The organism is uncultured Citricoccus sp. (assembly GCF_937871995.1).
Classification (GTDB): Bacteria; Actinomycetota; Actinomycetes; order Actinomycetales; family Micrococcaceae; genus Citricoccus.
The window spans coordinates 1-57,671 of sequence record NZ_CALMQR010000055.1 but is presented as its reverse complement, the minus strand read 5'-3'; the positions used below and the strand labels follow the sequence as shown (position 1 = coordinate 57,671).

Here is a 57,671-nt window from a genome sequence, read left to right as displayed (position 1 = left end):
CTCCATCGCCGGGCCCGGTCAGACCAGCGTGTCCTGCTGCCCGGCCCGGCCGATCGGCTCGATCAGCTCGGGACCGTTGTTGCGCACGTTGCCCACCGCCGGGCCGACCTCGTCGAGCGCCCAGGCCGCGGCGGTCCGGTAGGCCTGCTCGCGCACCCGGTCCACCAACCGGCCGGCGGCCTCGGCGCTGGGCAGCCTCTCCGGCTCGAGCCACGCGTCCATCGTCTCCGCGTCCATCGGCAGCGGGAGCCGGTCGTGCAGGTCGTGCAGCCGCTCGAGGGTCTCGTCCCCGGTCCCGGCCTCCGGCGAGGGGCCGGTGAGGATGGTGCAGCTGAGCAGCCATCGGTGCGGGTCGTCCTCCGGCAGCGCCTCGTCCTTCCACCACTCGTAGAGACCGGCGAAGTAGATCAGCGAACCGTCGGCGGGGTGCACGTAGAACGGTCTCTTGCCGGCCCCCTTCGCGGCCCCCGCGGCGGGCTTGAGCCACTCGTAGTACCCCTCCACCGGGACAGCGCAGCGCCGGGCGCGCACCGCGGCACGGAACGTGGGCTTCTCCGTCACGGTCTCGGACCGCGCGTTGAACGCCCGCGCGCCCACCGAGACGTCCTTCGCCCAGGGCGGGACGAGGCCCCAGCGGGCCACGTGGACCTCCCGGCGCGTCCCGCCCTCCTCCTCCTCGCCCGATGCCGGCACCGCGCGTTCCAGCACCACGGCCACGTCCGTGGTGGGCGCGACGTTCCAGTTCGGGCGCAGCGCGAGGTCCTCCTCGGGCTCGACCGCGCCGGATTCGGCCACCAGGTCACCGATGGCCCGGGCCATCACATACCGTCCGCACATGGGACAAGTCTGCCGCACGGGCAGGACGACGCAATGGGTCACCGGAGGGGATGCCAGGTGAACTGTCCCGGCGTTTGTGGTGGGATGGTGCCGAACCCTGTCGCCAGAGAAGGAGCACCATGCCGCAGAAGGTCAAGGCCGTCGTCGCGAAGGCCAAGGACGCCCCGGTCAGCATCGAGACGATCGTCATCCCGGATCCGGGCCCGGGCGAGGCCGTCGTGGACATCCTCACCTGCGGGGTCTGCCACACCGACCTGCACTACGTCCAGGGCGGGATCGGGGACAACTACCCCTACCTGCTCGGCCACGAGGCCACCGGGACCGTCTCGGCCATCGGCGCCGGCGTCACCGACGTGGCGGTCGGGGACAAGGTCATCCTGAACTGGCGCGCGGTCTGCGGTGAGTGCCGGGCCTGCAAGAAGGGCCAGGCCCAGTACTGCTTCAACACCCACAACGCCACCCAGAAGATGACCCTGGAGGACGGCACCGAACTGGACCCCGCCCTGGGCATCGGCGCGTTCGCCGAGAAGACCCTGGTGGCCGCCGGACAGTGCACCAAGGTCGAGGGCGTCACCGATCAGCAGAACGCCGCCGCCGGTCTGCTGGGCTGCGGCATCATGGCCGGCATCGGCGCGGCCATCAACACCGGCGCGGTCGCCCGCGGGGAGTCCGTCGCCGTCATCGGCTGCGGCGGCGTGGGCACCGCGGCGATCGCCGGGGCCGCCCTGGCCGGGGCCACCACGATCATCGCGGTAGACCTGGACGACCGCAAGCTGGAGAAGGCCCGTGAGCTCGGGGCCACCCACACCGTGAACTCCAAGGAGCGCGACGCGGTGGAGGCCATCCAGGAGCTCACCGGCGGCTTCGGCGCGGACGTGGTGATCGACGCCGTCGGCCGCCCGGAGACCTACAAGCAGGCCTTCTACGCCCGCGACCTGGCCGGCCGCGTGGTGCTGGTGGGCGTGCCCACCCCAGAGATGACCCTCGAGCTGCCGCTGCTGGACGTGTTCGGCCGGGGCGGGTCGCTGAAGTCCTCCTGGTACGGGGACACCCTGCCCAGCCGGGACTTCCAGATGCTCATCGACCAATACCACCTGGGCCGGCTGGACCTGGACGCCTTCGTCAGCGAGACCATCACGCTGGAGGACGTCGACACCGCCTTCGAGAAGATGCACCGCGGTGAGGTGCTGCGCTCGGTGGTGGTGCTCTGATGGCACGCATCGACAAGCGCGTCACCTCCGGGACGTTCTCCCTGGACGGCGGCACCTGGGACGTGGACAACAACGTGTGGATCGTCGGCGACGACGAGTCCTGCGTCGTGATCGACCCGGCCCATGACGCCGAGGCCGTCGCCCAGGCCGTGAACGGCCGCCGGGTGCTGGCCATCCTGCTCACCCACGGCCACGACGACCACATCCGCGCGGTGCAGATGTTCCGCTCCCTCGTGGACGCCCCGGTGCTGCTTCACCCCGAGGACCGGATGCTCTGGGACGCCGTCTACCCGGACCAGGCCCCGGACGGGATCATCGCCGACGGGGACACCTTCTCGGTGGGCGGCATCACCCTGACGGCACTGCACACCCCGGGCCACTCCCCCGGTTCGGTGTGCTTCCACGCCCCGGAGCTGACCGGCCCGGACGGCGCCCCCGGCGTGGTCTTCACCGGCGACACCCTGTTCCAGGGCGGCCCGGGCGCGACCGGGCGGTCCTACTCGGACTTCGACACCATCGTCGAGTCCATCCGGTCCCGCCTGCTCACCCTGCCGGAGCAGACCACCGTGCACACCGGCCACGGTGACTCCACCACGATCGGCGCGGAGGCTCCGCACCTGCAGGAGTGGATCGACCGCGGGCACTGATCCGTTGGACGCATCCGCAACGAACGGTACGGGTTCGATCGGCACCGGAGGCCTCGTCCTGCTGGGCGGGGCCTCCGGTGCCGGCAAGTCCTACCTGGCCCGCACCTACGGACGACCACACCTGCAACTGGACGCCTTCTACCGGGAGGCCGCCGAGGACGCCGCCGCCGGGGGCGCGGGACCGGTGTTCCCGCGCACCGAGTACGGCCAGGTCGACTGGGACGATCCGGTCACCTGGAACGGCCGGGCCGCCGTGGACGCCATGGTCGAGCTGCTGGAGACCGGCCGCACGCGCGTGCCCGAGTACTCGATCACGGCGTCGGCCGTGATCGGCCACGCCACGCTCGAACTGGCCGGCGGTCCCGTCGTCGCCGAGGGCATCTTCGCCGCGGAGCTTCCCCGCGTGCTGACCCGGCTCGGCCTCAGGCCGGGAACCGACTTCCACGCGTGGTACATCGACCAGCACCGGCTCCCGACGGCGGCGCGCCGGCTGGCCCGCGACCTCGCCGAGCGACGGAAGCCGGTGCCCTTCCTCGTCCAGCGGGGCTGGTCCCTGCTGCGCACCGAGGCCGCACTGCGCGCCCGCTACCTCGAGGCCGGATTCACCCCCGTGCCGAAGGCCGAGCTGCACCGCCGGCTGGCCGCCGGGGAGTAGGTCCGCTGCTGCCGGTCAGCCGGCCGGGACCCGTGCCAGCAGGTCGGCCCACGACCGGTCGGTGATCCTGGTTCGCGCGCCGGCCCGCGTCCCGGCATAGGCCTCACGCAGGGACGCGGCGACGGCCTCCACGGTGATCCCGGGGTCGGCGTCACTGGCGGCTCCGGCCGTCGCGGGATCCCAGTCCAGCCCCAGGGCCGCGTAGACGTCCGTCAGCACGGCCCGCACCGGCGCGGGGTCCTCGACGACGAGCGACGAGGAGAACAGCCACGCGCCCTTGACCACCCTCTGGGCGGTCCCGGCGAGCTTGACCGGACCGCGCGCGGCACCGTCCGGACCCGGGGGCAAGGGGGTGTGCACCGAGAACTCCCCGGCGCAGTACTCCCCCGGGACCTCCCCGACGGCGGCCGACACGCCTCGGGCGCGGAACACGTCGACGAACAGCTCGCCGAAACCGGCGAAGCGGTCCCGGAAGCCCTGCATCGCGTCGGTGTCCCGCTGGACGTGGTCCACCACCAGGCTTCCCCCGTGGTAGGCGGCCGCGCGCCCGCCCGCGCGCCGGACGACCGGGGCGAAACCGTGGTCCCGGCAGGCCTGCCGGGCCTGGTCGAAGCCGGGCAGCCGCGCGTCGCGCTGGCCGAAGGCCACGGTGGGCTCGGGCCGGTAGAGCCGCACCACCGGGTCCGTCAGCCGGCCGGCCTGGGCGGCCCGCAACAGCGTCACCGCGTAGTCGAGGTCCTCGGCGGCGCCCAGCGAGCCCTCCTGCCGGACCCAGTCCAGGACCTGGTGCAGGGGACCGTCCGTTGCGGGATCAGTCATCGGCGGCGGGGACCCGGCGCACCGTCTGGATCTGTTCGGAGTGCCCGAACGGCCCCAGCTCGTCATGCAGCACGGCCGTGGTCAGGCCGATCCCGTCCGTGCCGAGGTTGGACGTGGTCGCCAGTCCGAGCCACGGGCCGACGGGCTCGCGGTACAGGTGCACCTGCAGGTCGACGTTCGGATAGCCGTAACCGCCCGGACCGTTCGGGACCACCGGCGCGACCCCGTTGGCGGTGTCCACCATGCCCATGAGCCGCACGAGGTCGGAGGTCGGCTCACCCTCGATCATCTCCACGGAGGAGGTGAGCCAGCACCGGCCTCGACCGTCGGCGTGGTCGTCGGCGGCGAGGATCTGCAGGGACCGGATGTACCCGCCGGGCCAGCGCTCCGCCATGGTCCGGAACGGGCTGCAGTCCTGGCGCGGAGTCAGGCCGGCATCGTTCACGACGCCGACCGGGGACGTGTCCGAGGTGACCAGGCGCCAGGCGCGGGCCACGAGGGCGGCCCGCCCCTGGGCCTCGAGGGTCGACTCCACGAGCTCGATCGTCCGGCCCGGGCGGACCGTCCGCGTGGTGACGGTGAGCGGACCGTAGTGCAGCGTCCCCAGGATCTCGAAGGACAACCGCGCCAGCCGCAGCCCCTCCCGGGGCTCGTGCGCCAGGATCTCCGCGGTGAGCAGTCCGGAGACCGGGGCCATGTGCAGTTCGTCGTCGCGCCACGCACCCTGCGCGTGGATGACGGAGTCGAAGTCCGAGACGCGGACACCACCCTCGACGCGCGGGGGCGAGGTGCGCTGGAAGTTCGCGTCGACGTCGTGCTCCTCGGTGCCGGGCTGCCCGGCGGCAGTGGTGGAAGTCATGGGGTCCATCCTGCCATCGTCCGAGGCTGTGCACGGGGTGTGAATCCGGCCGCCGGGCACCGTCCACGCCTTGACGTCCCGGGCGCCGCGGTGCCTACTGTGGGCCACCATGGCTCACCGGCAACGGGAGGTCGACCCCATGAAGCAGGGCACGTCCCCTCGCCCCCCTGATCAGGGATCCTGAATCCGCGATGGGCGTCGGAAGGCCGGAGACGGTCGCCCCTGGTGAACCCGCCGAGCGTCCTGCGGCGGCGGCCGCCATGCCCTCGCGCCGCGCCATGGGCGTGGACGTCGCCCGGGCCGTGGCGCTGATCGGGATGATCGCCGTCCACGTCTTCCCGGCCGAGAACGAGGACGGCGACGGCCTGAGCTGGTCCTTCGGCATCTTCGGCGGCCGGGCCGCGGCCCTGTTCGCCGTGCTCGCCGGGGTGTCCATCGCGTTCGTGGAGAAACGGTCCCGGGGCCAGCTCTACGGCCGCACCCTGAGGGCCGACCGGGCCGCCCTGGCCGTCCGGGGCCTGCTGATCCTGCTCGTGGGCCTGCTCCTGGGCCACCTGGACACGCCGATCCTGACGATCATCCCCTACTTCGGCGTCCTGTTCCTGCTGGCCATCCCCTTCTACGGGCGGTCCTCGCGGGTCCTGCTCATCGCGGCGGCCCTCTTCGCCGTCCTCGGCCCCGCCTTCCGGCACCTGCTCAACGGCCGCGTGCCGGAACAGGCCGATCCCGATGCCGACTACACGCTGGTCACCGCGGCCGGGCAACCCGACCTGTTCGCCCTGGACATGCTCCTGACCGGTCACTACCCGGCCGTGCTGTGGATGGCCTACCTCTGTGTGGGCATGGTCATCGGGCGCCAGGTGCTGACCTCACGCCGGCTGGCCCTGTTCCTGCTGGGCTGGGGATCGGCACTGGCCGTGGCGGCGTGGGGTGCGTCCCGGATCCTGCTCGGCCCGGCCGGCGGCTTCGGGCGGCTGCTCGAGGCGACGCCGGCCCTCGACGCCGAGGAGATCCGCGAGGTGCTCGTCTTCGGTCCGGAACTGGTCCTGATGCCGAACACGACGTGGTGGTGGCTGACAGCGGTCTCGCCCTACTCGGACACGCCCCTGAACCTCCTGCACAACCTGGGCGCGGCCGTGGCGTTCCTGGGACTGGCCCTGCTGGTGACCCGCCGCGGGGGCAAGGTCTTCACGCCCTTCGCGGCGATGGGTGCGATGACGCTGACGCTGTACTCGGCGCACTGCATCGTGCTCATGCTCGAGGTCCTGCCCGAGGAGGACCGCCCGATGGTGACGCTCTGGATCCAGGTCATCGCGTTCATGCTGTTCGCACTGATGTGGCGCAGTTCCATGGGCCGGGGACCGCTGGAGGCGATCATCTCGGAGGCCAGCGACTGGACCCGGCGCCGGGTGCGGGGAACCCCCTCCGAGATCCGCCCTCCACCGGGGAGCGGCGACGACCGCCTCCGCACCGGCGGAGGGGGCACGCCGCACCGCGAGCCCGTCCGACCACGCCGCACGAGACCCAGGGGGAACCGGCGATGAGAACACTGATTGTGGGTGCCGGGGCGACCGGCGGCTTCTTCGGCACGCGACTGGTCCGTGCCGGCCGCGACGTGTCCTACCTGGTCCATCCGCCCCGCGCGGACCAACTGCGCCACGGGCTCCGCGTCTACGGGCCCGGGTACGACGAGACGGTGCCCGTCCGGGCGCTCACGGTCCGCGAGCTGGACGGCCCCTACGACCTGATCCTGCTCATGGTGAAGGCCTGGTCCCTGGAGGCGGCGCTGGAGGACATCACCCCGGCAGTCGGCCCGGGCACCACGGTGCTGCCACTGCTCAACGGGTTGACCCACCTGGATACGGTGAACGACCGGTTCGGCCGCGCCACCGTCCTGGGCGGGATCGTCCGGGTGGTCTGCACGGTGACACCCGAGGGCGCGGTCTACCAGCTCAAGCCCAAGGCGGGGCTCATCTTCGGCGAACAGGACGGGCGGACGACGGACCGTGCCTCGGCCGTCCTGCGGGAGTTGCAGGTCCCGGGGTACCGCGTGACGATGGCCGAGGACGTGCTGGCCGCCATGTGGCACAAGTGGGCGTTCATCGCCGCAGGCGCCGCCATGACCTGCCTGATGCGCGGCAGCATCGGCAGCATCCTGTCCACCCCCGGCGGGAAGGACTTCGTGCTCGACGTCATCGACGAGACCGAACGCGTGGCCCGGGCCGCCGGTTACCCCCCGTCGGCCGCAGCGCACGCCGCGAGCCTGGAGATGTTCACGGAGGAGGGGTCCGTGTTCACCTCGTCGCTCTACCGGGACGTCCTGGCCGGACACGCCCACGAGGGCGAGCACCTGCTGGGCCAGTACGTCGCGGTCGCCGACCGGCTCGCCGTGGACGTCCCCCTGACGCGGCTGGCCCTGATGCAGCTCCGGGTGCACGACCAGAACGGCTCACCCTCGGTGCACCGGCCGGCGATCGCCGTCGAGGGCTGACGCCGGGTGAGGACGGGTGAGGACGGGGGGACCGGCGCGGACGCCGGTCCCCCTCCTGCAGGGCGTCAGCCGTGGATCTTCCGCAGGACGCTCGACTGCAGCGGCCCGTCATAGAAGGACTCGAGGAAGGCCGCGGCCTCGGCCCGGCTGATGTTCTGGGTCTGGCGGAAGGTGCGGTCCGCGTACCCGGAGGTGACGCCCTGGCTCCGCAGCCACGTGATGGCCTCGTAGTTGGGCGAGCTCCTGGTCATGTCCCGGAACGGCGAGGTGGCCGGTGCCCGGTACCCGCTCGGTGCGGCCAGCCGGTACAGGAAGGCCGCGAACTCGCCGCGGGACACGGACTGGTTCGGCCGGAAGGTGCGGTCGGTGTACCCCACGGAGATCTCCCGGTCCGCGAACCAGTCGATGGCATCCGCGTAGGCGGTCTTCACGTCCTTGAAGGAGGTGCCGTTGGCCTTGCGGGTCACGCCGGCGAGCTTGTAGACGAACTGGGCGGTCTCGCCGCGCGTCACGTCCTGGTTCTTGCGGAAGGTCTGGTCCGAGGAGTACCCCACGGAGATCTTCTCGCAGGCCATCCACTGGATGGCGGTGAAGTGGCCGGAACCGGGCCGGTTGTCCCTGAACTGAGGCCCGCAGCTGGCCCGGTGCAGGGCCACCGTGTCCGAGCTCTGGCCCGGGCGGGTCACGGCCGCCGAGGCGAAGGTGATGGGCCTGGAGTCCATCACCTTCAGGCGGACCGTCCCGGCACCACCCGTGGGCAGGTCGATGGCGCGGTACTTGGTCGACCCGGAGGTGAACAGCAGGGTGCCCAGGGACGTGCCGTCCTTCTCCACCCGGACGCGCACGGTGCCCGACCCCACGGAGGCGGCCACGACCAGCCGGTCGGCCCGGGAGGCGCTGGGAATGTTGAGGATGGCCCCAGCGCGGGCCGCCCGGTACCCCTTGCCCCCGACGCCGCCGGAGAGGTTGACGCGGCTCATGCCGGAGGTCCGGACGGTGCCGTCGGTCCAGGACACCGGTCCGGTGTGCTGGCCCAGGTAGGTCTGGGAGCTGACGGTCCCGCCGCGGCGGGAGCGCACCGCGTACTGGGCGGTCTCACCCGGCTCGTTGCCCAGGGTGGTTGACGTCTCCGTGCCGGTCTTCCCGGCGGTCCAGGGCTGGCTGGTGATGTCCCCGCCGCCGTGGGGCACGGCCCGGTACATGATCTGGTAGTCCTCGGCCCCGGCCGCGGCGTTCCAGCGACCGGTGGCCACTGCACCGTTGCCGTCCAGGACATAGTGGTCGGCGGGCTTCGAGGGGACGCCCAGCGTGGGGACCGTGACGCCGTGGTTGCGTACGGCCTGCGTGACCCGGGCATCCACGTTCGTGCGGATGGAGGGGATCTTCGCGTCCAGGTACCGGCCCGGGCAGGCCGTGAAGTTCGTGACCTTGTGGCCCAGGATCGTCGGGACCGTCACCGTGGTGCCGGAGGACCAGCGGGCCGTCCCCTTGCCGCTCTGGGTGAGCCGGGTGGTTCCCTTCGGGTCGACGTCATAGCGGTATGCCTGCCAGGCGAGAACGCGCTCGATGGCCGTCACCATGGCGGCCGGGGCGGCCACCACGTCGTAGTTGCCCATGGCGGAGACGCCGATGGTGTCCGTGTTGAAACCGCCCGCCTGGGCACCCGGCACCGGGGCGTCGATGGAGCCTCGGCGGCCCTGGTAGATGGTGCCGAACTTGTCCACGAGGAACTGGTAGCCGATGTCGCCCCACTGGAGGCTGACGGCGTGGTAACTGAAGATGCCGCGGATCTGGGCGTAGGCGCCGGCCTTGGTGTAGTTGTTCGAGCCGGCGGTGTGGTGGATGTACATCGCCTTGAGCTGGGTGGACGGGCGGCCCCAGTCCTGGACGACGGACTCGTTGGCACCCCACTGGGCGCGGGTGACGATGGCGGGCTTCAGCACGTCGGCGGAGGTGGCCACGGTCTGGGCCGTGGCGGTGCCGGTGATCAGGCCGTCCTGCTGGTGCATCGCGGGGACGAACTCGGCGGTGGATGACGCGGCGGTGGAGGCCTGGTCCGCGGTGGGCTCCCCGGCCTCCGGCGCACCGGCCGGCGCCGGGTTGAGCTTGCCGTCGGTGTCGGCCACGCCCGGGTTGATGATGTCGACCTGCAACCCCTTCGGGACCTCGCCGCTGACCGTGGAGACGCGGGCCTGGACGGCGTCGGCACCGGTGGAGACCAGTGGCTCGGTGCCGGTGCGGTCCGCACCGGGGCGCTCGTCGCCGTCGTGGATCTCCAGGCTGGACCAGTCCGTCCAGGTGCCGTCCTCGCGCACGCGCACGGAGACCTCGGTGACCTGGTCGGCGTCCTGCACCTCCCAGGTCACGCCGGCCACGATGAAGTCGATGGTCTCGGCCGGGGCGGTCAGCGCGGCGACCTGCTCGGTGTCCTCGGCGGGCAGGGCGGTCCCGGCCAGCTCCCGGGCCTCGGGAGCGGTCTCGGCATCGGTCTCGGCCGTGGCCTTGGCCGCGATCCCCTCCGGGACCGGGACGACATCCCGTTCCTGCCCCGTCGGCCGTCCCGTCCCCGGTGCGGCCTTGGCCGCGGAGGCCGGGGAGACCACGGAGGCCAGCGAGACCGTCGCCGAACGCGTCCCCGCCGCCTGCGGGGTGGGCTGCCCGGACTCGGAGGCGGCGCTGGGCTCCGCGCTGGTCCCGACGGCCGGCTCCGCGCTGGTCCCGACGGCCGGCTCGGCGCTGGACTCGGGGGTCGGAGTGCCGCTCGGACTGGCGGAAGGATCGGCGCTGGGCGTCGCGTCCTGCTCGGCGGGCTGCAGCGCCTCGGGGTCGATGCCGTCGACGGCGAGGGTCTGCTGCTCCTCGCCCTTGACCTCGGAGGCGACCTGCTGGCCGACGGCGCTCCGGGCCGGGTCCGGCGCGGACGGCGGCACGATCGGGTTGGCGATCGCCGGGAAGGCAGTGGCGGCGGCCAGCGCCGCTGCCAGGGTGGTGACGGCGCAGGTGCGCAGGACAGGGCGAAGTGCCATGACGGATTCCCTCAGAAGTGATGCATGATGCGAGTGGGGCGCGTGTTAACGTCTGCGCCTCGCACAGGGTATCAAGCAACAGTTGCAATTACCCCCTGTCAGTCACAAATTCATCACTCTTCACCGAGAGTTCTTGTACCGGGCGGGCGTTTCTGAGGCGCTGGATCCGTGCAGATCAGCCGCATATGCCGACCGCGCGTCCGTCCGGTGCACGGGGCACCGCGGCCTGCTCGGACGGCCATGACCGCCACTGTGGGCCGCGGAAGGGGGCCAATTCGGCCTTCAAGACCGTTATCCGTGACCTTCCCGTGATCTTTGGGCCAGAGGTCCCAAGAGCCCAGGGCGATGGGCCCCGAAGGGGCTGTGCCGGGGCGCGTGCCGGCATGACAGAAGGGGGCCGGTCCGGGCATCGCCCGGACCGGCCCCCTTCTGTGCTCACCTCCGCCGTCGTGGCTCAGTGAGTGCGAGGTGCCCCCGTGATCAGAAGTCCCAGTCCTCGTCCTCGGTGTTCTCGGCCTTGCCGATCACGTAGGAGGACCCGGAACCGGAGAAGAAGTCGTGGTTCTCGTCCGCGTTCGGGGACAGCGCCGAGAGGATCGCCGGGTTCACGTCCGTGACGCTGGACGGGAACATGCCCTCGTAGCCCAGGTTCATCAGGGCCTTGTTGGCGTTGTAGTGCAGGAACTTCTTGGCGTCCTCGGCCAGGCCCACGGAGTCGTAGAGGTCGTGGGTGTACTGGACCTCGTTCTCGTACAGCTCGAACAGCAGCTCGAAGGTGTAGTCCTTGAGTTCCTGCTGGCGCTCTGCGGACTGGGTCTCGAGGCCGCGCTGGTACTTGTACCCGATGTAGTAACCGTGCACCGCCTCATCCCGGATGATCAACCGGATCAGGTCCGCGGTGTTGGTGAGCTTGGCCCGGGAGGACCAGTACATGGGCAGGTAGAAGCCGGAATAGAACAGGAACGACTCCAGGATCGTGGAGGCGACCTTCTTCTTCAACGGATCGTCACCGTGGTAGTAGTCCAGGATGATCCGGGCCTTCTTCTGCAGGTTCGCGTTCTCCTGCGACCAGCGGAAGGCGTCGTCGATCTCCTTGGTGTTGGCCAGCGTGGAGAAGATCGAGGAGTAGCTCTTGGCGTGGACGGACTCCATGAACGCGATGTTCGTGTAGACCGCCTCCTCGTGGGTGGTCAGCGAGTCCGGGATGAGCGAGACCGCGCCGACGGTGCCCTGGATGGTGTCCAGCAGGGTCAGGCCGGTGAACACCCGCATGGTGAGGACCTTCTCGTCCTCGGTCAGCGTGGCCCAGGACTGGATGTCGTTGGACAGCGGCACCTTCTCGGGCAGCCAGAAGTTGGAGGTCAGGCGGTTCCAGACCTCGACGTCCTTGTCGTCCTGGATGCGGTTCCAGTTGATCGCCTCGACGGTCTCGAGGGTCTTGACAGCATCAGCCATCATCGTGGTGTCGTCCTCACTCAAGCGTTGGTGGTGGTGGTGATCGGAGGTCGCCCGGCCCCTACAGCATGCAGGAGACGCAGCCCTCCACCTCGGTGCCCTCCAGCGCGAGCTGGCGCAGCCGGATGTAGTAGATGGTCTTGATGCCCTTGCGCCAGGCGTAGATCTGCGCCTTGTTCAGGTCACGGGTGGTGGCGGTGTCCTTGAAGAACAGCGTCAGGGACAGGCCCTGGTCCACGTGCTGGGTGGCCGCGGCGTAGGTGTCGATGACCTTCTCGTAGCCGATCTCGTAGGCGTCGTCGTAGTACTCGAGGTTCTCGTTCGTCAGGTACGGCGCCGGGTAGTACACACGGCCCAGCTTGCCCTCCTTGCGGATCTCGATCTTCGAGGCCACCGGGTGGATCGAGGAGGTCGAGTTGTTGATGTAGGAGATCGAACCGGTCGGCGGGACGGCCTGCAGGTTCTGGTTGAAGATGCCGTGCTCCATGACGGAGGCCTTCAGCGCGCGCCAGTCGTCCTGGGTGGGGATGGCCACCCCGGACTCCGCGAACAGCTGGGCCACCTTGCCGGTGGCCGGCACCCACTCCTGGTCGGTGTACTTGTCGAAGAACTCGCCCGAGGCGTACTTCGAGTCCTCGAACCCGCCGAAGCGCTGGCCGGTCTCGATGGAGATCCGGTTGGAGGCACGCAGGGCGTGGAAGAGCACCGTGTAGAAGTAGATGTTCGTGAAGTCGATGCCCTCCTCGGATCCGTAGTGGACCCGCTCGCGGGCCAGGTAGCCGTGCAGGTTCATCTGCCCCAGGCCGATGGCGTGCGAGGAGTCGTTGCCCTTGACGATGGAGGGCACGGACTCGATCTCGGACATGGTGGAGACCGCCGTCAGGGCCCGGATCGCGGTCTCGATCGACTTGCCGAAGTCCGGGGAATCCATGGTCTTGGCGATGTTCATGGAGCCGAGGTTGCAGGAGATGTCCTTGCCGACGTGGGCGTAGGACAGGTCCTCGTTGAACTCGGAGGCCTCGGAGACCTGCAGGATCTCGGAGCACAGGTTGGACATGGTGATCCGCCCCTTGATGGGGTTGGCGCGGTTCACTGTGTCCTCGAACACGACGTAGGGGTAGCCGGACTCGAACTGGATCTCGGCCAGGGTCTGGAAGAACTCCCGCGCGTTGATCTTGGTCTTCTTGATCCGCGCGTCGTCGACCATCTCGTAGTACTTCTCCGTCACCGAGATCTCGGAGAAGGGCTTGCCGTAGACGCGCTGCACGTCGTACGGGCTGAAGAGGTACATGTCCTCGTTCTTCTTGGCCAGTTCGAAGGTGATGTCCGGGATGACCACGCCCAGGGAGAGGGTCTTGATGCGGATCTTCTCGTCCGCGTTCTCCCGCTTGGTGTCGAGGAACCGGTAGATGTCCGGGTGGTGGGCGTGCAGGTAGACCGCACCGGCACCCTGGCGGGCACCGAGCTGGTTGGCGTAGGAGAAGGAGTCCTCGAGGAGCTTCATCACGGGGATGACGCCGGAGGACTGGTTCTCGATCTGCTTGATCGGCGCGCCGTGCTCACGGATGTTCGTCAGCGACAGGGCCACGCCACCGCCGCGCTTGGACAGCTGCAGGGAGGAGTTGATGCCGCGGGCGATCGACTCCATGTTGTCCTCGATGCGCAGCAGGAAGCAGGAGACGAGCTCACCGCGCTGGGCCTTGCCGGCGTTGAGGAAGGTGGGCGTGGCCGGCTGGAAGCGGCCGCCGATCATCTCCTCCACCAGGTCGGTGGCGAGCTGCTCCTCGCCCTGGGCCAGGTGCAGGGCGACCATGCACACGCGGTCCTCGTACCGTTCGAGGTAGCGGTTGCCGTCGAAGGTCTTCAGCGCGTACGAGGTGTAGAACTTGAAGGCGCCCAGGAAGGTGGGGAAGCGGAACTTCAGCTTGTAGGCGCGGTCCCACAGCGAGTGCTTGAACTCGGCGGAGTACTGGTCCAGCGTCGAGGCCTCGTAGTAGTCGTTGTCCACGAGGTAGGCCAGCTTCTCGTCCAGGTCGTGGAAGAAGACCGTGTTGGTGTTGACGTGCTGCAGGAAGTACTGCCGTGCGGCGGCGTGGTCGGCCTCGAACTGGATCTTCCCGTCCGGGCCGTACAGGTTCAGCATGGCGTTCAGCTCGTGGTAGCCGAGGTTCTGCCAGGCCGCCGGCAGCTGCTTGGCCGACCTGATCATGTCCTGTTCGGTGACTGTCATGCCCAAAAACCTTCCAATCCTTCACGCACGGCCGTGACGTCCTCCGGCGTGCCCATGAGTTCGAATCTGTACATCAGGGGGACTCCGCACTTGCGGGAGATGATGTCCCCGGCGAGGCAGTACGCCTCGTAGAAGTTCGTGTTCCCCCCGGCGATCACGCCCTGGAGGAGGTCCCTGTTCGCCTTGACGTTCAGGAACTTGATGACCTGCTTCGGCACGGCCCCCTTGCCGTCTCCCCCGCCGTAGGTGGGGACCACCAGCACGAAGGGCCGGGTGGCCAGCAGGGTGGGTTCCCGGGTCATCAGCGGGAGCCGCGCGGTCTCCCCCTCGCCGAAGCCCAGCTTGGTCACGAAGCGGTGCGTGTAGCCGGAGGCGGAGGAGAAGTAGACCAGCCGGGCATCCGTGGGACGCGGGTCCTGGGGATCCGCGGCGCCCACCGGCCTGCTCTCGCTGACCGCGCTCGTCATGGTGTCTCCTTCGGGCCTCAGGCCACCGAGGAGGCGAGGGCGGAGGCCAGCTCCTCGATCTTGTCCGGGCGGAAGCCGGACCAGTGGTCGTCACCGGTCATGACGACGGGTGCCTGCATGTACCCGAGGGCGCGCACGCGCTCCAGGGCGTCGGCATCCTGGGACATGTCCACGGTCTCGTAGGCGATGCCCTTCTTGTCCAGGGCGCGGTAGGTGGCGTTGCACTGGACGCATGCCGGCTTGGAGTAGACGGTGACGGTCATGATGTTCCCCTGTCTTCGGTGACCGCCTCCGGCAGGGCCGGAGCGACGGGCATACATGGATGGAATTCTGCGAATCTGCGTGATTCTGGATGTCTGTGGAGCCTGGTGCGGCCGCTTGGGCGCTGCACCGAAGTCATGACTTAGATACTACATCTAGTGGTCCTCGATCGCACCAACCACAACATCATGGCTTGGGGCCGTGCCCCCGGTTTCCCCAGCCGGTCCACAGCCCGTGTGGATGAGCCTGCGGTGGCGGCACGCGCCCGGATCGGCGGAATCACGCCGATCGACGGTGACCGAGGGCCGGTGCTCCACAGGATGTGGACAGCGCGCCCGCTCGTTGTGCACAGACGGAGGGCCCGGAAAAGGGGTCCGGATCACCCTCCGGCACGGCGTGTCGCCGTGGTGTCATCCACGAGGGGGTGCCGTCGCACCACCTCGGCCGCCCGCGTCCTAGTGCCCGGTGAACGCCTCGGCCAGCCACCAGGCGCCGCCGTCGGAGGCGATCCGGGCGTCGATCACCAGCGGGGCGGTCCGGGGCCCGGCCACCCACGCCCGCACCGCGTCCAGGTCCGCCACGGACCTGACCGTCACGCCCTCGGCCCCGTGACCGCGGGCGATCGCGGCGATGTCCGTGACCGGGAACGTCACCGGCTCGTAGTCGAAGGGCTCGCCGTCGAAGTGGTGCACCTCGGCGCCGTAGGCGGCGTCGTTGTAGACGATCACCACCAACGGCAGCCCCAGCCGCACTGCGGTCTCCAGTTCGGCGATCGCCATCAGGAACCCGCCGTCCCCGGTGCCCAGCACCGGCAACCGGTCCGGCCGGGCCACGGCGGCCCCGATCGCGGTGGCCAGTCCCAGGCCGATGGACTGGAAGGCCTGGGTGAAGCAGAAGCCGAACTCGTCCGGGACCCCCAGGTACGCACTCGGATAACCCATGAAGTTGCCGGAGTCGACGGACACCAGCCGCGCGGCGGGCAGGATCGCGTCCAGCTTGCGGGAGAGCACCCGCGGGTCGATCAGTTCGCCCGTGGACAGGTCCCCGGTCCCGACCTGGCCCCAGCGGGCCTCGGCGGCGATCCGGTCGGCCATCCCGGGGGTCCGGTAGCCCGCCGAGTGATGGCCCCCGCCGGACTGGCCGGCCCCGGCCATCGACGCGATCCCGCCGCCGGTCCCCCGCAGGGCCTCGAGCACCGAGGTCGCGGTCTCGGCGCAGTCACCCAGCACCCCGAGGTCGATCGGCCGGTGCGCACCCAGCGAGGCGTCCTCGACGTCCACCTGGGCCACCGTCGCATCGGGCCCGATCAGCCGCCCGTGGCGCATCGTCCACATGTTCAGCGCGCAGCCCCAGCCGATGAGCAGGTCGGCCCCGGCGATCATCTCCGCCGCGAACGGGGAGGAGAACCCCCCGGAGATCCCCAGGTTGTAGGGGTTGCCCTCGAACAGCCCGTGCGCGACGGCGGAGGTCGCCAGCAGCGCACCGGTCGCCTCGGCGAGGGCCGAGAGCTGCGGTCCGGCCCCGCGGCCGCCCCGGCCCGCGATGAAGACCGGACGCTGGGCGGCGCGGATGAGCCCTGCCAGGTCCTCGACGGCGGCGGCGCCGGGCCGGACGGGGACACGGGGAGGCAACGGGCCGACGTCGTGCCCGGCGTCCGGCGCGCCCTGGGCCGGCTGGGACTGGACGTCCGTGGGCAGGGACAGCACCACGGTACGCCTCTCGTTCACGGCCGTGCGGTAGGCACGGACCGTGTCCGCCACGGCGCTGGCCGGGGAATGGACCCGCTCGGGGACCGCGCCGACGCTGCGGGCGAGATCGTCCTGGTCGATCCTGAAGTTGGAGCGCACGGCCGAACCGGCGGCGTCGGCGGTCAGCACGATCATCGGGGTGCGGGACTTGGCGGCCTCGCCGATCCCGGTCACCGCGTTCGTCAGGCCGCAGCCCTGGTGGGTGGAGACGATCCCGACCCGTCCGGACATCCGGCCGTAGGCGTCGGCCATGGTGGCCGCACCGCCCTCGTGCCGAGCGGCGGTGAAGGGCACCCCGGACCGGCGCAGGGCGTTCGTCACCGCGAAGTTGCCGGAGCCGACCACCCCGAAGACGTGTCCGGCCCCGAGGGCCGCCAGTGCCTGTCCGACGACGTCCGCCACGGTTCGGGTCATGTTTCCTCCATTGCTCTGGTCCGGTCCCCCGTCGTGATGTTATGTCCTCATGACCGCCGACACTCCCCGATCCCCCGCCCCTGCCGACGCCCTCAAGGGGCTGCTCGCGGCCCTGGCCACCGGGTCGGTGGAGATCGTGGACCTCACGAACCGGCTGAGCGGCACCACCCCCACCCTGGAGCTGCCCGAGCCGTTCGCGAACCTCATCGACTTCTCCCTGGAGACCGTCAGCGCCTACGACGAGCCCGGCCCCTTCTGGCGGCACGCCAACATCCACACCGGTGAGCACATCGGCACGCACATCGACGCCCCGATCCACTGGATCTCCGGCCGGGACAGCCACGACGTGGCGGACATCCCGCTGCCCCGGCTGATCGGACCTGCCGTGGTGCTGGACTTCTCCGCCGAGGCCGCCGCCGATCCCGACTTCCTCCTCGAGGTGGAGCACGTGCGCGCCTGGGAGGCCGAGCACGGCCCCCTGCCCGCGGGCGGATGGGTGCTGTACCGCACCGGCTGGGACCGGTACGCCCAGGACCGGGCCGCGTTCCTCAACGCCGATGAGACCGGGTCCCACACCCCCGGGCTCTCCGCGGCCTGCGCCGAGTGGCTGGCGTGCACGGACATCGCCGGCTTCGGCGTGGAGACGGTGGGGATCGACGCCGGCAACGCCGCCGCGCTCGAACCGCCCTTCCCCGTGCACTACCACCTCATGGGCTCGGACAAGTACGGGATCACCTCGTTGCAGAACCTCTCCCGGCTGCCGGCCCGCGGAGCCGTGGTGGTCGTGGCGCCCCTGCCGATCGTGGGCGGCAGCGGCAGCCCCTCCCGCGTGCTGGCCCTGGTCCCGCGTGAGGCGTAGGACGCCGGCTGCCCCGCGGAGCCTCGGGGTCGCCTACGTGCTCTGCGTCCTGCTCGGGCTGCTCGGTGCGCACCGCTTCTACCTGGGGCATCCCGGTCCCGGGGTCGCCTACGCGGTGCTCACCGTCGTGGGGCTGACCAGCGCGTCCTGGGGCATCGGATTCCTGTTCGGCGCCCTCGTGCTCCTGCTCGTGCTGATCGACCTGTTCCGGATCCCCGGATACGTGCGCGCGGCCAACGGGCAGTACTGGACGGACTAGCCGCACCTAGCCCGCGACGGTGAAATCGGCGAGGTCCGCCTCGATCGCCTCCCGCGCGCGCCGCACCTCGTCGACCAGGCCGGTCTCGAGGGCGTGGCGGTACCGCTGGTGCGGCACCGCCACGCTCAGCCCGGCGACGGCGGCACCCGAGCCGTCGCGGATCGCCATGCCCACGGCGCAGATGCCCTCCTCCGTGCCCTCGTCGTTCGAGGCGAAGCCGCGGTGGCGCACGGCCTCCAGCTCGGTGGCGAGCCTGGCGTGGGCGCGCGCGTCGAAGGCGGTCCCGTCCTGTTCGGCCCGGCGCCGGTACGCCCGTTCGACGTCGGCCGGGTCCATCGCGGCCAGCATCGCCTTGCCGGCGGAGACCCCGGCCGCGGGCAGCACGACGCCCTGCCGGTCCCCCACCCGCACCGGGCGGTGACCCTCGACGGAGGCCATGAACCTCACGTCGGTTCCCGCCAGCACCAGCAGGTTGGTGGTCTCACCGGTGGCGTGGGCCAGGTCCTCGAGGTGGGGGTGGGCCCGCCGCCGGACCTCGACCGTCCAGGACACCCCGGCCGGCGGCAGTCCCATGGCCGGGCCCGGCACGTAGCGGCGGGAGGCGTCCTGCACCGCGTACCCCCGGTAGACCAGCATCGCCATGAGCCGGTGGGCGGTGGACACCGAGACGCCGAGCAGGCGGGCGGCCACGCTCAGGCGCACCCTGCCGTAGTCGCGCACCATCTCCATCAGGGCCAGCGCGTGGTCGACGGACTCGACGGGATAGTTCGGTTTCTGCCGAAGCGGCGTATTCTTCTGCACAGCAGATCATTCTGGCATTTGAAGCGTCATCTACCTCACAGTGGAACCTATGATCCAGCCCACTCCCGACACTTCACGCCCCGCGCGGGGCGGAAGGACGTCTCACACCGCTCCTCGCACCCCCGGCGCGCTGACGCGCCGCCAGGCGACCATCGCCGTGCTCGTCTGCTGGTTGCTGGTGGTGTTCGACGGTTACGACCTGATCGTCTTCGGCACGGTCCAGAGCTCGCTGGTGAACGACACGGACTGGGGCCTGACGGACGCCGGGCTGGGCGTCGTGGGCTCGATGGCCTTCGTGGGCATGATGATCGGCGCCCTGTTCGCCGGCCGCCTGGCCGACGCCCTGGGCCGGCGTCGCACCATCCTGGCCTGCGCCATCACCTTCTCCGTGTTCACCATCCTCTGCGCGTTCGCGCCCAGCGCATGGGTCTTCGGCGCCTTCCGCCTCGTGGCGGGCATCGGGCTGGGCGGTCTCGTGCCCTCCGCCAACGCCATGGTGGCCGAGCTGGTCCCGGACCGCTGGCGCTCCTCCATCGCCACGCTGATGATGTCCGGTGTGCCGATCGGCGGATCGCTGGCAGCCCTGATCGGCATCCCGATGATCCCCGCCCTGGGCTGGCCGTCCATGTTCCTGGTCGCCGCCATCGCCCTCGTGGTCGTGGTCCCGCTGGGCTTCGCGTACCTGCCCGAGACCCTCGCCTCGGAGGACCGTGCCCGGAAGGGCGCCGCCGCGGGCACCGCCTCGGCGTCCCCGGAACGGGTCGGCGGATACGCCGGGCTGCTGCGCCAGCCCTACCTGCTGGTCTCGATCATGTTCGCGCTGGCCACGCTGGCGACCCTGTTCGCCTGGTACGGCCTGGGCACCTGGCTGCCGCGGGCCATGGAGTCCCTCGGATACAACCTCGGCTCGGCGCTGACGTTCTCGCTGTCCCTGAACATCGGCGCGGTCATGGGATCCATCGTCACCGCCTGGGCCGGCGACCGGTACGGCGCCGTGAAGTCCGGCGTGGTCGCCGCGGCCCTGGCCGGCGTGGCCCTGCTGGCGCTGCTGTTCTCCCCGCCGGTGTGGCTGGTGTACGTCATCCTGATGGTCGCCGGCGTGGGCACCCACGGCACCCAGTGCCTGATCATCGCCGCCGTCAGCAACCACTACCCCGGGTACCTGCGCGGCACCGCCCTGGGCTGGGCCCTCGGCGTCGGCCGCCTCGGCGCCGTGACGGCCCCGCTCGTGGCCGGCTTCCTGCTCAACAACGGCTACGGTGCCGGCTCGCTCTTCGTCGCCTTCGGCATCGCCGCGGGCCTGGCCGCCATCCTGCAGGTGATCATCATCGCGCAGGGCCACGGCGGGCGCAGCACCGACCGCGGGGTACAGGCGCCCGCCGCCTCCTGACGCCGGTCCCGGCCGGTGAGCGGAGGCCGGGGTGGACCGGCCGTGGACGGAGGCCCCGTCCTCGCCAGGCGCCCCCGTCCCCGGGGATACTGGCCCCATGCCGGCCATCATCGCCCTCCAGGGTGACATCACCCGGACGACCGTGGACGCGATCGTCAATGCGGCCAACACCTCCCTGGGCGGTGGGGCCGGCGTGAACGGTGCGGTCCACGCCGCCGGGGGGCCGGGCCTGCTGGCCGAGACCCGCCTCTGGTACCCCCACGGGCTCGGCACGGGGGACGCCGCGTGGACCACGGCCGGGGACCTGCCGGCCCGGTGGGTCATCCACACGGTCGGGCCGGACCACCGGTCCGGACAGCGGGACCGGGCCCTGCTCGTCTCGGGATACCGCCGCAGCCTGGAGGTGGCGGACGCCCTCGGCGCCCGGACGGTGGCCTTCCCCCTGCTCAGCTCCGGCATCTTCGGCTGGCCCCTCCACGACGCGGTCCGCACCGCCGTCGACACCATCGCCCTGGCGCGTACCGACGTCCGGGAGGCCTACCTCGTGGCGCACGGGGACCAGGCCTTCCGGGCCGTGCGGACAGCCCTCGGGGTCAGCACGCCGCTACGGGTCCTGCAGGGGTTGCGCGAGCTGTACCGCCGCGGTTACCAGCAGTTGCGGTTCGCGCCCGGCATGGACCCCTCGGGCGCGCACTGGCGGATCGCGATCACCACGGCGGGGAACCTGCGGCCGGGCGACCCGGTCCCCTTCGACACCCCTCGGGACGAGTCGCGCGTGCTGCGCTACTCCACGGCGGACCGGACCCTGGTCGGCCGTGGCGAGGTCACTGCCGGCACCACTCCCGCCGAGGCGGCGGCCCTCATCCTGGACCGTGTCGGGACCCCGGACCCGGAACCGGTCCACCCTCGGTACACCGCGTGGTTCGCCTCTCTGATCGCGGAGGTCGAGACCACGACGTCGGCCACCGGCCAGGCCCTGCCCGTCACCGGGGGTGACGGTGGCCATGGCGGGGGCAACTGGGAACTCGGCCGGGGCAGCGGGCACCGGCACCCCGCTCCCCCACGGTGAGGATGCGATGGGACCCCGGCACGTGGACCACCGCCCCCAGCTGCCGTGGGCGCGGGTCGTGCGGAGCGTGGAGGAGAGGGTGCTGCCGGTGCCCGGGGCCCCTGACCGCGCGCCCGAAACCTACCGGCGGCGGCGGCGCAGCGGGGATCATCGGACCGGGGATCATCCCTCGCACGCCGCATCGACCAGGAGGACCCAGATGGCCGTGAAGCTCGTCTACGTTGCCCGCCGGCGCCCCGAACTGACTCCGGAGGAGTTCCACGAGTACTGGTCCGGGGGGCACGCGGACCTGATGAGGGAACTCCAGCCGGTGCTCGGTTTCACCAGGTACGTCCAGAGCCGCCCACTGGACACGCCCGTCAACACCGCGTTCGCCAGGGCCCGGGGCATGTCCCTGGAGACGCCCCCGGACGGCACGTCCGAGGTCTGGTGGGAGTCCCTCGAGGACCTCGTGGCCGCGCTCTCGAGCCCGGACGGGGAGAAGGCCGCCGGACGGCTCCTCGAGGACGAGGCCAAGTTCGTGGACTTCGCCACCTCCCATGCGTTCGTCACCCAGGAGCGGCAGGTCGTCTGACCCCGTGACGAGTCACCGGAGGATCTCCCGCTGCGCCCTCGGACTGGCCGCCGCCGTGCTGCTGGCCGGTTGTGGCGCGCCCGGTGGCGGCACCGGTGGGACCCCGGCACCGGCCGGCAGTCCCGGCCCGCCGTCCGCCGGTGGTGCCGCCCCGACGACCGGTGGCGCAGCAGACGCCGCTGCGGACGCCGCCCCCCGGATGGGTTCCGAACCGCGGACGGTGGTGGGCGGGCTCGACGCGCCGTGGTCGATCGTCTTCACGGACCGGGGCGCCGCCCTGGTCAGCCAGCGCGACGACGGCACGGTCCTCGAACTGACGGGGGTGGGCACCGAGCGGGCCGGCACGCGTGAGGTCGGCACGGTCGAGGGGGTCGTCCACCGGGGCGAGGGCGGGTTGCTGGGACTGGCCGTCCTGTCCGACGGCGGCGGAGCCGGGTGGCTCTACGCCTATTCGACCGCCGCCGGGGGCAACCGCATCCAGCGCTTCGCCCTCACCGGCCAGGCGGGAGGCCTGGGCCTGGGCCCGGCGCAGACGATCATCGAGGGCCTGCCCGCCGCCGGCAACCACAACGGCGGGCGGATCGCCTTCGGACCCGATGGGATGCTCTACGCCGGTACCGGTGACGCCGGTGATCGCGCGAGCGCCCAGGACCCGGCATCCCTCGCGGGGAAGATCCTGCGCCTGGCCCCGGACGGCACGGTCCCCGAGGACAACCCGGACCCCGGTTCCCCGGTCTACAGTTCGGGCCACCGCAACGTGCAGGGGCTGGCGTGGGCCGAGGACGGCACGATGTTCGCCACCGAGTTCGGGCAGAACACCTGGGACGAACTGAACGTGATCGAGCCCGGCGGCAATTACGGCTGGCCGGAGGTCGAGGGGATCGCGGGCGGCGGCTCCGGCGCGCAGGGGGAGTTCATCGACCCGGTCCAGCAGTGGTCCCCGGCCGAGGCCAGTCCGAGCGGGATGGCCGCGCTGGAGGGGATGCTGTACATCGCGAACCTGCGCGGTGAGGTCCTGCGGACCGTTCCGGTGGCGGACCCGGGCACGTCCGCCACCCGCTGGTCCGGCGAGTACGGCCGGCTGCGCGATGCCGTCGTGGCGCCGGACGGTGCGCTCTGGGTCCTGACGAACAACACCGACGGGCGCGGTGACCCCGCCGAGGGCGATGACCTGGTCCTCGGGGTCACCCCCGGGCCCTGACGCCGTCGGGGGCCGTCGTCTCCCGCCGGTGGGCCCCAGCGTTCAGGACGCGGCGTTCTTCATCTCCTCGTAGGCGTCCAGGGCGTGCCGGCGGGACTCCTTCAGGTCCACGATGGGCTCGGGGTAGCCGCTGAGGGGTTCCACCGCCTCGGGGACCCACCGGCGCACGTAGACACCATCCGGGTCGAACCGCTCGCGCTGGGTCTCGGGGTTGAACACCCGGAAGTAGGGGGCGGCGTCCGCCCCGCAGCCGGCCACCCACTGCCAGGACACCGGGTTGTTCGCCTCGTCCGCGTCCACCAGGGTGTCCCAGAACCACTGCTCCCCGTCCCACCAGGGGTGCAGGAGGTTCTTGGCCAGGAAGCTGCCGACCACGAGCCGCACCCGGTTGTGCACCCAGCCGGACTGCCAGAGCTGGCGCATGCCGGCGTCGATGAGGGGCACCCCCGTGCGCCCCCGCTGCCAGGCCCGCAGCGCGTCGTCGTCGGGCTCCCAGGGAAAGGCACGGAACTCCGGCCGCAGCGGCTCGGACTCCAGCGGCGGGCAGTGGTAGGTGAGGTGCCAGGAGAACTCGCGCCAGTACAGTTGGCGCACCCAGGCGCGGCGGTCCTCGTTCTCCGGGGCCCCCAGCTCGGGATGCGCGGTGACCGCGTGCACCAGCTGACGGGGGGAGAGCTCCCCGAAGCGCAGGCGCGGGGAGAGCCGGGAGGTGCCGTGGTCATCGCCCGGGACGTCCCGCGTGGTGCTGTACCCGGTCACCGACTCCTCCAGGCCGGCCAGCGCCTCCCCGGCGGCGACGCAGCCGGGCTCCCAGTACCGGGCGACGGTCTCCTCCCACCACCGGGGGTCCTCGTCCAGCAGGTCCAGCTGGCCCAGCGGCACCACGGTGCCGTCCCGGTGCAGCCGATCCAGGCGTGCGGACAGCCCGGCGGGCGGGTCCTGGGGCTCGGGCGCCGGCAGCGGCGCCCCGACCGGCAGGTCCGCGGCGGCCTTCCAGAACGGGGTGAACACCTTGTAGTGGCCGCCGGATCCGGGGCTGACCTCCCACGGCTCCACCAGCAGGGAACCCGGGTGGCTGTGGACCTCAAGCCCGGCGGCCCGGAGCCCGTCCTTCAGGTGGGTGTCCAGGGCACGGGACGCCGGGGCATAGCGCCGGCTCCACGTCACGGCCGTGGCCTGGAGCCCGGTGGCCACCGCGGGCAGCACCTCGGCCGCGGGCCCGGCGGCGAACACCAGCGGGATGCCCAGCTCGTCGAGCTCGGTGGCCAGTGCCTCGAGGGACCGGTGGGCCCACCAGCGCGTGGCCCCGCCCAGCGGCCGGGGTCCGCGCCCCTCGCCGTCCCGCACCTCCCGGATCCAGAGCCCGACGACGGCTCCCGCCTCCCGCGCGGCCGTCAGGGCCGGGTGGTCCGCCACGCGCAGGTCGTCGCGGAACCAGAGGAGCGTCAACGGACGTGCGGAGGCCTGGTCGGGGGACGGTGTGGACGGTGTCTCCGGCATGAGCCCAGCGTACTGGCGCGATCCGGCCGGGTGTCTCCCTCAGGGGGTGCCGAGGCGCGCGGAGTCGTCCTCGAAGACCCCGCCCAGTCGGCGTTCCAGGCCCCTGCGCCAGGCCTGCGGCAGTTCCGGGGAGGCCAGCAGGCGCGCGATGCCCTCGCGGTCACTCCGGTCCACGTTCATGACGCGGTTGATCTCGGCCACGCAGACGGATCCGTCCACCCGGCGGACCAGGGTCATCGGGTCGCCCGCGCGGACCTGACCGGGTTCGAGGACGCGCAGGTAGTACCCCGACCGGCCGGTCCGCTGGACGAGCTGGGGCAGCTCGCGCATCGCCCACCGGGCCGAGAGCGTGGTGCACGGGCGCCGGGGCTGGCTGACCTGGACGAGGACCTCGCCGATGCGGAACACGTCCCCGGCGTGCACCGCGGCCTCCGGCCAGCCGGCCACGGTCAGGTTCTCGAAGAACCCGCCCTCCGCGATGTCGAGGCCCTCGGCCCGCCAGGCGCCATAGTTCTCCTGCGCGTAGGCGAGGATCGCCTTCTCGGGCCCCCCGTGATGCCGGGTGTCTCCCTGCTCATCACCGGCCAGGCCCGCGGCCGAGACCCGCACCGGCCCCTCGACGACGTCCTTCGCGGCCGCCGTGGACAGCTCGCGGCCGTTCCACTGCTGCCGCTGGACCCGGCCCACGCGCACGGCGACGACGGCGCCCGGGCCGCGGCCGGCGTCGGGTCCGGTCCCGGTCTCGTTCCCGGCCCCATGCCCGGATCCGGACTCCCACGGCGGCTGTGACTGGTGCGGCGCGTCTCTCACCTGACCATTGTGTCCCGCGGCGCCGGTGGGCGCGACCACCGCACCGCGCGCACCAGCTATCGAATGACGATAGATTGTTCTCGACAGTCGATCTGAGGAGTTGTCATGCGGACCATCACCGTCCTCGCCCTGCGCGGCGTGCTCGCCCTCGCCCTGGCGGGCTCGCTCGTCGTCCAGGTGGTCATGGTGCCCCTGTTCTGGGCGGACCTGGCCGGTGCCCCGGACTGGTTTCGGGTCAGCCTCGTGGTGCTCGTGGTGCTGGGCATCGTGACCCTGCAGGTCGTGGCGGTCTGCGTCTGGCGGCTGCTGGCCATGGTCCGGAGGGGCACGGTCTTCTCCCCCGCCGCGTTCCGGTACGTGGACGCGATCATCGCCGCGATCGCCGCGGCGGCGGTCCTGGTCCTCGGGGTCGCCGTGGTGCTGGCCCCGACCGCGGCGGCGCCGGGGGTGGTCGGCCTGGTCTGCGGCGCGGCTCTCGTGGTGGCCGGGGTGGCGCTGGTGGTCTACGTCCAGCGGACGCTCCTGGCCCAGGCCGTGGACCGCGACGCCGAGGCCCGCGCCCTGCGGTCCGAGCTCGACGAGGTGATCTGATGCCCATCGTGGTGGACATCGACGTCATGCTCGCCCGGCGCAAGATGGCCGTGGGCACGCTGGCGGAGCGGGTGGGCATCACCCCGGCGAACCTGGCCGTCCTGAAGAACGGCCGCGCCAAGGCCGTGCGGTTCACGACCCTGGAGGCGCTGTGCGAGGCCCTGGAGTGCCAGCCCGGGGACCTGCTGCGGTGGGAACCGGAATGAACCGGGCCGCCACCCTCCGGGGTGGTCAGGGGCGGGCTGGCCGACGCCTCGGAAGCCGGCACCGCTCGAGGTCCCGGGCCACCCTGACCTCGGCACCCCCCCGCCCGAGCCCGGGCCTGCAGGCGCAGGGGCTCCAGGTCCTGGTACCGCGAGGAGAAATGGGTCAGCAGCAGGGTGCGCACACCGCCGTCGGCCGCCAGGGAACCGGCCTGCCCGGCTGTCAGGTGCCGGTAGTCCCGGGCCAGGCCGGCCTCGGCATCGGCGAAGGTGCACTCGGCGACCAGCAGGTCGGCCCGGTCCGCCAGGTCCTCGGCACCGGCACACGGGGCGGTGTCCATGACCAGGGCGAACCGCTGGCCGGGACGGAACTCGCTGACGTCCTCCAGGCAGACGCCGCGCAGCACGCCGTCCCGCTGCAACCGGCCGACGTCGGGACCGCCGATGCCGGCGGCCGCGAGCCGTTGCCGGGACAGGGTTCGCCCGTCCGGCTCCTCGAGGCGGTAGCCGTAGGCCTCGATGCGATGGCGCAGGGGCCGGACCGCCAGGCCGGGAGCCACCTCCCCGGCCGCCCCGTGGGGGTGCAGCCGGAGGTCGAGCCGGCCGGAGGCCAGGGAGACCAGCGCCCGGACCACGGGCTCCCCGGAGACCGGATAGTGCAGGTGCACCGGGTGCTCCACGCCGTCCAGCGCCATGCGGGAGAGGACACCGGGCACCCCATAGCAGTGGTCACCGTGGACGTGGGTCAGGCAGATCCGCCTGATCCTGCTGGCTGCCACGCCCGCGAGGGTCATCTGCCGCTGGGTTCCCTCGCCGGGATCGAACAGGAACCCCTCGCCGTCCCACAACAGCAGGTAGCCGTTCTGGTTGCGCTCACGGGTGGGGACCTGCGAGGCGGTGCCGAGGACCACGAGTTCTCGCATGCCCCGAGACTCGCACGGATCCTCCGCCCCGTCATCCCGCGGTGCTCCTGCCGGCCGGGGTCCCTTAACGAGTCAGGAGGCGGTCGCGATGACCGCCTCCTGAAGGACTGAGGATTGGTGGGCCCGTATCCCCCCGGGCTTGTTCCACCGTTCCGGTCCATGTGCACCGTCTCATAGGGCTCCTTCAGGTTATCGCCGGGCTCGTGCGGTCGACCAGTAGACCATCGTCCAGACTTCTGGCTCCGAACCGGCACTTTCGGCCAGGTCCGCCCATGTCACGTGCTGGTAACGTCCCATCACGGTTCGGTCGCGGGTCCAGGTCTGTCCCGGCCGAGACGAGTGACCAGGTCCTCCAGCGCGTGCGCGTAGACCACGGACTCCAGGTATCCCTGATGGGTGGCCACCGTGAACTGGTAGGCGCCGCGGACGAACTCCTCCGCCTGCACGTCCATGCCGTCCGCGGATCCGGAGGAACCGTAGCGCACGGTGAAGCCCAGGGGGTCATTGGGCCGGTGCAGGTTGGTCCACCGGTCCTGCACGATCCCCCACAGCGACCCCGGTGCCCGCAGGGACGCTGCCGCACCCGGCAGCCACTGCGTGGCCCGCTCCTGGTCGACCTCCTCGGCCAGCTCGGGTGGCCAGGGGTCGCGGCCGTCGGCCCAGGGCGGCGGGGCGGGAACGATCGAGAGCACCTGCGCACCCAGCACCTGGGGGAAGAAGCGGGCGAAGTACCGGCGCAACTGCGAACCGTAGCTCAGCAGCCCGATGCGCTGCAGCCGCTCCTCCGTCATGCCGCGGGCGGACAGGTGGAACAGCACGCAGACGGCCAGGACCCCACCCATCGAGTGGGCGGAGAGGATCACGCGCCGTACCCCGTCGGCCGGTTCCTCGAGCCACTCCTCGATCCGGTCGGTGACCTCCGGCACCACGCGCTCGGAGTAGCACGGCGGTCCGAAGGGATGGGCCTGGGTGGGCAGGAAGCACATGAGGTCCCACAGCAGTCCGGCCGGCCGGCTCTGGCCCCGGCCGGACAGGATCGCGATGGCGGCCACCAGCACCACGCCGATCCACAGTCCGACCGTGCCCGTCGCCCGGACCAGGGGCCACCACCCGTCCAGTCCGGGCCAGCCGACGAGCCACGCCGCGTTCAGCACCACGGAGACCGCCAGGCCCACCAGGACCGCGGCGGCCAGCCAGGCGGTGGCCACCTCCGCGCGGCGCAACAGCGAGGCGACCCGCCGCGACACGAACACGGCCCGCGTCGCGGTGCCGATGACCGGGGCGTCCGCCCAGGGGCCGGCATCGGCGATCAGGCGGTCTCGGACCTTCGTCAGCTCGTCGATCGCACCCTTCTCCCCCGCCCGCCAGGACAGGAGCAGTTGCACGGCAAGTCCCGCCAGGGCGGCTCCCGTGAGCGCGGTGAACCCCGAGGCGAACAGCAGGTGGACCACCGGCGGCTCGTGGCTGCCGAGCGTCCAGGCCGCCAGGATGACCGTGGAGAAGGACAGCAGCACGGCGAAGCCGACGGCCAGGGACGAGAACACGAACGGGCCGTGGCCGCCCCAGGCGACGGCGTCGTGGTCCTGTTCGGCCACGCCCCGGCGCGACCGCACCAGAAGGACCACCAGCAGGACGGCCAGGCACAGGGTCACCAGCACGGTGGCCAGCCCCCCACCACGGTCACCGGCCATCGCGGGGGCGTCGGCGGCCAGGCCCCCCGGTGCGGGACGACCGGACGGACGGACGTCCGCCACCGAGCACACGATCGCCGCCGTCAGCACCAGGGCCCCGGCGACGAGCAGGAACCGGTGGCCGGGCGGGGTGCGGGTGCGCGGATCGTGGGCCTGGGAGTTCAGGATGCGGACCCCGACGACGGCGGTCACCGCCAGTCCCCCGGCCAGCAGCACGATCCAGGCCACCTCCATCGGGCCGGGGACCATCGCACCGGGGTCCGCCGGGGCGCCGGGCCACCGGGCACCGGCCACCATCGCGTCGACCCTGGCCAGTGCCGCGATCGATCCGGTCCAGGCGAGCGCGCCCGCGATGTGCAGCAGGCCCAGGAACCGCATGCCCGACCCGACCCGCCACAGGCCGCTGCGGGCCAGGACGTGGCTGGGGGCGTTCCGGTCACCGGGGATCTCGTCGGTGGGCTCGAGGCCGTCGATGTGTTCAGGGTCGTCCGGCGCCGCTGCCATCACCGAGTGCGGCGGCGCCACCGGTGCGACGCCCGGCGGCCCGGGCAGGTACCGGGTGCGCGCCAGGGTGGACATCAGCGCGACGACGCCCAGTGCCAGCACGGGAAGGGTCGTCAGCACGGCCGTCCGGGTACCGGAGGGCCAGCCCGCCAGGGCGTCGCGGATGAACCCGCCCCGCCCGCCGGCCGCCATGTCCAGGGCGACGGTGGCCGCGGTACTGACGAAGAGCAGGGTCAGGGCCAGGCCGAGCAGCCGAACGGTGCCGGCCAGTCGCCCCTCGCCGATGACCTCGGGAAGCGGGCACCCTGCCGTGACGGGCGGGCTGGTGCCGGTGGGGGCCGACGTCGGGCCCCTGCCGAACTGGTGCCGGGACCAGTAGGCGGTGTTGGCCAGTCCGAACGGAGCCAGGGTGAACCAGACGGCGCGCACCAGGCTGTCCCCCAGCCGCCCGAGGGCCGGGAACCCGGTGAACCGGGCCAGCCGTCCCCAGGAGTAGGCCTCCACGCGGTGACCGGACTCGGAGGCGCGGTCGATGGAGAACCCGGCCAGCTGGTCACCGCGGGTGCGCTCGACGTTGGCCGGGATGGCCCGGAGCATGAGGTGGGACGGTGTGTTCCGGATTCCGTGGATCCGCAGCTCCAGCAGTCCCGGGTCCAGGTGCGGCATGGTCCCATCGTCCCCTGTGGGCGGGTGGATGGGAACGGCCGCCAGACGACGACCTGCGCGCTGGAGGAGCCGTGCCGGTGCTGAGAGGGTGGCGGGATCCTCACGGCCTCGTCACGGAGGCCGGTACGCCGGCGAGGCGGACGGCCGCGTGCACGAGGGCATCGGTCATGAGGGCCAGGGCGTCCAGGTTGACGTTGCGGAGGTCGTCACCGGGCTTGTGGTAGTGGGGATCGCACTTCTCCTTCGCCTGTCCGCCGAACAGGAGCGCCTCCTTCCTGCTCTTCTTCTCATCGTCCCCCGAGTACAGTCCGCCGACCGCGACGCCCTTCTTCGCGAAGGCCACCTGGTCGGAGTCGTAGTCCCAGTCCGTGGTCGTCCAGGCCTGGTGGAGGGAGTCGAAGTACCCGGTGAGGAGGTCCATGAGCCGCGTCGAGCCCGCCGGGATCTTGAGGTCGTGGTCGGTGTCCCGCGCGTCGTAGACCGCGATGATGGGGTTCGGTGAGGCGATCATGTCCACGTTCAGGTAGGAGGCGATGTTCCTGAGCCTGGCGGGATCGTTCTTGGCCAGGTCCTTGACGTAGTGCCGTGACCCGTAGGACTTGTCGAACTCCTCGGCCCCCCACCAGGCGAAGCGGACCTTGTGGTCGATCCGGTCCAGCCGGCTGATGGCCTTCGCGGCCTCCAGCACGGCCGCCACTCCCGAGCCGTTGTCGTTGATCGCCGCGGTGCCCGGCACGCCGTCGAGATGGGCCCCGAGCATGACCACGTGGTCGTCCCGGCCGGACACGGTCTCGGCGAGGATGTTGAAGGTACCGATCTCCCGGCCGTCCTCCCGGAAGGAGAAGTACTGGCGAGTGCTGCGATAGCCCGCGTCCGCCAGTTGCCGTTCAACGTACCGGGCCGCCGCCTCGTAGCCCGAGGTACCCGCGGCCCGATCGCCGTGCCGGTCGGCCAGGGCCTGGAGCTGCCGCAGGTGCTCGTAGGCGGCGGGCACGCCGTCGCGCGACACCGCGGGGGTGAAGCCCTGCAGGGGGGCGGGACGTGATCCCAGAAGCCAGCTCAGTTTCATGATGTCCTTGTCGTCCTAGTCGTCCTGGAGGTCGGTGGGTTGCGCTGGGCCCTGCCCGGAGGTCATTCCAGCGAACTGCTGTCCCGGGCCCAGGTGGTCGCGGCGTGCGTGATGGCACCGGTCATGATGTCCAGCGTCTCCAGGTCGACGTTGTCGAGGTCGTCCTGGGGGGTGTGGTAGTTCGGGTCACGGGGTGCCTTGGCCGTTCCCCCGAAGACGTCCGCCTCCCTCCGGGACTTCCGCTCGCCGCTGCCGGTGAACAGTCCGCCCGTCGGCACGTCCGCCCGGACGAAGGGCCTCTGGTCGGAAGCCATGTCCCAGTCCGTGGCCACCCAGGGCTGGTCCCGGGCATCGAAGTAGTCCGCGAAGAACCTCATGATCTTCACCGAGCCCTCGGGGATGTCCATGGATGCGTCGGCCGCCTGCGCGTCGTAGACCCCGATGACCGGGTTGGTCGAGGCCACCATGTCGACGTTCACGTAGGCCAGGACACTCTCGAGCTCGTCCTCCTCCTCGAGGTCGCGCACGTGGTGGCGGGAACCGTGGGGGCGCCGGAACTCCTCCGCGCCCCACCACGCGAAGCGGATCCTGTTGGTCACGGTGTCCTGCGCGCCCAGGACCGTGGCGGCCTCCAGCAGCGCCGCCGCGCCCGAGGCGTTGTCGTTGATCCCGGGGCCGCCGGGAACCCCGTCGAGGTGCGCACCCAGCATGATGACCTCCTCGTCACTGCCCTGTTCCGTCTCGGCGATGATGTTGAAGGTCTCGAACTCCTCACCGTCGTCGTCGACGGTGAAGTACTGGCGGGTGCTGTCGAGACCAGCGCTCTCCAGCTGTTGCTCGACGTACTGGGCGGCCGCCTCGTACCCCGGGGTGCCCGCCGCACGGTCCCCGTGCTCGTCGGCCATGGCCTGGAATTGCTGCAGGTGTCCGTGGACGCGGCTCACGGGCGCCCCCTTCCGGGGATCACCCGCCCACTGCCCGGCGAGGACGACGGCGACCACCAGCGCCACCGCGCCGATCGCGAGGAGCGCGATGTTCCTCGTCCGCCTCCTGCCGGGCCGCCCGTGGACCGGGCTCCGGCCCCGGTCACGGAACACGGGGCCCGTCTACGGCGGGGACTGCGGGTGCGGTCTCGATCTCCTGTGCGGGGTTGCCACCGAACCGGGCGCCTGCCGGTACCCTGGCGCCCTTCATCAGGAAGGAGTCCGGTTCCACGACCGAGCCCTCGCCCATCACGACGTCGTAGTGCACGTAGACGTACACGCCGACGGTCGCGTTGTCCCCGATCTCGATCGCGTCCAGCTTGAACAGGCCGTCCTCCATCGAGTGGCACTGCACGATGCTGTGGGCGTTGAGGGTCACGTCGTCGCCGATGGTCACCAGGGTCTTCTCCGGGATGACGCAGCCGTCGTCGAAGACCCGCTTGCCCATCCGGACGCCCAGCAGGCGCCAGAAGAAGGGCTTGAAGGGGGTCCCGTTGAACGCCGGCAGGGGATAGGTGATGAACCTCCAGAACCGCTCGTGCCGCCAGAAGGGCACGTCGTAGATCGAGCTCTTCGTGGGGACCATCCTCCGGAAGCCGTAGGTGGCGCGCTCGCACAGGATGACGAAGATGGCGAAGAAGGCGTAGAAACCGACGATGCCGACCAGGAGCCCCAGCCCGGTGATCGCCGGGTAGAAGGCCACGACGACCACGGCGGCCAGCAGCCCGACGTAGGCCAGGACGCAGCGGCTGAGCAGGTACAGCGTGATCGAGGCCGCGTTGTGGCGGTTCTTGGCGCGCAGCCCGCGCTGGATCCCCTCCGGTGTGTCGATCCGGAGGGCGTCGTCACCCCAGTCGACCGTGCGGGGGATCTCGAACGGGGGCGAGCCCAGCAGTCCGACGTCCTCGCGGACCTCGCCGTGGGTGGGCACGTGGGTCTTGCTGCCGAAGAGGACGTTGTCGCCGGTGCGGGCGGCGGCCGGGAACGGGACGTCGTTGCCGAAGAAGTTCTTGGCGCCGATCGTCACCGGCATGACCCGGAAGGACGTCCCGGAGTACTCCGCGTTCATCACCGACAGGCCGTCGGAGACCATCGTCCCGGATCCCACGATGGTCAGGTAGGGGTTCTCGTGGGTCGCCTCCGGGCCGAAGTTCGATCCGGTCTGCTGCAGGTTCGGCTGCTTGTAGCCCAGCAGGCGGAGGTAGTGCACCACCAGGGAGCTGTCGGCGGTGATGTGCATCAGCGGGAAGACGTCGGTCAGGAAGAAGATGGCCCGGTGGGCCGCATAGTGCAGGCCGTAGAGCGGGTAGGCCTTCCCCGGCGTGATGAGCAGGTACAGGAGCCGGGGAATCGTGGTGGCCACGAGCAGGGCCAGGAGCAGTCCGCCGATGACCACGATGACGGAGACCAGGACCAGGTCGAGGTAGAACCCCGGGTTCGCCAGGTTCAGGTGTCCGGTGTCCAGGTAGGGCGGCAGGAGCAGCGCGATGAGCAGCAGGGGCAGCGGGCTGAACACCGCCGCGTTGGTGATCAGGGTGGACAGGCCGTAGACGAACCGCCGCCGCTTGCTGGTGGGCATCGGCCCGACCCGCTGGAACCTCACGTCGGCCGGGATCGCAGGGGACCCGTACCAGCTCTCACCCGCGGGGACGGTCTGCAGGCGCTGCAGGGAGGACGCGTGGCCCAGCTGGGCCCCGTCCTCCATCGTGGTGTGGATGTCCAGGACCGTCTTCTCGCTGACGTGGACGTTCTCGCCCAGCGTGACCCGGCCGGTCTGGATCCATCCCTGGTGGGCGCGGTATCCGAGGTAGTGGGACTCCTTGTGGATCACCGTGTTGTCACCGATGGTCAGCAGGTCGGTGCACACGGGCAGGCTCCAGCTCATGATCGTGACGTTGGAGCCGATCTTCGCACCCATCAGGCGCAGGTAGAACGGGAGGACCGGGGTCCCGACGAACACTGCCATCGGATTCATCTGCACGAGCGCCTTGACGAACCAGAACCTGAGATACGCCAGGCTCCAGATCCGGATGTGCTGTTCCTTCCACCGGCCGATCACCATCCACTTGAGCGCGATCGGCGCGAGGCAGACCAGGAGGAAGAAGCCCACGGTGAAACCCACCGAGCGGAGCCAGAGCTCGAGGATCCCGTTGCCCTCGATCACCCACTCGTAGCCGGCCACCAGGACGAACATGAGGGCACCGGAGTAGGCCAGGGAGACCACGGCCTGCAGGACGCCGCAGAGCACGAAGTCGAAGGTGGTGGCCCGCCGGGCCGCGGGCGCGTCGTACGGTTCCGCCCACTCCACCGCGCTCGTGCCGGTCGCCAGCGCTGCCGCGAGCTGCCGGATGGTGGGGTGCTGGTAGATGTCCTGCACACCGAGGGGCGGCAGTTCGGTCTCCCGGCGCAGCGCGGCGGAGAACTGGGCGATCGTCAGGGAGTTGGCGCCCAGCTCCTCGAAGACGTGCGCCTCGACGGAGACGAGCTCCAGGCCCAGCACCGACCCGAGCTGTTCGGCCAGTGCCTCCTCGGTACCATTGGCAGGCGCCACGTATTCGACGTCGGTCGCGACGCCCAGCCGGTTCTTCGGCGTGGGCAGGCTCTTGCGGTCGGCCTTGTCGCTGGGGAGCATCGGCATGGTCTCGAGCTGCTCGTAGTAGGCCGGGACCATGTACCCCGGCAACCGGTCGCGGAGCTCGTCCTGGATCAGGTGGGGATCGAGGGAGGAGACGTCGCTGCGCAGCGTGTAGAACGCGGCCAGCTCGACCATTCCCGGAGCCGGCTCGTGGGTGTCGACCACGGCCTGGGCGATCCCGGGCACCTGCAGGAGGACGGATTCGATCTCGGACAGCTCGATCCGGTAGCCGCGGATCTTCACCTGGGTGTCGATGCGGCCGAAGTACTCGATCTCCCCGAACTCGTTGACACGGCACAGGTCCCCGCTGCGGTAGATGCGCCCGGAGGGGTTGTTCGGGATGTCCAGGAAGTCGTCGATGAAGACCTGGCTGGTCTTCTCCGGGTTGTTCAGGTACCCGGCGGCGACCCCGATGCCGGCGATGCCGAGTTCGCCCATCTCACCGGGGGCCAGGGCCCGTGGCTCGTCCGGGTCCAGGATCATGGTCGTGTAGGTCGGCAGGGGCTGGCCGAGGGTGATCGGCTTCCCGGGTTCGAGGACCTCCATGGTCGCGGTCACGGTCGCCTCGGTGGGGCCGTAGACGTTGAGGAACCGCCGGCCGGGCAGGTGCCAGCGCTCGGCCAGGTCGCGGGGGCAGGCCTCACCGGAGACCAGCAGGAACCGGAGGTCCGGCAGCTCCCCCTCGATGGTCGCCAGCAGCGTGGGCACGCAGCACATCGCCGTGATGCGGTTCTCGAGCAGGTACTCCTCGAGGTCCGCGCCGAGCATGCTCGCCGAGCTGGGCTTGGGCACGAGCGTGGCGCCGACCATCCACGGCACCCACATCTCCTCGACGGAGAAGTCGAAGGCGATGGTCAGGCCCTGGTAGACACGGTCATCGCTCCGGTACCCGTAGACCTCCGCGGCGACACGGAGGAAGTTGCAGATGCTGGGGTGTTCGATGGCCACGCCCTTGGGGCGCCCGGTCGAGCCCGAGGTGTAGATGATGTAGGCCAGGTCCTCGACCGGCTCGGGCTTCTCGTCCTCGCCGAGCCGGGAGGAGGGCAGCTGCTTGATCAGCGGCACCTCGGTGTCCAGTGCCAGGGCGATCACGCTGGTCTCCGGCAGCACGTTGACCAGGTGGTTCAGGGTCAGGACCCTGCTGCACCCGGAGTCCTCCATGATGTAACCGATGCGGTCGGCGGGGAAGCCGGCGTCGAGGGGCACGTACGCGGCCCGGATCTTCAGCACCGCCAGCATCGCGGCGTAGGACCAGATGCCCTGGTCGAAGAGCAGCGCGATCCTGTCACCGGCCTTCGCACCGTCGGCCAGCAGGAACCGGGCCAGCTGGTTCGCCATGGCGTCCAGCTGCGCGTAGGTCAGCGTCCTGTTGCCGGTGTCCACGGCCAGCTGGCCTGCCCGTCCCTCGCGGGCCAGGGCGTCGCACTGTTCCTCGAACAGTGTCTCCATCCGCTCCCCCGGACGCCACCGGACCTCCTGGTCGTGCGGGGACTGGAGCAACAGGAACGACTCGGCCGGAGCCGCGTCGGTCGCGCGGACCTCGGTCAGCATGCCGGGGGTGTCCACGCTGGATTCGGATATTTCTTCCGGAGCCATCGAAAGCCTCATGATTCTGCGCATAGGGGGTCTGAGAGACGGTGCCCGCGACCACAGGGCGGTCGCGGCATCGCCTCCCACGGTATGGACGCAGCGCACGGCGCAGATCCGTGACGCATACTCGATTCCCCACCGCCATACGCGTGGTCCACCCGCTCGATACCCGGACTCCACTGATGACCCACGTGCTCACCCTCGACGGTGCGACGCGCCGGCGTGCACCAGCGGTGGCCCACCGCCCTCAGGGCCCGCGTCCGGTGCGGTCTGGGCACGTAGGTACGGGACAAGTGGCTTCCACCCATGTCCGGGGCGGCGCCCGTTCGTACGGTGGTTATGACCGCGAGGTCTGCCCGGGCCGGTGACCCCATCCCCGTCACGGCCATCCCAGCTGGAAGGAAAGTGCAGTGTCCGATCACCACGACGTCTTCACCGAACGAGAGTCCCAGGTCCGGAGCTACTGCCGGTCATTCCCCCACGTGCTGAGCACGGCCGTGGGCAGCCTCCTGTACGACGGTGAGGGCAACGAGTACATCGACTTCCTCGCCGGGGCCGGTTCCCTGAACTACGGGCACAATGACCCGGACATGAAGGCCGCCCTGATGGAATACATCGCCGGGGACGGCATCACCCACGGCCTGGACCTGCACACCGAGGCCAAGGCCCGCTTCCTGACCACGTTGCAGGAGGTCATCCTCGCTCCGCGGGGCATGGACTACCGGGTGATGTTCACCGGCCCCACCGGCACCAACGCCGTCGAGGCCGCGCTGAAGCTGGCCCGCAAGGTGACCGGCCGCAGCAACGTCATCGCCTTCACCAACGCGTTCCACGGCGGCAGCGCCGGGGCCCTCGCGGCGACCGGCAATCAGCATCACCGTATGTCCGGGCTGGGGCTGCACGGGGTCACCCGCATGCCGTACGACGGCTACAACGGTGACGGGGTGGACACCAGCGAGACGCTGGCGAAGATGCTGGCCGATCCCTCCAGCGGGGTCGACGCCCCGGCGGCCATCCTCCTCGAGGTCGTCCAGGGCGAGGGCGGGCTCAACCAGGCCTCCCCGGAATGGCTCCGGCGCATCGCCTCCCTAGCCGCCGAATACGGCGCCAAGCTGATCATCGACGACATCCAGGCCGGCTGCGGACGCACCGGGACGTTCTTCAGCTTCGAGGAGATGGGCGTGGACCCGGACATGGTCGTCCTGTCCAAGTCACTGTCCGGGTTCGGGCTGCCGATGTCCATCCTGCTGATCCGTCCGAAGCTGGACGAGTGGCTGCCCGGGGAGCACAACGGCACGTTCCGGGGCAATGCGCACGCCTTCGTCACCGCAGAGGTGGCGTTGCGGAAGTTCTGGACCACGGCCGACTTCGCCGAGACCGTCAGCCGCCGTTCGGCCAGGGTCCGCGAGTGCCTGCTGGACCTCTCGAAGCTGATCCCCGGGTCCCGGGTCAAGGGACGGGGGATGATGCAGGGCCTGGACGTCCTCGACGAGCAGACCTCGGCGACCATTCGGCGCACCTGCGTGCAGAACGGCCTGCTGATCGAGGCCGCCGGTCCGCACGACGAGGTCATCAAGGTCATGGCGCCCCTGACCACGGACGACGAGGTCCTCGAGCGCGGCCTGGCGATCCTGCGCTCTGCCGTGGAGGAGCACGTCGCCCACGTGAGGACCCTGGCACTCGCCAGCTGACGCCGGGCGAGGCGTGATCACGGCACCAGCATCACCTTGAGTGCCTCGCGGGCGTCCATGGCCGCGTAGGCCTCGGGGGTCTGGTCCAGGGGCAGGGAGCGGTCGAAGACCCTGCCCGGGGTGATCTCTCCCGAGAGCACCCCGGGCAGTGCCCGCTCGATGTAGGCCCGCACCGGCGCCGTCCCACCGGTGACCGTGATGCTGTTCCGGAACAACCGCCCGCCCAGGGGTGCCTCCGCGAATTGCGGCACGCCCACGCGCGAGATGGTCCCGCCCGGGCGGACCGCGCCCACGGCCTGTTCGTGCGCCGGCAGGTGCCCCACGGCCTCGATCACCACGTGGGTGCCCTCCCCGGACGTCAGGTCCCGGACCCGGTCGATGCCCTCCGGTCCGCGTTCGCTGACGACGTCGGTCGCGCCGAACTCCCGCCCCAGGTCGGTCCGCGCGGCGTGACGGCCCATCAGGATGATCCGCTCGGCGCCGAGTTGCCGGGAGGCCAGGACCGCGGAGAGCCCGACGGCGCCGTCCCCGACGACGGTGACGGTCGTGCCGCGGCCGACCCGCCCCATGTGGGCGGCGTGGTATCCGGTGAGGTACACGTCGGAGAGGCTCAGCAGGCTCGCGAGCAGGTCCTCGGAGCCGTTGCCGGTCTCGTCGACGCCGGGCACCACCACCAGGGTCCCGTCGGCCTGCGGGACCCGCACGTACTCGGCCTGCAGCCCGATACCCTGGCCGCCGAAGAAGCCGCCGTGCAGGCAGGAGACGTGGAAGCCCTCGCGGCAGTGCACGCAGGTGTTGTCCTGGTAGGTGAAGGAGGAGATCACCAGGTCACCGGGCGTGAGGGTGGTGACCTCCGCGCCGGTCTCCTCCACGATGCCGATGGCCTCGTGGCCCATCGGGCTCCCGGTCTGCGCCGCGGGCATGGTGCGGAAGGGGTGCAGGTCCGAACCGCACACGCAGGAGCGCACGGTCCGGATGATCGCGTCGGTCGGTTCCCGGAGGGTGGGGTCGTCAACGGTCTCGACGCGGACGTCTCCCGCGCCGTACATGAATGCGGCCTTCATGGCGTGTGATGCCTCTGCTCCTGATCGTCGGAGGGCGCTCTGGCCCGTCTGGTCCGTACCCACCGTACTGCCGGGCGCCACGGGCCGGCCGGGGCGGAGGTGTCCTCCTCACTCCCCCGTCCCCGGCCGCACCGCCACCGGCCGCTCGCCCCCGCCGAGGGACCGTCCGGCCCTACACGTCGCGGGCGATCGCGACCCGTCCCCCGCGTGCGGCCTGCTCCAGGGCGGCATGGTCCTGCTCGTTGCGGTCGGCATACCGGGCGGCGAAGTCGGCGAGCGCCTCGTCGAAGCCCCGGCCCTTGCGCAGGTAGGCGTCGATCGCGAACCGGTCCCCGGACCGGGCGTGGGATCGGGCCAGGATCCAGGCACAGTACCGGCCGTAGACCTCCAGGCTGTCGGGGGCGAAATCCTCGATCTCGAACTGGCCCTTCCAGTCCCGCAGCTGGCGGACGTAGTAGTCGCGCACGGTGTCGTTCACCCGGGCCCGTTTCCAGCCGAGCAGCAGGTCGCCGGTGGCCTGCATGATGCGCTGGCCGGTCACGACCCGCTGCCCCTGGGAGGCGTGGCCGGGCACCATGTCGATGCCGGCCTCGTCCGCGGCTCCGACCGTGACCCCCCGGTCGGCGGCGAGCGCCAGGCCGTGCTCCAGCACAGATGCCCGGGCCTCCTTGGACTGCAGGACCAGGGGGTCCATCCCGCCGGCCCCCTCCAGGAGGTACACCCAGGCCCGCCTGCCCACGCTGCCGACGCCCACCACCTTCCGGGCGACGTCGGTGAGCGTGTACTGCCGGAGCATGTGGCGCACGGCGGGCCCGAGGGTCTGGGCGTAGTCCGCCATCATCTCCAGCAGCGTGGCGCGGCGCAGGGCGGCGTCCCCTCCGGGGTACACCTGGTCGAGGGGCACGAGCAGCGGGGGATCGAGACGGAACCGCAGGTGGCCGTCCACCACCTCGGTGGTCTTCCGGGCGGCCTGCCACCGGTCCCGGGACAGGGACTTGCACACAGCCCGGTCCACGCGCCGCATGGCGGCCTCGTCCAGGACGCGGCGCAACTCGTCCAGGGAGGCGACCACGTCCAGTCGCGCGTACCAGAGGTCGATCTCCCCCATACCGGTGAAGCCGCGCATGGCCTTGCGGTAGGACTTGGACATCGCCGCCACCGCGCGTCGGCACACCGAGGGGTCGAAGCCGTTGTCCCGGCCCGCGGCCTCGATGCTGGCGGCCAGGCGCTTGAGGTCCCACTCGAAGGGCCCGGGGTAGGTCTCGTCGAAGTCGTTGACGTCGAAGACCAGCCGCCGCTCGAACGAGGCGAACAGCCCGAAGTTGCCCACGTGCGCGTCCCCGCACAGCTGGGCGTGCAGCCCGGTGTTCGGCACGGACCCCAGGTCATCGCTCATGATCACGGCGGCGCCGCGGTAGAAGGTGAACGGCGAGACCAGCATCCGCCCGTAGCGCACGGGCACCAGCCCGGGAATGTCACCGGCAGCCTGCCGTTCCAGCAGCGCCACGGGGTCGACGCCGGCCGGCCGGACGGGCAGCTCGGCGTGCGCCTCGTGCGGAACGGCCCGCCGGGCACGTTCACCGCGCGCACGCCGTGACTCGATGCTCGGGGCGTCCTCCCGCATCCGCGGGACGGTCTCAGCCATCGGAGGACCTCGCGCAGCACCGTGACATGACAGGCTCCTCCGTTCGCCGGCGACGGGCGTGTGCCGGCCGTCCCTCCATGCTCGGATCACCGGTCCGGGCACTCAAGGACTCACCGGCCGCAGGAGGGCCCGGGATACTCCGGAGCCCGGTGGCCCGGGCAGTCCTGACGCGTCATCGGGGGCCGGGCCCAGCCGGCCCGGCCCCCTGGGGGTCGGCGTGCTCAGTCCTTCGACGCGACGTAGTAGGTGTTGAACGGGTCGGTCGCGATGTCCTTGGCCTCGACGGTGGTGAAGCCCGCCTCGGACACCATCCGCTCCGCCACCTGCCGGCCCCACACCGTGCCCAGCCCGTCACCACCGAGGCCGAGGGAGACGCTCATGCAGTGGAACATCGAGATCGCGTAGAGGTAGCTGGCCCAGGGCAGGCTGAGGTTGTCCTCCACCTGGCTCTCGGCCCTGATGTCCACCATCAGGAACACGCCACCCGGCCGGAGGGCCCGGTGGATGTTGCCCAGCACCCGGGCGGGATGGGCCTGGTCGTGGATCGCGTCGAAGGCCGTGATGGCGTCGAATCCCTCCGCCACGTCCAGCGCGGCGACGTCGAGGACCTCGAACCGGGCATTGTCCAGGCCCCACTCGGCCGCCTCCCGGCGGGCCGTGGCGATGGCGTCCGCGGAGAAGTCGTATCCGGTGAACCGGCTGCCCGGATAGGCGGCCGCCATGAGGTTGATGGCGTGGCCGGAACCGCATCCGATGTCGGCCACGTCGATCCCGGCCTCCAGTCGCTCCGGCAGGCCCTCGACGAGTGGCAGGATCCCGTCGATGAGGGAGGCGTCGTTCACCGCGGCGCTCTCCTGGGCCATGATGCGGTGGAAGTCCGGGTAGTCCGCATAGGACAGCCCGCCACCGTGGTGGAACCGCTCCACGATCGGCTGCTCCACCCGTCCCATCACCCCGATGTACTGCATGAGATGGGCCATGTTGTCCGGGCCGGCGGACTCGGTGAGGACGGCGGCGTGCTCCGGTGGCAGCACGTGGGTGCGGGTGTCCGGGTGGTAGCGGACGATGCCGGCCGTCACCATGCCCGCCAGCCATTCCCGGACGTAGCGTTCGTCGAGGTGTCCCGTGTCCGCCAGCTGCTGGCTGGTGGATCCCGGGTGGCGCACCATCAGCTCGAAGAGCCCGGCCTGGTGCCCGACGCTGATGAGCAGGGCGATGGCCCCCTGGTTCATGAAGCCGACGCAGCGTTCCGCGAAGGCGGCCACGGCGGCGGGGTCGGCCTCCGGCACCGGGGGTGCTGACGCGGTCCCGGCGTCGGTCTGGTGGGACGAGAGTTGCGTGGTCACTGGTCTCTCCTTCGTGGGTGGTGCCAGTGTTCCCTGGCACCGTCAACGCTAGGAGCGGCGCCCCGTCGTGACATCGGGCGGAGTACCCATGGTCCCGCCGCCGGCATGGGGCATTCGATGCAGCCCGTGTTCGTGCGCCCACGCGGCGGCCGCGGTGCGGGAGCCCACCCCGATCTTGGTGAAGATGTTGGCCAGGTGCCGGCCGACCGTCTTCTGGCTGATGAACAGGGCCTCGGCTACCGCGCGGTTGCTGGCTCCGTCTGCCACGAGCGCCAGGACGTCGGCCTCGCGCCCGGTGAGCCCGCCGGGCAGCTGACCACCCCCCAGCCTCCGGACGTCCGGACGCGCGCCGAGGCCGCTGTAGAGGGCCAGCGCCTGGGCCAGGTCGGCGGCCGCCGCCCCGCTCGCGCCGAGCCCGCGGTGGGCCCGGGCCAGGAGCTCGTGCATCCGGGCGGTCTCGTGCCGGGCCCCCAGGGCACGGTATTCGGCGGCCGCCCGGCGCACCACGGGCAGGGCCTCGGCATACCGTTGACCCGTCACCAGCACCAGCGCCCGCGCGTGGGCCGCCCAGGCCCGGAACCCGGGGGTGCCGAAGTCCGTGGCCGTGGACTCCAGTTCCGAGCACAGGTGCTCGGCCTCCTGCACCCGTCCCAGGGACAGGGCCACCTCCACGCCGGCGCCCAGCAGCCCTGCCCCGGCCAGCCGGTCCCGTCCGGCCAGTGCCGCGCACAGAGCGGCCCAGGCGTCCTCGGACCTGCCCTCGGCGTGCAGGAGCAGTGCCTCCCCCGGTTGAGGATCGGTGCCGAGGCGCCGGGACTGGTCGTAGGCCGCCCGCGCGGCGGCAGTGTCACCGCGGAGCCGGCGGATCTCGCCGAGCTGGTAGAAGGCCTCCGCGGCGACCCAGTTGTTGCGGCCGATGAGTTCGGTGCCGCTGCGTTCGATGGCCTCCTCCGCCTGGTCCCAGTGGCCCTCGACGCACTGCAGCTGGAGCCGGTGGATGCGGCAGATGCCGGAGTAGACGACCTCGCCCCGGAACTGGTGGCACCACTGTTCGGTGGCCTGGGTCCAGGCGCGCATGCGCGGCAGGTCGGCCAGGGCGTGGCAGGCGTGGATCACCGTGCAGTAGATGTCCCCGGCCCACTCCGGCGGCAGCTGCCCCGCCAGCACCGGCAGCATGGCCTCGTCCAGTTGCGCGAAGCCCCGGGCGGTCGCACCGTCGCGGATGTCGGCCAGGCCGGACAGGACCAGGCTGAACGAGGTCAGTTGCGGAGCCCGCAACCGCCGGCCCAGGTCGTCCAGCCTGGCCGCTGTCTCCCGGGTGGGCCGCAGGTCCCCGTAGTCCAGGTCCACGGACGCGTCCAGGTACAGCAGGTACCCGTGCTCCACGCAGTCCGGGAGGTCCTTGAGGAGGCGCCGGACGCGGCTGGCCCAGCCGGAGGAGATCACGAGGTCGCCGCGGATGAACCACAGCAGTCCCAGGTTCAGCGCCTTCATGGCGGCCGCGAGGGGGGCGCCGTCGTCCTCGTAGCGGTGGTAGACCTCCTCGGAGAGGGAGACCGACTCCCTGACCTCCCCGACCCACCACAACGTGCTGCTGTACCGGTCCAGGTCCTCCGTGGGCAGCTCCCCCAGCGAACGGGCCCGGGCGAAGTCGCGGTGGGCGCTGTCCCACTCACCGCGGGCGAATGACGCCCGGGCCGCCGTCAGCAGGGTGGTGCCGTTCTCAGCCATCGGGACTCCTGGTCCACTGTATCCCCGGCCGGGCAGGGAGTCACGGAGTGGCCGGTCAGGACCCCACGGGCTAGGGGGCCTGGCGCCGGACCGTCCGCGTCAGCGTCCTGACGATCATGAGCACCAACAGCAGGATGCCCACGTAGCCGTTGATCACGTAGACGATGTTGACCATCTGGTCGAACGGCAGGATCAGGCCGATGATCGTGCCGAGGGCGGCCAGGCCGAGGGTGAGGAACTTGTAGGGGCGGGTCTTGTCCGTGAAGAACCGGGAGGAGACCGTCCACAGCAGGGGCACCGCCGTGGTGTAGATGCCGGCCAGGATGATCACGGCGAAGCCCGCGGCCAGCCAGGGGGCGGCGTCGGAGGCCAGGACGAGCATCGGGATCTGGGTGCCGGCGACCATCTCGATGTTCGCCAGCAGGCCGAGGCCGACGACGATGCAGGCCACGGAGAAGACCACGCCGCCGAGGACTCCCCCGCTGGCGGCCTCCCGCCGGGTGCGGGCGGTCTTGCCCAGCGCGGTCAGGAAGGCCGCGAGCCACAGCATGCAGAAGCCCACGTAGGACAGACCGGCCATGAACCAGTTGGTGGAGGCCTGGGTCAGGTCCAGTTCCGGGAGGATGGCCGCTCCGCTGACGATCCCCTCCGGGTTGCGGAGGACGCCGAGGATGCCGAGGGCGACGGCGATCACCACGATCAACGGCCCGACCTTGCCGATGACGTCCACCAGGCTCTTCAGTCCGAACCAGACCGTGATGCCCACGGCTGCGGCCAGGCCGATCCCCCCGACGAACTTGGACATCCCGTAGTGCTCCTCGAACACCGCGCCGGCACCGGCGACCATCACGGTGAAGGACAGGAACACGAACAGGATGGAGAAGTAGTCGAAGAAGGTGCCCAGGTAGCGCCCGCAGTAGTAGTGGAAGATCCGTGAGGGCCGGTCGAACGCCCTCGCCTGGCCGACCACGAAGAACTCGACGCACACGTAGGTGATCAGCACCAGGACGAGCAACCCCGTGCCGAAGATGCCCCAGTACCCGTAGGACGTGAAGTACTGCAGGATCTCCTGGCCGGTGGCGAAGCCCGAACCGATGAGGAAGGCGATGATCGCCCCGGCGTAGGTGATGACCCGCAGCGCGCTGGTCCTCTCCACGCTGGCCAGATGGGTGCTTGAGGCGGGTGGTGCGGTCATGGGAGGACCGGGCCTTTCGTCGAGGGGACTGATATATCAGTATCGGCAGAACCGTATTTCAGATGTGTGACCTAGTCAACAGTTTTCTGTTACAAACATTGCCCTCCACACCCGCAGCGGGCACGATGCCCCGGGTGGGTGTCGATCGGGCGCCGACCCGAGGGCGGGCGCGGTGCCGCCTGCCACCCCGAGGTGGGCCTCTACGCTGGGTACATGGAACCCTCTGCCCCCGACCACTCCGCCCGTCCGTGAACCGACTCTCCCGCGCAGTGCTGGGCCTGTTCGCAGCACCGCGGCTCAACATGCGTGAGGACTACGGGAAGGTCCGACGCGTCCAGCGCCGCCTCGCGACGCTGACGGCCCCACGGCACCGGACCCCGTACCGGCAGGAGTCGTTCACCGACGGCGGCGCGCCGATCCCGGTCCGGATCTTCCAGCCCAGGGAACGGCGGCGCGACGACGTCCTGCTCTTCTTCCACGGCGGTGGCTGGGTCACCGGTGACATCGTCAGCTACACCTCGGCCTGCACCACGATGGCCGATCTCACCGGGTGCGTGGTGGCCTCCGTGGACTACAGGCTGGCACCGGAGCACCCCTTCCCGGCGGGGCTGGAGGACTGCTACCGCGTGGCCAACGCCCTGCTGCGGGACCCGCACAGGGCGGGCATCGAGAATGCCGGCAAGATCGTCCTGGTGGGTGACTCGGCCGGGGGCAACCTGGTGGCAGCCGTCTCCCTGCTGCTGAAGGAGCGTGGTCAGCGGGGCGCGGACCGCCAGATCCTCCTCTACCCGGTGACCCACTGGGACCACGATCCCCAGACCTCGCCGTTCGCCTCGGTGCACCACCACGGGGAGGGTTACCGGCTCACCAACACCGAGGTCGAGGACTACTTCGAGCTCTACGTCCCCGATCCGGGACAACGTCGCGACCCGCGGGTCGCCCCGCTGATGGCGACCGACCTGTCCGGACAACCCAGGACGCTAGTGATCACGGCCGAACGGGACCTGCTGTGCGACGAGGGCGAGGCCTACGGCCATGCGCTCGAGGAGGCCGGGAATGCGGTGCGCGTCCACCGGGTGGACGGGGCGCTGCACGGGTTCATCGTCCTGCCGCGGTTCTCCCGGTACCTGCGAGAGGCCTACGAGGTGATCGACGCGTTCCTCGAGGACGAGCCGGCCGATGGCGGACGCCAGCGCCCGCGGGAGCCCTCGTGACCCGCCGGACCTGGGTGCGACTGGACAACGCCTCCAACATCTTCCTCGCCGCCCGGACCGACGCCGATCCCAAGGTGTTCCGCCTGAGCGCCGAGACGGACCACGACGTGGACCCGCACCTGTTGCAGGCGGCCCTGGACACCACGTTCGACCGCTACCCGCTCTACCATGCGGTGCTGCGCCGCGGCGTGTTCTGGTACTACCTCCAGGACAGCGACCTGCGTCCCGTCGTCACCGCGGAGGACCAGTACACCTGCGCCCCGCTCTACCAGTCGGACCGGCGGAACCTGCTGTTCCGCGTGGTGCACCATCGCCGCCGGATCATCCTCGAGGTCTTCCACGCCCTGTCCGACGGCACCGGGGCGCTCTGGTTCCTGACCGACCTGCTGACCGCCTACCACCGCCTGCGCTATCCGGATCCGGTGCGCCCGGCCGCAGGCGCTCGCGAACCCCTCGGCTCCGGGACCGGCCCCGGCCTCGCTGACCCGGTCGCCCCGGTCGTCCCGCCCGGTGGCGACGCGTCGGCGCCGACGCACGCCCTGAGCGGCGACAGCTTCCGGCACTACTTCCTGCGGCGCCGTCGGCAGGGATCGACGGCCACCGGGTCCGCATTCCGCCGCGAGGCCGCTCCGGCCACCCTGACAGCGGCCGCCGGCACCCCGTCGTCGGGCGCGGCGCTGCGGGGAACCGGCGCGCGGCACAGCAGGCCCCGGACGAAGGTCTACCGGGCCGCGGGTACCCGCACCCCGGACAACCGCACCCGTGCCGTCGAGCTCACGATGCCCGCCCAGGGGGTGCTGGCACTGGCCCGCGCCGAGGGGGTCTCGCTCACGATGTACCTGATCGCCGTGTTCTTCGAGTCCCTGCGCCGCTCCTCCGGTGGGCTGGGTGCGGCCCGGACCCTGGCGGCGTCGGTGCCGGTGAACCTGCGGCAGTTCTTCCCCTCGACCTCGGCGCGGAACTTCTTCGCGACCGTCCGGGTGGACCACACCTACGGCGAGGGCCCGGACGACGTCGGCTCCGTCAGCCGGCAGCTCGACGGCCAGTTCCGGCCCAAGGCCTCCCCCGAGGCCCTGGAGAGGAAGCTGCGACGGTTCATCCGCTTCGAGCGGACGCCCGTGCTGAGGATCCTCCCGCGCCCCCTGAAGGACCTGATCCTGAAGCTGGTCAACGGGGGCACCAACCGGGGACTGAGCGTCGCGGTCTCGAACCTGGGCCGCGTGAGCCTGCCGGAGCCGGCAGCCTCCCACGTGGGGCGCATCCTGTTCCACGTCACCGCGGTCCGCCCGCAGTTCTGCGCGATCTCCCACGCCGGCCTGCTCACGATCACCTTCACCTCGCCGTTCACGGAGACCGCGCACGTCAGGGACTTCGCCCGCATGCTGACCGCGCGCGGGGTCGACGTGACGGTCGCCGCGGCCCGGGTGACCGAGGACGAGCTCGCGGAGGGGGAACCGTGAGGCGCTGCGCGCAGTGTGCCGTGGACGTGGAGGGCCACTGGACGCGGTGTCCGCTGTGTGCGGCTCCGGTGGCCGGCGAGGCGGCGCCGAGCCCGCTGCCGGCGGTGCCCCTGAACTTCTCCCGCCGCCGGGTGTGGAAGGCCCTGTTCCTCACCTCCGTGGCCGTGATCCTGGCGTCCTTCCTGGCCCAGCTGCTGTTCGGGGCGGCCGCGGACATCGGGCTCGTGCGGTCCGTCTGGCTGGGCCTGACCGCCATGTGGCTGGTGGTGCTGATGGCCGTGCGCAAGCGGCGCAACGTCGCCAAGGGCACCGTGTACCTCGTGGTCCTGATCGGCCTGGTCTGCGGGTACTGGGACTACCTCAGCGGGTGGAACGGCTGGTCCCTGGCCTACGCGGTGCCGGCCCTGTGCGCGTCGGCCATCATCGCCGTGCTGATCACGGTGCGGGTCATGCGGACCGAGGTGGGCGAGCACATCCTCTACAGCGGGCTGACCGTCCTGCTGGGCCTGGCCCCCCTGGTGTTCCTGGGCCTCGGCTGGGTGACCAACCCGGTGCCCTCGGTGGTCTGCGGGGCGCTCAGCATCTGCGCCCTGGTGGTGGTGCAGGTGGCCCGGGGCGCGGAGGTGCGCCACGAGCTCGCCAAGCGCCTGCACGTGTAGGCGTCTGGCGGCCTCGTGGTCCCGGGGTGGGCTCCCGGGGTCGTGAGCGTGGATGGGACATGGCCCGTCCACGATCACTCGTCCCAGACCTGCACCACGTTCTGCCGGGTGATCAGTCCCGCCGCGATGTCCGCCGTGCAGGCGCACCACACGGTGGTCCCGTCCGGGTAGCGGCACAGGGTCGTCAGGGCGACCCGGTCCTCGCCGACCACCGGGTCGACCACCCGATGGGTCATGTCCCGGGAGTAGGTGTCCTCCAGCCAGGGACGGATCTGGTCCTTCCCCGTGAGGACCTGTGGCGACCTCGGTGGATGGTTCCGGTCGACGATGGTCACCTCGGCGTCGTCGGCATAGGACCCCAGCAGGGTCTCGGCGTTGCGTTCCTCCGTGGCCCGGGTGAAACCGGCCAGGTCGAAGGCTGTGTTGGCGTTCATGGCTGTGTCCTGGTGTTCGGGCCCTCCGCACGGCAATTCTCCCGCTGCGGGGCACCGTGGGCAACGGCCGCGGGCCGTGGTGGAGGACCTGGTCCGCGGTGCCGCCCGACCCTCATCCGAGGTCGCCGAGCTCGTTCAGCAGCGCCAGTCCGCGGCGGGCCCAGGCGATCTCCTGTTCGGCCTGGTCCACCGTCCCCCCGTGCGCGAACTCCTTGAACCGCATGATGCGCTCCCGCTGCTGCGGAGCCGTGGTGGACAGCCGGCGCTGGAGGGTGGGCTGGCTCTCACTGCGGATCTCATCGATCACCTGCTGGGCCAGATCCCGTTGGTGCTCGAAGTGGGCGATGTGGGACTCCAGCTGCCGCCGGGCGTCCCCCGGGTCCGCCCACTCGAAGTAGGCGGCCTTGAGTCGAGCCGGGTTGCGGACCGGAACGTAGGCCAGCGGTTCCCGCTGCCAGGCCCTCAGTGCCTCGTAACCCTCCGGGGACACGGAGTACTCCGTCTTCGTGGCCCCCTTGGTCCCCCACGGGACCTGGCGTGCGGTCAGCAACCCCTCGGCCTGCATCTTGCGCAGCTCCGGGTAGATCTGCGAATCCAGGGCGTGCCACACGTGACCCACCGAGGAGCCGAACTGACGGCTGGCGTCATAGCCGGTCAACGGGCCCGCGGACAGCAGGGCCAGCAGTGCATGGCGGAGACTCATCGCCGGACAACCTCCTCGTGATGTGGCGCACTTGGAAAACTCCGGCACCACCCCTTATGGTGATCCACATTACCAAATAACTCAGCCCTGAGTGAGTGCGCCCGTCAAAATAACTCAGGACAGAGTTATTGCTCGTCGGCAGGCACCGCCCCCTTGCCGGGCACCATCCGCTAGGAGTCACCATGACCACCACCGTCCAGGCCCCCGCTCACGCCCCCACACCGCTGGCGCCCACCGGGGCTGCCAACACCGAGGGGGCCACCACCTCGGCCACGATCTTCAACCACCCGCTCAACGCCTGGTACGTTGCCGCGTGGGACCACGAGGTCACCTCGAAGGGAATCCTGGCCCGCACCATCGCCAAGCGGCCCCTGGCCCTCTACCGCACCCAGGACGGCAAGGCCGTGGCCCTGGCCGACGCGTGCTGGCACCGCCTCGCGCCGCTGTCCCAGGGCAGGCTCGTCGGCCGCGACGGGATCCAGTGCCCGTACCACGGGCTGGAGTACAACTCGGCCGGTCGCTGCACCAAGATGCCGGCCCAGGAGACCGTGAATCCCTCTGCCGTGGTGCCGTCCTTCCCGGTGGTCGAGCGCTATCGCTACGTCTGGGTGTGGCTGGGTGATCCCACCCGGGCCGATCCGGACCTCGTCCCGGACATGTTCCAGATGGACAGCCCCGACTGGGCCGGGGACGGACTGGTGATCGAGGCCGACTGCAATTACCAGTTGATCCTGGACAACCTGATGGACCTCACCCATGAGGAGTTCGTCCACGCCGGCTCCATCGGCCAGGAGGAGCTGAGCGAGTCCGACTTCGAGGTCACCCACTCCGACCGCACCGTCACGGTCACCCGCTGGATGTACGGCATCGACGCCCCGCCGTTCTGGCTGAAGAACATGCGGGACAAGTTCCCCGGTTTCGAGGGCAAGGTCGACCGCTGGCAGATCATCCACTACGAATACCCGGCCACCATCCGCATCGACGTGGGCGTGGCCAAGGCAGGCACCGGTGCGCCCCAGGGCGACCGCTCCCAGGGGGTGAACGGTTTCGTCATGAACACCATCACGCCCAGGACGGACCGGTCCTCGCACTACTTCTGGGCCTTCATGCGCAACTACCGCCTGGACAGCCAACTGATCACCACCCAGCTGCGTGACGGCGTGCACGGGGTCTTCGGTGAGGACGAGGCCATGCTCAAGGCCCAGCAGGAGGCCATCGACGCCAACCCGGACTATGAGTTCTACAGCCTCAACATCGACTCCGGCGGCATGTGGGTCCGCCGGATCATCGAGAAGGCCCTGGCCGCCGAGGGCCGCCCCACCGCGGCCCCGGCCGGAAAGTCCCCGACGTCGGTCACCGGCGTCCCCGCCCAGGGGCGGGGTCGCTGATCATGGGCCACGCCCCCGCGAGCTCCTGGCAGGACTCCGTCGTCGTCGCCGCCACCGAGGTGGCCGACCGCATCCGTCGCATCACCCTGCGCCCCGTACGGCCACAGGCCGTCCGGCCCGGTGAGCACGTCGACGTGCGCGTGAGGATCGACGGCACCGAGCACCAGCGGTCGTACTCGGTGGTGGACGCCACCCAGGACGGCTCCGAGCTCTCGCTCAGCGTCTTCCACACGCCCACCTCCCGCGGCGGCTCGACATTCATGCACACCCTCACCGCCGGCGACCGGCTGCGGATCACCACCCCCCAGCAGGACTTCCCGCTGCGGATCGGCGCGCAGCGTTACGTGCTGCTCGCCGGCGGCATCGGCATCACGGCCCTGGTGGACATGGCCCGGGTCCTGAAGCGGGTCAAGGCCGACTACCGCGTGGTCTACGTGGGACGCACCCACGAGGCCATGGCCTATGCCGAGGACCTGGTCGCCGAGCACGGGGACCGCATCACCCTCCACACCGACGACACCGACGGACGGTTCGACGTCCAGGCCCTGGTCCAGGGGATCGGCCACGGCACCGAGCTCTACATGTGCGGTCCCATCCGCCTCATGGACGCGGTCCGCCGGGCCTGGGCCGCCACCGACCTCGACCAGACCAACCTGCGGTACGAGACCTTCGGCAACAGCGGCTGGTTCGACCCCGAGCCGTTCCGAGTCCGCATCCCCCGCCTGGACGTGGAGACGGTCGTCGGTCCGGGCGAGTCCCTCCTGGAGGCCCTGGAACGGGACGGCGTGGAGATGATGTCCGACTGCCGCAAGGGAGAGTGCGGGATCTGCCAGGTCAAGGTCCTCGACGTCCAGGGACAGGCTGACCACCGGGACGTCTTCCACTCGGACCGCCAGAAGGACGCCACCAAGACCCTATGCCCCTGCGTCTCGCGGGTCGCCTGCGGCGGTACCGCTCGTGCTGCCGGCCCCGCCGTGCTGACCATCGACGTCACCTGAGCGTCGACGATCCCCTACAACTCCCGTCGCCGAAGCGGCCGGGCCCACACCGGGCCCGGCCCCAGACCCAGACAAGGAACACCCGTGGAGTCCCAGACCCCCCACACGCCGGCCACCCAACCCCAGGAGGCCACCACCGCGGTCCCCCGGCGGGACCTCAAGCAGGCCATCGAGACCAGTCCCATGTCCGCCTACCAGTGGTTGCTCGTCGCCGTCGCCACCTTCCTCAACGCCCTCGACGGCTACGACGTCCTGGCCATGGCGTTCACGGCGACCTCCGTCACCGAGGAATTCGGCCTCAGCGGCGGGGAACTCGGCACCCTGCTGAGCACCGGACTCATCGGCATGGCCGTGGGTTCCCTCGTGGTGGGTCCCCTGGCCGACCGATTCGGCCGGCAGCGACTGCTGATCTCCGCCCTGGCCGTCAACGCCCTCGGTCTGGGCCTCTCGGCCACGGCCGGATCGGCCGTGGAACTCGGCGCCTGGCGTGTCATCACCGGGCTGGGCATCGGCGGCATCCTGGCCACGGTCACCGTGATCGTCAGCGAGTACTCGAACCGGCGTCACCGCGGCATGGCCGTCAGCATCTTCACCGCCGGCTACGGGGTGGGTGCCACCCTCGGTGGCATGGGCGCCACCCAGCTGATCCCCGCCTTCGGCTGGCGCAGCGTGTTCTTCGTCGGAGCCGTGCTCACCGTCGTCGCCGTGCTGCTGGTGCTGGCCTTCGTCCCCGAGTCGGTGGACTTCCTGCGGTCCAGGCAGCCCGCCAACGCCCAGGCGAAGCTGGACCGCATCGCCCGCCGTACCGGACAGACCGGTTCCTTCGGACTGGGGACCGCAGCGGAGGCCTCGCACCGCGGCAACGGCCCCACCGGACTGCTGGACCGGCGCTACCGGACGTCAACGGTCCTGCTGTGGGTTGCGTTCTTCCTCATCATGTTCGGCTTCTACTTCGCCAACTCCTGGACCCCCAAACTGCTCGTCGAGACCGGCATGTCCGAACAGCAGGGCATCATCGGCGGGATCATGCTGACCCTGGGCGGCACCTTCGGGTCCCTGCTCTACGGTGTCCTGACCACCAGGTGGAACCCCCGGCTCACCCTGGTCGTGTTCACCGTGCTCTCGGCCCTCACCCTGGTGCTGTTCATCACCACCACCTCCATCCCGCTGGTCGCCTTCTCCAGCGGCGTCCTCGTGGGCATGCTGATCAACGGTTGCCTCGCGGGCCTCTACACCGTGGCCCCGCAGGTCTACGGCCCGCAGTTGCGCACCACGGGCGTGGGCTTCGCCATCGGCGTGGGCCGGGCCGGTGCCATCCTGGCGCCGATCACCGTCGGTTTCCTGCTCGACGCCGGCTGGTCGCCCACGCAGCTCTACATCGGCGTGGCGGTGGTCGTCCTGGCGGCGGCCTTCGCTGCCTTCGGGCTGCGGCCGTACCAGGACAACCCGTCCGGAGCGTCAGGTGCCGACGGGGACCACCCGGCCGCCGTCAGCCCGGGGGCTCCTGCCGCCCCGTCCCGCGAAACCATCACACACGACGAGTAGGACCAGTGATCCACCGGGTGAGGGGGCGCCACCGGGCCCACGACAGGTCTCGGGCATGGCGGGCGATCCCGAGTACGTGAGACCGGTTCATGGCGGCAGCCCTCTCGTGGGGCCTTGACAGAGTCCGCCCCGCGAAAGTGCGGTTGGGCTCGCGCCCATGCGGGATGTTCGCATACGGCCCCGCGTCATCTGAACGGTTCACCGGTCGGGTCCTACGGGACGCTGGCCGAGGGGTCCGACGTCGATCCACGCCAACCGCCCGGGCGTCCGGTGGGGGTTCGTCGTGTGGGACGGTATGAGCAGTGATCCCAGTTCCGCGTTCAGGGCCTGGCCGTAGCGAGTGCTCTGGTGGTCCATTGCTCCCGGGGGCCTGAGCGTCGCTGCAGGTCATTCCGACGGCGTTGGGTATCGAGTGCCCAGCTTCTCCGTCAACGACAGCCGCACGGTGGACCACTCGGACTCGATGATCGAGAACACCACCACGTCGCGCATGGTCCCGTCGCGCCACAGGTCGTGATTGCGCAGCACGCCATCCTGCTTGGCTCCCAATGCGGCCACGGCAGCCCGGGAGCGATGATTGTGCCAATGCGTGCGGAACTCCACGGCGATGCACTCCAGAGCCTCGAAGGCGTGGGCGAGCTGCAACAGTTTCACCTGCGTGTTGACCCCGGTGCCCTGGACGCTGGGGGCGATCCAGGTGGAACCGATCTCCAGACGCCGGTGGTCCGGTCGGATGTTCAGGAACGTCGTCATTCCCACCGCCCGCCCGTGTGCATCACGGATGGTCCACGGCACGATCTGGCCGGCGGCGTGGTTGGTCAGTCGCTTGTCGATCTCCGCGCTCATGCGATCCGGTGAAGGTAGCCGGGTGTACCAAACCTTGTAGAGGTCACCCTCTGCTACGGCCTCCGCCAATTCTTCGGCATGCTCGGAAGCCAACGGCTCCAGGGTCGCCAAGGGTCCGGTGAGCCGGGGAATCGCCAGAAAATCCATGCCATCAGGCTACTGAGCGCACAAGGCCCCAAGCCGCATCCGAAAGGAAACCGGTCATGAGCCAGATGCAGCGTGACAACTGCGGATGGTCCTATCGAGGATCCCCTTGTGGGCCCACATGACGAGGAGGATTCATCTGGGAGTTCAGGACCTCACCCTTCTTCACGTCCCGGCAATGGGGCGCCGGCTAGGAACGCCTCGTACTGGGCCTTCGCCTCGGGCTCGCTCGTGGGCTGCTGAGTCGAGTAGCGCCCGTCCGTGCGGTCCCGCTTTGGCCCGGAGATCCAGTAGAGGTCGTCGGTGTCCACGTCGTAGAAGTTCGCATCCCCGTCCACGTTGGCCCGAGCCGTGCCGGTCACTCGTGCAAGGGTGCGGTCGTGGAAGTATGCGGTCCGCCAGGTCTTGGAGAAGCGCACCCACCCGATCCAGGCGGGCCCACGATCGCGGCCATAACCGGTCTTGAGCTGGACGTACATGATTCGGTCGGGCATGCCTTCAGGATAGGTATGCCCCGTTGCGTCCGAATCCCACTCGTGCGGTCCGCCAGATGCAGCGCGCCCAACTGAACTGCCGGCAAGAACTGGCGGGAGGCTTCAGGGCGTCACCAAATCGTCGAACGCGGCGTCGCGGCTGATTCGTCCCCGAATTTGTCGACGTTGTGTCTGTTAGGGATCCTTCGCTGGGACGGTACTGGTGAACCGCTTCTAGGCACACCGTCGTGCCGGTCAGGATTCCACTTGCGGAAAGGCGAAGAGGGGTCACCGGAGCACCTCTTGAGGCACAGCTCGTTTGAATGCCCTCGTAGTAGCGTCGCAATATGAACGACAGCGAGGGTCAGCCTCCTGTGGTGCGGATGTTCCCGGACTACGCCGACACCGTTCTGTGGTTCGGGGGACCCGTACCGTACGACGAATCCGGCCTCAGTGAAGGGCTGGTCCGCGAACTAGAGGATTGGGAACAGTCCTACTGCGACTCACTGACGCCCGACGAAGACTGGAAGTCATCAGAACTGGCCCGCCAGTTCACCGCGGAAGGCAACCGTCTGGCCCAACGGGTGGCAGATGAACTGGGTGACGGATACGAAGTCCAGTTCAGCTCCTACGAACCCGGTGTCCCGCCGCGCAGGTTCCGTGGGGCGCGCTCGAGCCTCAATCCTCAAGCCGCCGCTGCCTTCGGAGAGCTAGAAGCGACTCTGATCGCGGAGCAGGAGAAATCCGACAACGTTGCAGGTGTTCCTGACGGAGATAACTCCGAGTGGTTCGCCGTTGCCCCGTTGACGGGCGCCATCTTCAGACCGCATCGGTAGACCATCCCTGGTGGGGCACAGGTCTTCATTGGCACCGTTGACGAGTCTTCAGGGGGGCCGGTGCCAGCCGCGGCAACAGATGCCCCCTAAGGTGGTTCAGGTCACCTAGAGGAAGGCGGGGGCGCCGGGCGATGTCGCGAAAAGGCACACACGGATGGATACGGTGCATCGTGGGAACAGCCGCCCTAGGGTTGATCCTCAGCGCCTGTGGAGCCCCAGACCGGGGAACCGAAGCCAGCAGGCCGGCCGACCAGCAGGCGTCGCAGAGCAGTCCGCAATCGACCTTCAGAACCGAGGCACAGATTAGCCCGCCGGACGCCATCTCACCCAGTGCGCGGGTGCCGGGAATCACTTGCCAACATCCGGAGGACACCATGGACGACGAACTGGTCAAGGCCCATCCCGCGTTCACGCGGCACTTCTCGGCACCGATCTACGACGATCCCGCTAACGAGCTCGCCCCCTTCGGTTCCGACGAAGGATGGGACTTACTGTTCACCGTCGCGCAGCGGTGCGAAGAACTGACCGACACCGCCACACTGGATGATGTTCTTGCCCTGGCCGAGGTACCGGTAGCGCACGAGTGGGGTGAGAACCCCGAGGGCGAGCAGTGGTACGAGGCCGCCACCTTCGTCGCGGCAGCCGGGTTCACCCTGCTGCGGTTGACCGGCCAGATAGACCCGGCCGGTCATCAACGGACCATTCAGGCGGTCGACATCCTGATCGACTACTTCGGGGAGCACCCCGACCTGCTCCAACAGAAAGCGGATCTGCAAAGCTGGCCGACCGAGACCACCCCTCAGGGCTGACCACCACGGTCCCCGTCCGTGTGCTCGAGCCCAGAACTCGACGGCCCGCATCTCATTCGAGGATCCTCGACCGAGACAATGGGTGGTTCACCACGGTCGTGGCGTGGATGCGTGTACCAGGCGTGCGGTCTGCCCGAACAGGCCCTGGTGGCTGGCAACCGCCGAGACTCGTGCCAGTCCGTCTTCGAGGAAAGGAACGCGGTTGAGCAAGAACCGTCTTTCTGCACTGCAATCCGAGGCGTTCATCCTGCTCCCGGACACGGTGCAGGACCTGGATAACTTCGTCTGCCACCCGGAGCGGTACTTGGTGAGCTTGTACGCCGACCCCGGACGGGCCGCCGGGCTGTGGCGCGAGCGATTGAAAAGGCATCCCTATGGCAGCGAGGGACTGCTGCGCCTGTCCTACCGCGGACGAGAACTCATCCACCCGGCGTTGTGGGACGAGGTCTCCGGGGTGTGGTTCGCCCTGATCGACTGCCTCCAGGCCTACCTGGAGACCGGCAGGGGCTTGAGCTCGTTCCCTGGCCAGCCCGTGGACGTGGAGATGCGGCGCGCCCGGGCGGGAGCGGTGTTCGGCGTCAACGGCGACCGGGTCCTGGTGGACCCGACCGAGTTCATCCCCGGACTGCTCGATGAGGCCGAGCGATACTCCCGGTGGGTCGAAGACCGCATCGGCACCCTGGACGCACCCACGGACCAGCAGACCGGTGCCCTCCGGCAGGCTCTGGCCAAGCACACCCGATGAAGCGGCGCCCCGCCTAAGACCCCGTTCACAGGAGGTCGCGCCCGGATGGGGATCCCTAATCGGCTCGGCCTCAGTGGCTCGGCGCCCGCTCATGCCGTGGGCCGGGGGGTGCTTTCTCTATTGCACGGATTATTCTCTTCATACGATTTTTTCATGGTCAGTGACGAGCAAGTCCAGGAGTAAGCAGACGAGGCCGAAGCTGGTTACGACGTCGAGGAATTGAAGCGCCGCGGGCGCGGCCGCCCCGGTCGCGGGCTGAGCCAATGCAGGTCGTTGCCGTGCGCCTCACTGCCGAGGAAATTGCGGC

At 70.5% G+C, this 57,671-nt stretch carries 48 protein-coding genes and 2 pseudogenes; 24 read left to right on the top strand and 26 right to left on the bottom strand.

Annotated features, from left to right (window positions below):
* Positions 1–18: 18 nt before the first annotated feature.
* Positions 19–837, bottom strand: coding sequence for an SOS response-associated peptidase (locus Q0283_RS05765; protein WP_183525568.1), 819 nt, complete (start codon positions 835–837; stop codon positions 19–21).
* Between the two features lie 119 nt (positions 838–956).
* Between Q0283_RS05765 and Q0283_RS05760 the strand changes: the two genes are divergently transcribed.
* Genes Q0283_RS05760 through Q0283_RS05750 form a run of 3 tightly spaced genes read left to right on the top strand, consistent with a single transcriptional unit; the run spans position 957 to position 3,350 of the window.
* Positions 957–2,048, top strand: a complete 1,092-nt coding sequence (locus Q0283_RS05760; protein WP_298043619.1) for an S-(hydroxymethyl)mycothiol dehydrogenase — start codon at positions 957–959, stop codon at positions 2,046–2,048.
* Positions 2,048–2,695, top strand: coding sequence for an MBL fold metallo-hydrolase (locus tag Q0283_RS05755; protein ID WP_183525562.1), 648 nt, complete (start codon positions 2,048–2,050; stop codon positions 2,693–2,695). The genes Q0283_RS05760 and Q0283_RS05755 overlap by 1 nt, the downstream gene beginning before the upstream one ends.
* A gap of 4 nt (positions 2,696–2,699) precedes the next feature.
* Entirely contained in the window at positions 2,700–3,350 is a 651-nt protein-coding gene (locus Q0283_RS05750; RefSeq protein WP_183525559.1) for a uridine kinase, read from the top strand.
* Positions 3,351–3,365: 15 nt separating this feature from the next.
* On the opposite strand, the gene Q0283_RS05745 is transcribed toward Q0283_RS05750, so the two are convergent.
* Positions 3,366–4,169, bottom strand: a complete 804-nt coding sequence (locus Q0283_RS05745) for a lipoate--protein ligase family protein (protein ID WP_183525556.1) — start codon at positions 4,167–4,169, stop codon at positions 3,366–3,368.
* A complete protein-coding gene (locus tag Q0283_RS05740) occupies positions 4,162–5,028 on the bottom strand; it encodes a thioesterase family protein (protein ID WP_183525553.1) in 867 nt (288 codons plus the stop codon). The genes Q0283_RS05745 and Q0283_RS05740 overlap by 8 nt, the downstream gene beginning before the upstream one ends.
* 260 nt (positions 5,029–5,288) lie before the next feature.
* On the opposite strand from Q0283_RS05740, the gene Q0283_RS05735 reads away from it, so the two are divergent.
* Entirely contained in the window at positions 5,289–6,572 is a 1,284-nt protein-coding gene (locus Q0283_RS05735; RefSeq protein WP_298043615.1) for a heparan-alpha-glucosaminide N-acetyltransferase domain-containing protein, read from the top strand.
* Positions 6,569–7,519 (top strand): ketopantoate reductase family protein, encoded by a 951-nt coding sequence (locus Q0283_RS05730; RefSeq protein ID WP_221243352.1) that lies wholly within the window; start codon positions 6,569–6,571, stop codon positions 7,517–7,519. The genes Q0283_RS05735 and Q0283_RS05730 overlap by 4 nt, the downstream gene beginning before the upstream one ends.
* 65 nt (positions 7,520–7,584) lie before the next feature.
* On the opposite strand, the gene Q0283_RS05725 is transcribed toward Q0283_RS05730, so the two are convergent.
* The 6 genes from Q0283_RS05725 to Q0283_RS05700 all read right to left on the bottom strand — a co-directional run bounded on the left by Q0283_RS05725 (position 7,585) and on the right by Q0283_RS05700 (position 17,120).
* Entirely contained in the window at positions 7,585–10,545 is a 2,961-nt protein-coding gene (locus Q0283_RS05725; RefSeq protein ID WP_183525547.1) for an S-layer homology domain-containing protein, read from the bottom strand.
* Between the two features lie 480 nt (positions 10,546–11,025).
* Positions 11,026–12,000, bottom strand: coding sequence for a class 1b ribonucleoside-diphosphate reductase subunit beta (nrdF, locus tag Q0283_RS05720; RefSeq protein WP_029139402.1), 975 nt, complete (start codon positions 11,998–12,000; stop codon positions 11,026–11,028).
* Positions 12,001–12,061: 61 nt separating this feature from the next.
* Positions 12,062–14,230: a class 1b ribonucleoside-diphosphate reductase subunit alpha gene (gene nrdE / locus Q0283_RS05715; protein WP_183525544.1), complete on the bottom strand. Its 2,169-nt coding sequence runs from the start codon at positions 14,228–14,230 to the stop codon at positions 12,062–12,064.
* The gene (gene nrdI / locus Q0283_RS05710; RefSeq protein WP_183525540.1) at positions 14,227–14,697 is read right to left on the bottom strand and encodes a class Ib ribonucleoside-diphosphate reductase assembly flavoprotein NrdI; all 471 of its coding nucleotides are present in this window, start codon (positions 14,695–14,697) and stop codon (positions 14,227–14,229) included. The genes nrdE and nrdI overlap by 4 nt, the downstream gene beginning before the upstream one ends.
* 17 nt (positions 14,698–14,714) lie before the next feature.
* Positions 14,715–14,960, bottom strand: coding sequence for a glutaredoxin-like protein NrdH (gene nrdH, locus Q0283_RS05705; RefSeq protein ID WP_010145812.1), 246 nt, complete (start codon positions 14,958–14,960; stop codon positions 14,715–14,717).
* A 453-nt stretch (positions 14,961–15,413) separates the two neighbouring features.
* Complete coding sequence (locus Q0283_RS05700; protein WP_183525537.1) at positions 15,414–17,120, bottom strand: thiamine pyrophosphate-binding protein; 1,707 nt, start codon at positions 17,118–17,120, stop codon at positions 15,414–15,416.
* A gap of 49 nt (positions 17,121–17,169) precedes the next feature.
* Between Q0283_RS05700 and Q0283_RS05695 the strand changes: the two genes are divergently transcribed.
* Both Q0283_RS05695 and Q0283_RS05690 read left to right on the top strand, forming a co-directional pair.
* Positions 17,170–17,979 (top strand): cyclase family protein, encoded by an 810-nt coding sequence (locus Q0283_RS05695; protein ID WP_183525535.1) that lies wholly within the window; start codon positions 17,170–17,172, stop codon positions 17,977–17,979.
* A complete protein-coding gene (locus Q0283_RS05690) occupies positions 17,969–18,238 on the top strand; it encodes an NINE protein (RefSeq protein ID WP_183525532.1) in 270 nt (89 codons plus the stop codon). The genes Q0283_RS05695 and Q0283_RS05690 overlap by 11 nt, the downstream gene beginning before the upstream one ends.
* 6 nt (positions 18,239–18,244) lie before the next feature.
* Here Q0283_RS05690 and Q0283_RS05685 read toward each other — a convergent pair whose 3' ends face one another.
* A complete protein-coding gene (locus tag Q0283_RS05685; RefSeq protein WP_298043609.1) occupies positions 18,245–19,039 on the bottom strand; it encodes an IclR family transcriptional regulator in 795 nt (264 codons plus the stop codon).
* A 49-nt stretch (positions 19,040–19,088) separates the two neighbouring features.
* Here Q0283_RS05685 and Q0283_RS05680 point away from each other — a divergent pair, with 49 nt between their 5' ends.
* From Q0283_RS05680 to Q0283_RS05665, 4 genes are all read left to right on the top strand, one after another.
* Positions 19,089–20,429, top strand: coding sequence for an aromatic acid/H+ symport family MFS transporter (locus Q0283_RS05680; protein WP_183525526.1), 1,341 nt, complete (start codon positions 19,089–19,091; stop codon positions 20,427–20,429).
* Between the two features lie 97 nt (positions 20,430–20,526).
* Positions 20,527–21,498: a macro domain-containing protein gene (locus Q0283_RS05675; RefSeq protein WP_183525523.1), complete on the top strand. Its 972-nt coding sequence runs from the start codon at positions 20,527–20,529 to the stop codon at positions 21,496–21,498.
* Positions 21,499–21,697: 199 nt separating this feature from the next.
* A complete protein-coding gene (locus Q0283_RS05670) occupies positions 21,698–22,072 on the top strand; it encodes an EthD domain-containing protein (protein WP_183525520.1) in 375 nt (124 codons plus the stop codon).
* A gap of 4 nt (positions 22,073–22,076) precedes the next feature.
* Positions 22,077–23,273, top strand: coding sequence for a sorbosone dehydrogenase family protein (locus Q0283_RS05665; protein WP_183525517.1), 1,197 nt, complete (start codon positions 22,077–22,079; stop codon positions 23,271–23,273).
* A 42-nt stretch (positions 23,274–23,315) separates the two neighbouring features.
* Here Q0283_RS05665 and Q0283_RS05660 read toward each other — a convergent pair whose 3' ends face one another.
* Positions 23,316–24,773, bottom strand: coding sequence for a deoxyribodipyrimidine photo-lyase (locus Q0283_RS05660; protein ID WP_298043606.1), 1,458 nt, complete (start codon positions 24,771–24,773; stop codon positions 23,316–23,318).
* A gap of 39 nt (positions 24,774–24,812) precedes the next feature.
* Entirely contained in the window at positions 24,813–25,583 is a 771-nt protein-coding gene (locus tag Q0283_RS05655; protein ID WP_298043604.1) for an MOSC domain-containing protein, read from the bottom strand.
* 105 nt (positions 25,584–25,688) lie between these two features.
* Between Q0283_RS05655 and Q0283_RS05650 the strand changes: the two genes are divergently transcribed.
* Together Q0283_RS05650 and Q0283_RS05645 are read left to right on the top strand one after the other, a co-directional pair.
* Entirely contained in the window at positions 25,689–26,174 is a 486-nt protein-coding gene (locus Q0283_RS05650) for a DUF2975 domain-containing protein (protein WP_183525510.1), read from the top strand.
* Positions 26,174–26,380 carry a helix-turn-helix transcriptional regulator gene (locus Q0283_RS05645; protein WP_183525507.1) on the top strand — a complete coding sequence of 69 codons (207 nt, stop codon included), beginning with the start codon at positions 26,174–26,176 and terminating at the stop codon, positions 26,378–26,380. Before Q0283_RS05650 ends, Q0283_RS05645 begins: the two co-directional genes overlap by 1 nt.
* Before the next feature lie 164 nt (positions 26,381–26,544).
* Here the strand turns inward: Q0283_RS05645 and Q0283_RS05640 are convergent.
* From Q0283_RS05640 to Q0283_RS05620, 5 genes and pseudogenes are all read right to left on the bottom strand, one after another.
* Positions 26,545–27,300: pseudogene (locus Q0283_RS05640) on the bottom strand (ribonuclease Z); the annotation flags it as partial.
* Positions 27,301–27,596: 296 nt separating this feature from the next.
* On the bottom strand, positions 27,597–30,161 hold the full coding sequence (locus tag Q0283_RS05635) for a hypothetical protein (RefSeq protein ID WP_298043601.1): 2,565 nt from the start codon (positions 30,159–30,161) through the stop codon (positions 27,597–27,599).
* A 100-nt stretch (positions 30,162–30,261) separates the two neighbouring features.
* The gene (locus Q0283_RS05630; protein WP_183525501.1) at positions 30,262–31,230 is read right to left on the bottom strand and encodes a M28 family peptidase; all 969 of its coding nucleotides are present in this window, start codon (positions 31,228–31,230) and stop codon (positions 30,262–30,264) included.
* Positions 31,231–31,292: 62 nt separating this feature from the next.
* Positions 31,293–32,174, bottom strand: a complete 882-nt coding sequence (locus Q0283_RS05625; protein WP_298043599.1) for a M20/M25/M40 family metallo-hydrolase — start codon at positions 32,172–32,174, stop codon at positions 31,293–31,295.
* A 142-nt stretch (positions 32,175–32,316) separates the two neighbouring features.
* Entirely contained in the window at positions 32,317–36,414 is a 4,098-nt protein-coding gene (locus tag Q0283_RS05620; RefSeq protein ID WP_298043597.1) for a Pls/PosA family non-ribosomal peptide synthetase, read from the bottom strand.
* A gap of 434 nt (positions 36,415–36,848) precedes the next feature.
* On the opposite strand from Q0283_RS05620, the gene ectB reads away from it, so the two are divergent.
* Positions 36,849–38,129, top strand: coding sequence for a diaminobutyrate--2-oxoglutarate transaminase (gene ectB / locus Q0283_RS05615; RefSeq protein ID WP_298043595.1), 1,281 nt, complete (start codon positions 36,849–36,851; stop codon positions 38,127–38,129).
* A 17-nt stretch (positions 38,130–38,146) separates the two neighbouring features.
* Here the strand turns inward: ectB and Q0283_RS05610 are convergent, their stop codons facing one another.
* The 5 genes from Q0283_RS05610 to Q0283_RS05590 all read right to left on the bottom strand — a co-directional run bounded on the left by Q0283_RS05610 (position 38,147) and on the right by Q0283_RS05590 (position 45,110).
* Positions 38,147–39,193: a zinc-binding dehydrogenase gene (locus Q0283_RS05610; protein WP_221243350.1), complete on the bottom strand. Its 1,047-nt coding sequence runs from the start codon at positions 39,191–39,193 to the stop codon at positions 38,147–38,149.
* A gap of 172 nt (positions 39,194–39,365) precedes the next feature.
* Positions 39,366–40,838, bottom strand: coding sequence for a DUF2252 domain-containing protein (locus Q0283_RS05605; RefSeq protein WP_298043593.1), 1,473 nt, complete (start codon positions 40,836–40,838; stop codon positions 39,366–39,368).
* Between the two features lie 221 nt (positions 40,839–41,059).
* Positions 41,060–42,184, bottom strand: a complete 1,125-nt coding sequence (locus tag Q0283_RS05600) for a class I SAM-dependent methyltransferase (protein ID WP_298043591.1) — start codon at positions 42,182–42,184, stop codon at positions 41,060–41,062.
* A gap of 48 nt (positions 42,185–42,232) precedes the next feature.
* A complete protein-coding gene (locus Q0283_RS05595; RefSeq protein ID WP_298043589.1) occupies positions 42,233–43,915 on the bottom strand; it encodes a helix-turn-helix transcriptional regulator in 1,683 nt (560 codons plus the stop codon).
* Between the two features lie 70 nt (positions 43,916–43,985).
* Complete coding sequence (locus tag Q0283_RS05590; protein ID WP_183525492.1) at positions 43,986–45,110, bottom strand: hypothetical protein; 1,125 nt, start codon at positions 45,108–45,110, stop codon at positions 43,986–43,988.
* A gap of 248 nt (positions 45,111–45,358) precedes the next feature.
* Here Q0283_RS05590 and Q0283_RS05585 point away from each other — a divergent pair, with 248 nt between their 5' ends.
* From Q0283_RS05585 to Q0283_RS05575, 3 genes are read left to right on the top strand one after another with little or no spacing between them, the layout of a single operon-like run.
* Positions 45,359–46,324, top strand: coding sequence for an alpha/beta hydrolase (locus Q0283_RS05585; RefSeq protein ID WP_298043587.1), 966 nt, complete (start codon positions 45,359–45,361; stop codon positions 46,322–46,324).
* A complete protein-coding gene (locus tag Q0283_RS05580) occupies positions 46,321–47,784 on the top strand; it encodes an alcohol acetyltransferase (protein WP_183525489.1) in 1,464 nt (487 codons plus the stop codon). The genes Q0283_RS05585 and Q0283_RS05580 overlap by 4 nt, the downstream gene beginning before the upstream one ends.
* Positions 47,781–48,443 (top strand): DUF6320 domain-containing protein, encoded by a 663-nt coding sequence (locus Q0283_RS05575; RefSeq protein WP_183525486.1) that lies wholly within the window; start codon positions 47,781–47,783, stop codon positions 48,441–48,443. Before Q0283_RS05580 ends, Q0283_RS05575 begins: the two co-directional genes overlap by 4 nt.
* 74 nt (positions 48,444–48,517) lie before the next feature.
* Here the strand turns inward: Q0283_RS05575 and Q0283_RS05570 are convergent, their stop codons facing one another.
* Positions 48,518–48,877 carry a nuclear transport factor 2 family protein gene (locus tag Q0283_RS05570; protein WP_183525483.1) on the bottom strand — a complete coding sequence of 120 codons (360 nt, stop codon included), beginning with the start codon at positions 48,875–48,877 and terminating at the stop codon, positions 48,518–48,520.
* Positions 48,878–48,989: 112 nt separating this feature from the next.
* Positions 48,990–49,580 (bottom strand): PadR family transcriptional regulator, encoded by a 591-nt coding sequence (locus tag Q0283_RS05565; RefSeq protein ID WP_183525480.1) that lies wholly within the window; start codon positions 49,578–49,580, stop codon positions 48,990–48,992.
* Positions 49,581–49,762: 182 nt separating this feature from the next.
* Here Q0283_RS05565 and Q0283_RS05560 point away from each other — a divergent pair, with 182 nt between their 5' ends.
* From Q0283_RS05560 to Q0283_RS05550, 3 genes are all read left to right on the top strand, one after another.
* Complete coding sequence (locus Q0283_RS05560; protein WP_298043584.1) at positions 49,763–50,968, top strand: aromatic ring-hydroxylating dioxygenase subunit alpha; 1,206 nt, start codon at positions 49,763–49,765, stop codon at positions 50,966–50,968.
* 2 nt (positions 50,969–50,970) lie between these two features.
* On the top strand, positions 50,971–51,966 hold the full coding sequence (locus Q0283_RS05555) for a PDR/VanB family oxidoreductase (RefSeq protein WP_298043582.1): 996 nt from the start codon (positions 50,971–50,973) through the stop codon (positions 51,964–51,966).
* Between the two features lie 84 nt (positions 51,967–52,050).
* A complete protein-coding gene (locus Q0283_RS05550; protein WP_298043580.1) occupies positions 52,051–53,511 on the top strand; it encodes an MFS transporter in 1,461 nt (486 codons plus the stop codon).
* Positions 53,512–53,898: 387 nt separating this feature from the next.
* Here the strand turns inward: Q0283_RS05550 and Q0283_RS05545 are convergent, their stop codons facing one another.
* Together Q0283_RS05545 and Q0283_RS05540 are read right to left on the bottom strand one after the other, a co-directional pair.
* Positions 53,899–54,504, bottom strand: coding sequence for a GNAT family N-acetyltransferase (locus Q0283_RS05545; protein ID WP_183525472.1), 606 nt, complete (start codon positions 54,502–54,504; stop codon positions 53,899–53,901).
* 152 nt (positions 54,505–54,656) lie between these two features.
* Positions 54,657–54,995 (bottom strand): hypothetical protein, encoded by a 339-nt coding sequence (locus Q0283_RS05540; RefSeq protein ID WP_183525469.1) that lies wholly within the window; start codon positions 54,993–54,995, stop codon positions 54,657–54,659.
* A gap of 326 nt (positions 54,996–55,321) precedes the next feature.
* Between Q0283_RS05540 and Q0283_RS05535 the strand changes: the two genes are divergently transcribed.
* From Q0283_RS05535 to Q0283_RS05520, 4 genes and pseudogenes are all read left to right on the top strand, one after another.
* Positions 55,322–55,810: a hypothetical protein gene (locus Q0283_RS05535; protein WP_183525466.1), complete on the top strand. Its 489-nt coding sequence runs from the start codon at positions 55,322–55,324 to the stop codon at positions 55,808–55,810.
* Positions 55,811–56,184: 374 nt separating this feature from the next.
* On the top strand, positions 56,185–56,619 hold the full coding sequence (locus Q0283_RS05530; protein WP_298043576.1) for a hypothetical protein: 435 nt from the start codon (positions 56,185–56,187) through the stop codon (positions 56,617–56,619).
* Positions 56,620–56,821: 202 nt separating this feature from the next.
* On the top strand, positions 56,822–57,364 hold the full coding sequence (locus Q0283_RS05525) for a hypothetical protein (RefSeq protein ID WP_298043574.1): 543 nt from the start codon (positions 56,822–56,824) through the stop codon (positions 57,362–57,364).
* Positions 57,365–57,517: 153 nt separating this feature from the next.
* Positions 57,518–57,671, top strand: a pseudogene (locus tag Q0283_RS05520) (antitoxin); the annotation flags it as partial.

What these genes read in the sequence shown, in the direction of transcription:
- Q0283_RS05635 (WP_298043601.1), bottom strand. Translation starts at nt 30,161, where the DNA reads ATGCCGCACCTGGACCCGGGACTGCTGGAGCTGCGGATCCACGGAATC.
- Q0283_RS05740 (WP_183525553.1), bottom strand. Translation starts at nt 5,028, where the DNA reads ATGACTTCCACCACTGCCGCCGGGCAGCCCGGCACCGAGGAGCACGAC.
- Q0283_RS05660 (WP_298043606.1), bottom strand. Translation starts at nt 24,773, where the DNA reads ATGCCGGAGACACCGTCCACACCGTCCCCCGACCAGGCCTCCGCACGT.
- Q0283_RS05725 (WP_183525547.1), bottom strand. Translation starts at nt 10,545, where the DNA reads ATGGCACTTCGCCCTGTCCTGCGCACCTGCGCCGTCACCACCCTGGCA.
- Q0283_RS05565 (WP_183525480.1), bottom strand. Translation starts at nt 49,580, where the DNA reads ATGAGTCTCCGCCATGCACTGCTGGCCCTGCTGTCCGCGGGCCCGTTG.
- Q0283_RS05555 (WP_298043582.1), top strand. Translation starts at nt 50,971, where the DNA reads ATGGGCCACGCCCCCGCGAGCTCCTGGCAGGACTCCGTCGTCGTCGCC.
- Q0283_RS05630 (WP_183525501.1), bottom strand. Translation starts at nt 31,230, where the DNA reads ATGAAACTGAGCTGGCTTCTGGGATCACGTCCCGCCCCCCTGCAGGGC.
- Q0283_RS05695 (WP_183525535.1), top strand. Translation starts at nt 17,170, where the DNA reads ATGACCGCCGACACTCCCCGATCCCCCGCCCCTGCCGACGCCCTCAAG.
- Q0283_RS05605 (WP_298043593.1), bottom strand. Translation starts at nt 40,838, where the DNA reads ATGGCTGAGACCGTCCCGCGGATGCGGGAGGACGCCCCGAGCATCGAG.
- Q0283_RS05595 (WP_298043589.1), bottom strand. Translation starts at nt 43,915, where the DNA reads ATGGCTGAGAACGGCACCACCCTGCTGACGGCGGCCCGGGCGTCATTC.
- Q0283_RS05670 (WP_183525520.1), top strand. Translation starts at nt 21,698, where the DNA reads ATGGCCGTGAAGCTCGTCTACGTTGCCCGCCGGCGCCCCGAACTGACT.
- Q0283_RS05535 (WP_183525466.1), top strand. Translation starts at nt 55,322, where the DNA reads ATGAACGACAGCGAGGGTCAGCCTCCTGTGGTGCGGATGTTCCCGGAC.
- Q0283_RS05645 (WP_183525507.1), top strand. Translation starts at nt 26,174, where the DNA reads ATGCCCATCGTGGTGGACATCGACGTCATGCTCGCCCGGCGCAAGATG.
- Q0283_RS05540 (WP_183525469.1), bottom strand. Translation starts at nt 54,995, where the DNA reads ATGCCCGACCGAATCATGTACGTCCAGCTCAAGACCGGTTATGGCCGC.
- Q0283_RS05760 (WP_298043619.1), top strand. Translation starts at nt 957, where the DNA reads ATGCCGCAGAAGGTCAAGGCCGTCGTCGCGAAGGCCAAGGACGCCCCG.
- Q0283_RS05560 (WP_298043584.1), top strand. Translation starts at nt 49,763, where the DNA reads ATGACCACCACCGTCCAGGCCCCCGCTCACGCCCCCACACCGCTGGCG.
- nrdI (WP_183525540.1), bottom strand. Translation starts at nt 14,697, where the DNA reads ATGACGAGCGCGGTCAGCGAGAGCAGGCCGGTGGGCGCCGCGGATCCC.
- Q0283_RS05735 (WP_298043615.1), top strand. Translation starts at nt 5,289, where the DNA reads ATGCCCTCGCGCCGCGCCATGGGCGTGGACGTCGCCCGGGCCGTGGCG.
- Q0283_RS05765 (WP_183525568.1), bottom strand. Translation starts at nt 837, where the DNA reads ATGTGCGGACGGTATGTGATGGCCCGGGCCATCGGTGACCTGGTGGCC.
- nrdF (WP_029139402.1), bottom strand. Translation starts at nt 12,000, where the DNA reads ATGGCTGATGCTGTCAAGACCCTCGAGACCGTCGAGGCGATCAACTGG.
- Q0283_RS05700 (WP_183525537.1), bottom strand. Translation starts at nt 17,120, where the DNA reads ATGACCCGAACCGTGGCGGACGTCGTCGGACAGGCACTGGCGGCCCTC.
- Q0283_RS05755 (WP_183525562.1), top strand. Translation starts at nt 2,048, where the DNA reads ATGGCACGCATCGACAAGCGCGTCACCTCCGGGACGTTCTCCCTGGAC.
- Q0283_RS05745 (WP_183525556.1), bottom strand. Translation starts at nt 4,169, where the DNA reads ATGACTGATCCCGCAACGGACGGTCCCCTGCACCAGGTCCTGGACTGG.
- Q0283_RS05730 (WP_221243352.1), top strand. Translation starts at nt 6,569, where the DNA reads ATGAGAACACTGATTGTGGGTGCCGGGGCGACCGGCGGCTTCTTCGGC.
- nrdH (WP_010145812.1), bottom strand. Translation starts at nt 14,960, where the DNA reads ATGACCGTCACCGTCTACTCCAAGCCGGCATGCGTCCAGTGCAACGCC.
- Q0283_RS05530 (WP_298043576.1), top strand. Translation starts at nt 56,185, where the DNA reads ATGGACGACGAACTGGTCAAGGCCCATCCCGCGTTCACGCGGCACTTC.
- Q0283_RS05590 (WP_183525492.1), bottom strand. Translation starts at nt 45,110, where the DNA reads ATGACCGCACCACCCGCCTCAAGCACCCATCTGGCCAGCGTGGAGAGG.
- nrdE (WP_183525544.1), bottom strand. Translation starts at nt 14,230, where the DNA reads ATGACAGTCACCGAACAGGACATGATCAGGTCGGCCAAGCAGCTGCCG.
- Q0283_RS05545 (WP_183525472.1), bottom strand. Translation starts at nt 54,504, where the DNA reads ATGGATTTTCTGGCGATTCCCCGGCTCACCGGACCCTTGGCGACCCTG.
- Q0283_RS05680 (WP_183525526.1), top strand. Translation starts at nt 19,089, where the DNA reads ATGATCCAGCCCACTCCCGACACTTCACGCCCCGCGCGGGGCGGAAGG.
- Q0283_RS05610 (WP_221243350.1), bottom strand. Translation starts at nt 39,193, where the DNA reads ATGAAGGCCGCATTCATGTACGGCGCGGGAGACGTCCGCGTCGAGACC.
- Q0283_RS05650 (WP_183525510.1), top strand. Translation starts at nt 25,689, where the DNA reads ATGCGGACCATCACCGTCCTCGCCCTGCGCGGCGTGCTCGCCCTCGCC.
- Q0283_RS05570 (WP_183525483.1), bottom strand. Translation starts at nt 48,877, where the DNA reads ATGAACGCCAACACAGCCTTCGACCTGGCCGGTTTCACCCGGGCCACG.
- Q0283_RS05675 (WP_183525523.1), top strand. Translation starts at nt 20,527, where the DNA reads ATGCCGGCCATCATCGCCCTCCAGGGTGACATCACCCGGACGACCGTG.